53 protein-coding genes (2 of these 53 only partly in view) are annotated in these 57,151 nt (G+C 58.7%); 34 read left to right on the top strand and 19 right to left on the bottom strand.

What is annotated here, in order from left to right:
* The 3 genes in view from DWZ15_RS02500 to DWZ15_RS02510 are tightly spaced (each overlapping or abutting the next) and all read right to left on the bottom strand, a layout consistent with a single transcriptional unit that may run on beyond the window.
* Window positions 1-14 carry the 5' end (the start) of an ABC transporter ATP-binding protein gene (locus DWZ15_RS02500; RefSeq protein ID WP_118449173.1) on the bottom strand. Its footprint begins 1,843 nt before the window's first position, so only the first 14 of its 1,857 coding nucleotides appear in the window; it begins with the start codon at window positions 12-14; its stop codon lies beyond the left edge, outside the window.
* Window positions 14-2,380, bottom strand: coding sequence for an ABC transporter ATP-binding protein (locus DWZ15_RS02505; RefSeq protein WP_118449175.1), 2,367 nt, complete (start codon window positions 2,378-2,380; stop codon window positions 14-16). The genes DWZ15_RS02500 and DWZ15_RS02505 overlap by 1 nt, the downstream gene beginning before the upstream one ends.
* Entirely contained in the window at window positions 2,377-2,826 is a 450-nt protein-coding gene (locus DWZ15_RS02510; RefSeq protein WP_118449177.1) for a MarR family winged helix-turn-helix transcriptional regulator, read from the bottom strand. The genes DWZ15_RS02505 and DWZ15_RS02510 overlap by 4 nt, the downstream gene beginning before the upstream one ends.
* A gap of 550 nt (window positions 2,827-3,376) precedes the next feature.
* On the opposite strand from DWZ15_RS02510, the gene pflB reads away from it, so the two are divergent.
* The 13 genes from pflB to DWZ15_RS02575 all read left to right on the top strand — a co-directional run bounded on the left by pflB (window position 3,377) and on the right by DWZ15_RS02575 (window position 16,920).
* Window positions 3,377-5,428, top strand: a complete 2,052-nt coding sequence (gene pflB / locus DWZ15_RS02515) for a formate C-acetyltransferase (RefSeq protein ID WP_117758359.1) — start codon at window positions 3,377-3,379, stop codon at window positions 5,426-5,428.
* 85 nt (window positions 5,429-5,513) lie between these two features.
* Entirely contained in the window at window positions 5,514-5,765 is a 252-nt protein-coding gene (grcA3, locus tag DWZ15_RS02520) for an autonomous glycyl radical cofactor GrcA3 (protein ID WP_055252439.1), read from the top strand.
* Window positions 5,766-6,067: 302 nt separating this feature from the next.
* Entirely contained in the window at window positions 6,068-7,078 is a 1,011-nt protein-coding gene (locus tag DWZ15_RS02525; RefSeq protein WP_117736112.1) for a LacI family DNA-binding transcriptional regulator, read from the top strand.
* 184 nt (window positions 7,079-7,262) lie between these two features.
* Complete coding sequence (locus DWZ15_RS02530; protein WP_055252441.1) at window positions 7,263-8,645, top strand: family 43 glycosylhydrolase; 1,383 nt, start codon at window positions 7,263-7,265, stop codon at window positions 8,643-8,645.
* Between the two features lie 45 nt (window positions 8,646-8,690).
* On the top strand, window positions 8,691-10,142 hold the full coding sequence (locus tag DWZ15_RS02535; protein WP_117818102.1) for a PTS transporter subunit EIIC: 1,452 nt from the start codon (window positions 8,691-8,693) through the stop codon (window positions 10,140-10,142).
* Window positions 10,143-10,241: 99 nt separating this feature from the next.
* Entirely contained in the window at window positions 10,242-11,684 is a 1,443-nt protein-coding gene (locus DWZ15_RS02540) for a glycoside hydrolase family 32 protein (RefSeq protein WP_117818104.1), read from the top strand.
* A 266-nt stretch (window positions 11,685-11,950) separates the two neighbouring features.
* The gene (locus DWZ15_RS02545) at window positions 11,951-12,805 is read left to right on the top strand and encodes a DegV family protein (protein WP_118449262.1); all 855 of its coding nucleotides are present in this window, start codon (window positions 11,951-11,953) and stop codon (window positions 12,803-12,805) included.
* A 187-nt stretch (window positions 12,806-12,992) separates the two neighbouring features.
* Entirely contained in the window at window positions 12,993-13,811 is an 819-nt protein-coding gene (gene pflA, locus DWZ15_RS02550) for a pyruvate formate-lyase-activating protein (RefSeq protein WP_118449179.1), read from the top strand.
* A gap of 31 nt (window positions 13,812-13,842) precedes the next feature.
* Window positions 13,843-14,031: a hypothetical protein gene (locus DWZ15_RS02555; RefSeq protein WP_118449181.1), complete on the top strand. Its 189-nt coding sequence runs from the start codon at window positions 13,843-13,845 to the stop codon at window positions 14,029-14,031.
* 78 nt (window positions 14,032-14,109) lie between these two features.
* Window positions 14,110-14,850, top strand: coding sequence for a 5'-methylthioadenosine/S-adenosylhomocysteine nucleosidase (gene mtnN / locus DWZ15_RS02560; RefSeq protein ID WP_118449183.1), 741 nt, complete (start codon window positions 14,110-14,112; stop codon window positions 14,848-14,850).
* Window positions 14,851-14,890: 40 nt separating this feature from the next.
* On the top strand, window positions 14,891-15,481 hold the full coding sequence (gene yihA / locus DWZ15_RS02565) for a ribosome biogenesis GTP-binding protein YihA/YsxC (protein ID WP_118449185.1): 591 nt from the start codon (window positions 14,891-14,893) through the stop codon (window positions 15,479-15,481).
* Between the two features lie 91 nt (window positions 15,482-15,572).
* Window positions 15,573-16,256: a DUF3990 domain-containing protein gene (locus DWZ15_RS02570; protein WP_117648279.1), complete on the top strand. Its 684-nt coding sequence runs from the start codon at window positions 15,573-15,575 to the stop codon at window positions 16,254-16,256.
* Between the two features lie 31 nt (window positions 16,257-16,287).
* Window positions 16,288-16,920 (top strand): helix-turn-helix transcriptional regulator, encoded by a 633-nt coding sequence (locus DWZ15_RS02575; protein WP_117806736.1) that lies wholly within the window; start codon window positions 16,288-16,290, stop codon window positions 16,918-16,920.
* Between the two features lie 283 nt (window positions 16,921-17,203).
* Here DWZ15_RS02575 and thrB read toward each other — a convergent pair whose 3' ends face one another.
* Window positions 17,204-18,085 carry a homoserine kinase gene (thrB, locus tag DWZ15_RS02580; RefSeq protein WP_006234874.1) on the bottom strand — a complete coding sequence of 294 codons (882 nt, stop codon included), beginning with the start codon at window positions 18,083-18,085 and terminating at the stop codon, window positions 17,204-17,206.
* A gap of 203 nt (window positions 18,086-18,288) precedes the next feature.
* Window positions 18,289-19,806 (bottom strand): threonine synthase, encoded by a 1,518-nt coding sequence (thrC, locus tag DWZ15_RS02585; protein ID WP_118449188.1) that lies wholly within the window; start codon window positions 19,804-19,806, stop codon window positions 18,289-18,291.
* 103 nt (window positions 19,807-19,909) lie between these two features.
* Between thrC and DWZ15_RS02590 the strand changes: the two genes are divergently transcribed.
* The 6 genes from DWZ15_RS02590 (at window position 19,910) to DWZ15_RS02615 (ending at window position 26,888) form a co-directional block, all read left to right on the top strand.
* A complete protein-coding gene (locus tag DWZ15_RS02590) occupies window positions 19,910-21,298 on the top strand; it encodes an aspartate kinase (protein WP_118449190.1) in 1,389 nt (462 codons plus the stop codon).
* A 174-nt stretch (window positions 21,299-21,472) separates the two neighbouring features.
* Window positions 21,473-22,498 (top strand): aspartate-semialdehyde dehydrogenase, encoded by a 1,026-nt coding sequence (locus DWZ15_RS02595; protein WP_118449192.1) that lies wholly within the window; start codon window positions 21,473-21,475, stop codon window positions 22,496-22,498.
* Between the two features lie 694 nt (window positions 22,499-23,192).
* Window positions 23,193-23,771, top strand: coding sequence for a methylated-DNA--[protein]-cysteine S-methyltransferase (locus DWZ15_RS02600; RefSeq protein WP_233544609.1), 579 nt, complete (start codon window positions 23,193-23,195; stop codon window positions 23,769-23,771).
* Between the two features lie 228 nt (window positions 23,772-23,999).
* Window positions 24,000-24,689: a response regulator transcription factor gene (locus DWZ15_RS02605; RefSeq protein ID WP_118449196.1), complete on the top strand. Its 690-nt coding sequence runs from the start codon at window positions 24,000-24,002 to the stop codon at window positions 24,687-24,689.
* Complete coding sequence (locus tag DWZ15_RS02610; protein WP_118449198.1) at window positions 24,686-26,065, top strand: sensor histidine kinase KdpD; 1,380 nt, start codon at window positions 24,686-24,688, stop codon at window positions 26,063-26,065. The genes DWZ15_RS02605 and DWZ15_RS02610 overlap by 4 nt, the downstream gene beginning before the upstream one ends.
* Before the next feature lie 166 nt (window positions 26,066-26,231).
* Window positions 26,232-26,888, top strand: coding sequence for a TIGR00266 family protein (locus DWZ15_RS02615; RefSeq protein WP_118449200.1), 657 nt, complete (start codon window positions 26,232-26,234; stop codon window positions 26,886-26,888).
* 86 nt (window positions 26,889-26,974) lie between these two features.
* On the opposite strand, the gene DWZ15_RS02620 is transcribed toward DWZ15_RS02615, so the two are convergent.
* Window positions 26,975-28,219 (bottom strand): chloride channel protein, encoded by a 1,245-nt coding sequence (locus DWZ15_RS02620; RefSeq protein ID WP_199580012.1) that lies wholly within the window; start codon window positions 28,217-28,219, stop codon window positions 26,975-26,977.
* A 316-nt stretch (window positions 28,220-28,535) separates the two neighbouring features.
* Between DWZ15_RS02620 and DWZ15_RS02625 the strand changes: the two genes are divergently transcribed.
* Both DWZ15_RS02625 and DWZ15_RS02630 read left to right on the top strand, forming a co-directional pair.
* Window positions 28,536-29,237, top strand: coding sequence for an ABC transporter ATP-binding protein (locus DWZ15_RS02625; RefSeq protein ID WP_117798254.1), 702 nt, complete (start codon window positions 28,536-28,538; stop codon window positions 29,235-29,237).
* Window positions 29,238-29,242: 5 nt separating this feature from the next.
* Entirely contained in the window at window positions 29,243-32,008 is a 2,766-nt protein-coding gene (locus DWZ15_RS02630; RefSeq protein WP_233544610.1) for an FtsX-like permease family protein, read from the top strand.
* A 116-nt stretch (window positions 32,009-32,124) separates the two neighbouring features.
* Here the strand turns inward: DWZ15_RS02630 and DWZ15_RS02635 are convergent, their stop codons facing one another.
* The 4 genes from DWZ15_RS02635 to DWZ15_RS02650 form a co-directional block, all read right to left on the bottom strand.
* On the bottom strand, window positions 32,125-32,445 hold the full coding sequence (locus tag DWZ15_RS02635; protein WP_117635687.1) for a multidrug transporter: 321 nt from the start codon (window positions 32,443-32,445) through the stop codon (window positions 32,125-32,127).
* 116 nt (window positions 32,446-32,561) lie between these two features.
* On the bottom strand, window positions 32,562-33,500 hold the full coding sequence (locus DWZ15_RS02640) for a helix-turn-helix domain-containing protein (protein ID WP_117563855.1): 939 nt from the start codon (window positions 33,498-33,500) through the stop codon (window positions 32,562-32,564).
* A 392-nt stretch (window positions 33,501-33,892) separates the two neighbouring features.
* The gene (locus DWZ15_RS02645; protein WP_117774147.1) at window positions 33,893-34,972 is read right to left on the bottom strand and encodes a 6-phosphofructokinase; all 1,080 of its coding nucleotides are present in this window, start codon (window positions 34,970-34,972) and stop codon (window positions 33,893-33,895) included.
* A gap of 140 nt (window positions 34,973-35,112) precedes the next feature.
* Window positions 35,113-36,198: a carcinine hydrolase/isopenicillin-N N-acyltransferase family protein gene (locus tag DWZ15_RS02650; RefSeq protein ID WP_117774148.1), complete on the bottom strand. Its 1,086-nt coding sequence runs from the start codon at window positions 36,196-36,198 to the stop codon at window positions 35,113-35,115.
* A gap of 161 nt (window positions 36,199-36,359) precedes the next feature.
* Between DWZ15_RS02650 and DWZ15_RS02655 the strand changes: the two genes are divergently transcribed.
* The 3 genes from DWZ15_RS02655 to DWZ15_RS02665 all read left to right on the top strand — a co-directional run bounded on the left by DWZ15_RS02655 (window position 36,360) and on the right by DWZ15_RS02665 (window position 38,825).
* Window positions 36,360-37,745, top strand: a complete 1,386-nt coding sequence (locus tag DWZ15_RS02655; RefSeq protein ID WP_233544611.1) for a M18 family aminopeptidase — start codon at window positions 36,360-36,362, stop codon at window positions 37,743-37,745.
* Between the two features lie 215 nt (window positions 37,746-37,960).
* A complete protein-coding gene (locus DWZ15_RS02660; protein WP_117584152.1) occupies window positions 37,961-38,341 on the top strand; it encodes a translation repressor RelB in 381 nt (126 codons plus the stop codon).
* On the top strand, window positions 38,334-38,825 hold the full coding sequence (locus DWZ15_RS02665) for a PIN domain-containing protein (protein ID WP_117654967.1): 492 nt from the start codon (window positions 38,334-38,336) through the stop codon (window positions 38,823-38,825). The genes DWZ15_RS02660 and DWZ15_RS02665 overlap by 8 nt, the downstream gene beginning before the upstream one ends.
* A gap of 236 nt (window positions 38,826-39,061) precedes the next feature.
* On the opposite strand, the gene DWZ15_RS02670 is transcribed toward DWZ15_RS02665, so the two are convergent.
* From DWZ15_RS02670 to DWZ15_RS02680, 3 genes are all read right to left on the bottom strand, one after another.
* A complete protein-coding gene (locus DWZ15_RS02670; RefSeq protein WP_117584150.1) occupies window positions 39,062-39,997 on the bottom strand; it encodes a D-2-hydroxyacid dehydrogenase in 936 nt (311 codons plus the stop codon).
* Between the two features lie 133 nt (window positions 39,998-40,130).
* Window positions 40,131-41,018, bottom strand: a complete 888-nt coding sequence (gene map / locus DWZ15_RS02675) for a type I methionyl aminopeptidase (protein ID WP_055286839.1) — start codon at window positions 41,016-41,018, stop codon at window positions 40,131-40,133.
* A 92-nt stretch (window positions 41,019-41,110) separates the two neighbouring features.
* Window positions 41,111-41,887, bottom strand: a complete 777-nt coding sequence (locus DWZ15_RS02680; protein WP_117766558.1) for a radical SAM protein — start codon at window positions 41,885-41,887, stop codon at window positions 41,111-41,113.
* A gap of 225 nt (window positions 41,888-42,112) precedes the next feature.
* Here DWZ15_RS02680 and DWZ15_RS02685 point away from each other — a divergent pair, with 225 nt between their 5' ends.
* From DWZ15_RS02685 to DWZ15_RS02720, 8 genes are all read left to right on the top strand, one after another.
* The gene (locus tag DWZ15_RS02685) at window positions 42,113-42,910 is read left to right on the top strand and encodes an alpha/beta fold hydrolase (protein WP_117758378.1); all 798 of its coding nucleotides are present in this window, start codon (window positions 42,113-42,115) and stop codon (window positions 42,908-42,910) included.
* Window positions 42,911-43,121: 211 nt separating this feature from the next.
* Window positions 43,122-45,002 carry a diguanylate cyclase gene (locus tag DWZ15_RS02690; protein WP_118449202.1) on the top strand — a complete coding sequence of 627 codons (1,881 nt, stop codon included), beginning with the start codon at window positions 43,122-43,124 and terminating at the stop codon, window positions 45,000-45,002.
* 24 nt (window positions 45,003-45,026) lie between these two features.
* The gene (locus DWZ15_RS02695) at window positions 45,027-45,383 is read left to right on the top strand and encodes an Hpt domain-containing protein (protein ID WP_199408668.1); all 357 of its coding nucleotides are present in this window, start codon (window positions 45,027-45,029) and stop codon (window positions 45,381-45,383) included.
* Between the two features lie 230 nt (window positions 45,384-45,613).
* Window positions 45,614-46,174, top strand: coding sequence for a hypothetical protein (locus DWZ15_RS02700; RefSeq protein ID WP_118449204.1), 561 nt, complete (start codon window positions 45,614-45,616; stop codon window positions 46,172-46,174).
* An 8-nt stretch (window positions 46,175-46,182) separates the two neighbouring features.
* Entirely contained in the window at window positions 46,183-46,512 is a 330-nt protein-coding gene (locus DWZ15_RS02705) for a helix-turn-helix transcriptional regulator (RefSeq protein WP_089572320.1), read from the top strand.
* 144 nt (window positions 46,513-46,656) lie between these two features.
* A complete protein-coding gene (locus DWZ15_RS02710) occupies window positions 46,657-47,418 on the top strand; it encodes an ABC transporter ATP-binding protein (protein ID WP_118449206.1) in 762 nt (253 codons plus the stop codon).
* Entirely contained in the window at window positions 47,415-48,239 is an 825-nt protein-coding gene (locus tag DWZ15_RS02715; RefSeq protein WP_118449208.1) for a hypothetical protein, read from the top strand. The genes DWZ15_RS02710 and DWZ15_RS02715 overlap by 4 nt, the downstream gene beginning before the upstream one ends.
* The gene (locus DWZ15_RS02720; protein WP_089572314.1) at window positions 48,223-49,041 is read left to right on the top strand and encodes a hypothetical protein; all 819 of its coding nucleotides are present in this window, start codon (window positions 48,223-48,225) and stop codon (window positions 49,039-49,041) included. The genes DWZ15_RS02715 and DWZ15_RS02720 overlap by 17 nt, the downstream gene beginning before the upstream one ends.
* 111 nt (window positions 49,042-49,152) lie before the next feature.
* Here the strand turns inward: DWZ15_RS02720 and DWZ15_RS02725 are convergent, their stop codons facing one another.
* From DWZ15_RS02725 to DWZ15_RS02750, 6 genes are all read right to left on the bottom strand, one after another.
* The gene (locus tag DWZ15_RS02725) at window positions 49,153-49,962 is read right to left on the bottom strand and encodes a gamma-glutamyl-gamma-aminobutyrate hydrolase family protein (RefSeq protein ID WP_089572312.1); all 810 of its coding nucleotides are present in this window, start codon (window positions 49,960-49,962) and stop codon (window positions 49,153-49,155) included.
* 52 nt (window positions 49,963-50,014) lie between these two features.
* A complete protein-coding gene (locus DWZ15_RS02730; RefSeq protein ID WP_089572310.1) occupies window positions 50,015-50,779 on the bottom strand; it encodes an amino acid ABC transporter ATP-binding protein in 765 nt (254 codons plus the stop codon).
* A 36-nt stretch (window positions 50,780-50,815) separates the two neighbouring features.
* On the bottom strand, window positions 50,816-51,649 hold the full coding sequence (locus DWZ15_RS02735) for an amino acid ABC transporter permease (protein WP_117758387.1): 834 nt from the start codon (window positions 51,647-51,649) through the stop codon (window positions 50,816-50,818).
* Window positions 51,646-52,305, bottom strand: coding sequence for an amino acid ABC transporter permease (locus DWZ15_RS02740; protein ID WP_022094657.1), 660 nt, complete (start codon window positions 52,303-52,305; stop codon window positions 51,646-51,648). The genes DWZ15_RS02735 and DWZ15_RS02740 overlap by 4 nt, the downstream gene beginning before the upstream one ends.
* Window positions 52,306-52,443: 138 nt before the next feature.
* Window positions 52,444-53,439 carry a glutamate ABC transporter substrate-binding protein gene (locus DWZ15_RS02745; RefSeq protein WP_055251966.1) on the bottom strand — a complete coding sequence of 332 codons (996 nt, stop codon included), beginning with the start codon at window positions 53,437-53,439 and terminating at the stop codon, window positions 52,444-52,446.
* A gap of 457 nt (window positions 53,440-53,896) precedes the next feature.
* A complete protein-coding gene (locus DWZ15_RS02750; protein WP_118449210.1) occupies window positions 53,897-55,678 on the bottom strand; it encodes a 1-deoxy-D-xylulose-5-phosphate synthase in 1,782 nt (593 codons plus the stop codon).
* Between the two features lie 228 nt (window positions 55,679-55,906).
* On the opposite strand from DWZ15_RS02750, the gene DWZ15_RS02755 reads away from it, so the two are divergent.
* Entirely contained in the window at window positions 55,907-56,443 is a 537-nt protein-coding gene (locus DWZ15_RS02755) for an HD domain-containing protein (RefSeq protein WP_118449212.1), read from the top strand.
* A 3-nt stretch (window positions 56,444-56,446) separates the two neighbouring features.
* Window positions 56,447-57,151 carry the 5' portion of a putative ABC transporter permease gene (locus DWZ15_RS02760; RefSeq protein WP_233544612.1) on the top strand. It continues 315 nt past the right edge of the window, so only the first 705 of its 1,020 coding nucleotides appear in the window; it begins with the start codon at window positions 56,447-56,449; its stop codon lies beyond the right edge, outside the window.

Consider the following 57,151-nt stretch of genomic DNA (forward strand, 5'->3'; position numbering starts at 1 on the left):
GTCTCGTCTGCCATTAACGCTCGCCTCCTTCCATAACGGCTGCAATCTCTTCTTGGGTAAGCCCCAGTTCCTCGACAGAAAGCTGCGACTGTGCGATCTCCAGGTACGCCGGACAGTTGTGCAGCAGCTCCTCGTGCGTACCGGTGCCCACCACGTGGCCGTCGTCGAGCACGATGATCTGGTCGGCGTGCATGATGGTCGCGATGCGCTGGGCCACGACCACGAGCGCGGCGTCGGTAACGTTTTTGGCAAGCTCCTCGCGCAGGCGCGCGTCTGTTTTGTAGTCGAGGGCGCTAAACGAGTCATCGAACACCACGACCTCGGGCTTTTTGGCCAGGGCGCGGGCGATGGCCAGGCGCTGGCGCTGGCCGCCCGAGACATTGGCGCCGCCCTGGCTGATGGGGGAGTCGTAGCCGCCCTCGCGCTCGGCGATAAAGTCCTCGGCTTGGGCGATGCGCGCGGCCCGGTGCATGTCCTCGTCGCTCACCATGTTGCCGGCAAACTTGAGGTTGCTCTCAACGGTGCCCGAGAACAGACGACCCTGCTGCGGGATGTAACCAATGCGGCGGCGAAGCTCGGAGAGGGTCATATCGCGCACGTCGATGCCGTCGAGCGAAATGCTGCCGCCCGTGACGTCGTACAGGCGCGGAATCAGCTGCACGAGCGTGGACTTGCCCGAGCCCGTGGAGCCAATGATGCCGAGCATCTGACCGGCATGCGTGGTGAAGTTCACGCCGCTAATGACATCGGCGCGGGCGTCGGGGTATTGGAAGCTCACGTCGCGGAAGCACAGCTCGCCGTGCGGCGCGCTGGCCGCGGGCAGTTTGGGCGAGGCGGGGTCGTTGATGCTCGTGGGGCAAGTGATGACCTCTTCCACGCGCTCGGCTGCGACCTCGGCACGGGGCAGGATAACCGAAACCATGGTGAGGATCATAAACGCCATGACGATCTGCATGGTATAGGAGATAAACGCCATCATGTTGCCGACCTGCATCACGCCGTCGGACACACCCTGCGCGCCAAACCAGACGATAAGCACGGTGATGCAGTTCATGACGAGCATCATGAGCGGCATCATAAAGCTCATAGCTCGGTTGGTGTAGAGCTGCGTGGTCATCAGGTCGAGTGATGCCTTGTCAAAACGCTCGAGCTCATGCTCCTCGCGGTTGAACGAGCGGATGGGCATAAGACCGTCGAGCAGCTCGCGGGCGGTGAGGTTCACGCGGTCCACAAAGCTCTGCATCTTTTTGAACTTGGGCATGGTAAGGCCCATGAGCACGCCGACGACGGTCGAGACCGCGATGATGGCCACGGCGATGGTCCACTCCAGGCCGGTGTGGTTGGCCAGGACGCGCATGACCGCGACGATACCCATGACAGGCGCCATGAGGCACATGCGAATGAACAGAGTCGCTGCCATCTGGATCTGCTGAATGTCGTTGGTGCAGCGGGTGATGAGCGAGGCCTGGCTAAACTTGCCCACCTCGGCCGGCGAGAAGTGCATGACCTTGTTGAAGGTCTCGCGGCGCAGGTCGCGGGCGATGGAGCAGGCGGTGCGCGACGCCACAGCGCCGGTCAGGATGGTGGCAACGAGCGACACCAGGCACAGGCCAAACATCGTGGTCGCCATGCGGCCCAGGTAGGCGTTCTGCACGTCGGCGGGGTCGATGCCCTGCGCCTTGTACTCGTCCTGCACATAGCTCACGGCGCGCTGCGTGACGATAGAACCCGACATGGAGCCCATTTTGTCCGCCATATCGTTGGCGCCCTCGACGAGCTTGCCCCGGTCGATCAAGCCACCTTCAACGCCCAGGCGCAGGCTCTTCATGGTGATCTTGCCGCCGTCGGCATCAATCTGCTTTTGCATGCTCTGCGCCGCTGCGGCCTTCTGCTGCATATCGGCGAGCTGCTCGGGCGTCATCGCTGCCATTTGCTCGGGTGTGGGCATGGCCTGGGCGGCGCTGTTGTCCTTCTCGTTGGACGTGCCCATCATGTCGCCCATGGAGCTGGCGTCGATGCCCTGGTTGAGCGAAAGGACGACGGTCTCGGGCGGGCTCATAATGTCGGCAATCTTGCCGCCATCGGCACGCCCTTCCTCGGTGCCCTTGTACGTTCGAATGCCGTTTTTGTCAGCCTTGCTAAACACGGCCTCCACAGCTTTGGCGTCCTTGGTGCTCATAAAGAGTTCGAGGTCGTCGAGCGATTCGGCGCGAATGGTGTCGGGTACGGGCGAGGCGATGCCGCCTTGCTGCACGCCCACGTCGACGATGTCGCTCATATAGGTAGGCAGCGCCAGATCGGCGTTGCAGCTGATTACGATAAGTACGATAGCTGCGAACAGTGCCAGGACATGTTTTTTAAAGAGCTTGAGAATCCTCACTCGGCATCTCTCCTTTCTTGGTTGCGGTCGATAATTTCGTTGGCACGCCTTAGAAGGCGCACCATCTCTTGGGTATCCGTTTCGCCGAGCTGCTCGAGAAAGGCCGCGGTGCGGTCCTCGAATTCCCGACGCTTGATTTCGAGATCATGGAATCCCTTGTCGGTCACCGTGACGTGTACGCGACGACGGTCGGTCTTTGAGTGCTCACGCTCAACCCAGCCCTTGGCTTCGAGAGCGCGAAGGATATTGGCGATGCGGGCGCTCGAGACCCAAGCGCGATCAGCGAGTTCGCTCGGCGTGAGCGAGCCGCCAGCGAGCATGAGGGCGCGCATGACAGCCATCTCGCCGCCGAGAGCTTTGTCCGCAAAGCGCGAAATGCGCTGATGCATGCTGCCAAACTCAGTTAAGAGCTGACGTCCAAGCTCATGGAAATCGGTATCTTCCACCGAAACCCCTAACACTAGAAACTATTTTTGGTGAAAGATGATACCCCTGTATGCACACCTCATACAGTAGATTTTTGGGACATGCCTAGAAATCTACCTTCGTGGGCATTTCATGCCACCGACTCCGTCGCGGCGAAAAAGTAGATTTCTAGGCATGTCCCAAAAATCTATCGGTGGGTACTTTACCCTGCTAAAGCTGGCATAACAGCTAGAGTGAGGGACGTATAAAGGCAAGGGGAAATATCAAATAATTCGGTGAACGGTAGATGATGGCGGGCGCGTTTCCTGCGGATTTGTTGAAAACGCTCTAATGACACAAAAAAAGGAACATATAACAGCCCTGATGAAGGGGGTGGCTATGTTATCCTTCACTAACGGGTGAAATCTTGGGTTTAGGGTTGCAAGACCAAGGTGAATAAACGTTTTTCCCTGCGCTAACGCGCGACGGAAGGCGAATGAAGCCGGTCATGCAGGTCTAACATTCAAGAATTCAATAAGCAGCGGTGTGAGAGAGCGCCGCATTACACGTAACTAGGAGCGTGGTTACACAATGCAGGAGGCATGGGAAGGCTTCAAGGAAGGCATCTGGACGGGAGAGGTTGACGTCCGAGACTTCATCCAGAAGAACTACACCCCCTACGAGGGCGACGAGTCGTTCCTCGCCGGCCCGACCGAGCGTACCAAGGAGCTGTGGGGCGAGGTTCTCGACCTGCTGCTCAAGGAGCGCGAGCAGGGCGGCGTCCTCGATATGGACACCAAGACCGTCACGGGTATCGTGAGCCACCCCGCTGGCTACATCGATAACGCCCATCGCGACAAGGAGACCATCGTCGGCCTCCAGACCGACAAGCCGCTCAAGCGCGCGCTGCACGTCAACGGCGGTATCCGCATCGCTTGCCAGGCTGCCAGCCAGCACGGCTACAAGATCGACGAGAACGTTGTCGAGCGCTACACCTTCGAGCGCAAGACCCACAACGCCGGCGTCTTCGATGTCTACACCCCCGAGATGCGCGCCTGCCGTTCGGCCCACATCATCACCGGTCTGCCCGATGGCTATGGCCGCGGCCGCATCATCGGCGACTACCGTCGTGTCGCCCTGTACGGTGTCGACTACCTGATCAAGGACAAGGAGGCCCAGAAGGCTTCCACCCCGACGGTCATGACCGCCGACAACATCCGCGATCGCGAGGAGCTGCAGGAGCAGATCCGCGCCCTCGGCGAGCTCAAGATGATGGCCGAGACCTATGGTTTCGACATTTCCAACCCTGCTACCAACACGCAGGAGGCCATCCAGTGGATGTACTTCGCCTACCTCGCTTCCGTCAAGGAGCAGAACGGCGCCGCTATGTCCATCGGCCGTACCTCTACGTTCATCGACATTTACGCTGAGCGCGACCTTGCCAACGGTACCTTCACCGAGGAGCAGATCCAGGAGTTCGTGGATCACTTCATCATGAAGCTCCGCATGGTCAAGTTTGCCCGTACCCCCGAGTACCAGGCCCTGTTCACCGGCGATCCGCAGTGGGTCACCGAGTCCATCGGCGGCATGGGTGTTGACGGCCGTACGCTCGTTACCAAGATGAGCTACCGCTACCTGCACACGCTCGAGAACATGGGCACCAGCCCCGAGCCCAACATGACCGTTCTGTGGTCGACCCGTCTGCCTGAGAACTTCAAGAAGTTCTGCGCCAAGACTTCTGTTGCCAGCTCCTCGATCCAGTACGAGAACGACGACCTCATGCGCGTCTACCACGGCGACGACTACGGCATTGCCTGCTGTGTGTCCTCCATGCGCATCGGCAAGGAGATGCAGTTCTTCGGCGCCCGTGCCAACCTGGCCAAGTGCCTGCTGTACGCACTCAACGGCGGTGTTGACGAGGTCTCCAAGAAGCAGGTCGGCCCCAAGTATCGCGCCGTCGAGGGCGATACGCTCGATTACGACGACGTTGTGGCCAAGTACAACGACATGATGAAGTGGCTCGCTGGCGTGTACGTCAACTCGCTGAACATCATCCACTACATGCACGACAAGTATTGCTACGAGCGCATCCAGATGGCTCTGCACGACAAGCACGTGCACCGCTGGTTCGCTACGGGCATTGCTGGCCTTTCCGTCGTGGCTGACTCCCTGTCCGCCATCAAATACGCCAAGGTCCACCCCGTCCGTGACGAGAACGGCATCATCGTCGACTTCGAGACCGAGGGCGAGTTCCCCAAGTACGGTAACGACGACGACCGCGTCGACCAGATCGCTCACGACGTTGTGCACCAGTTCATGGAGTACATCCGCATGAACGACACCTACCGCAACTCCGTGCCCACGACCTCGGTTCTGACCATCACCTCCAACGTCGTGTACGGCAAGAAGACCGGTTCTACGCCTGATGGCCGCAAGGCTGGCCAGCCCTTCGCCCCGGGTGCTAACCCCATGCACAAGCGCGATAGCCACGGCGCCATCGCTTCGCTGTCTTCGGTTTCCAAGCTCCCGTTCCGCGATGCTCAGGACGGCATCTCCAACACCTTCTCCATCATCCCGGGTGCGCTCGGCAAGGAGGACCAGGTGTTCTTTGGTGATATCGACCTTGATCAGCTGGGCGAGTAACTATTGTTAGTGCTATACTAACAATAACGATTACTGATTAGTGCGCTGGTTTCGGCCGGCGCCTATCGATCGAAGGAGACACATTATGAAGGTTTCTGAAGTTTCCGAGACTCAGGCCGATAACCTGGTCCACATGCTCGACGCTTACGCCGAGAAGGGTGGCCACCACCTGAACATCAACGTCTTCAACCGTGAGACGCTGCTCGACGCTCAGGCTCACCCCGAGAAGTACCCGCAGCTGACCATCCGCGTTTCCGGCTATGCCGTGAACTTCCACACGCTCACCAAGGAGCAGCAGGACGAGGTCATTTCGCGTACCTTCCACAACAAGTTCTAAAGGGGTTTAACTCCCGCAGGATCGCTGGGGCTGTTTGGGCTACCTCCCAAAACGTCCTCGGACATGCAAGAAGCCCTCGCTGCGCACTTCGTGCGGCGAGGGCTTCTTGCGTCCTGCGGAATATTTTGGGAGGTAGCCCAAACAGCCCCGGCGGGGTCCTGTGTAGTCACCCTTTAGGCGGAACTCTCCTAATTATTTGGATGAGCCGTTTACTTACTTGTACTGTTACCGTCTTCCCACTGTTGTTGGGGTATGCTTTGTTCGTATGTAAACGTATGACATGTTGATGAGGGGAGGGTGCTATGGCTCGCGAGGGGGCTCGTTCTAAGGATTCTGCTAAGCCTGGCATCAAGGAAGTTGCAGCGGTGGCGGGGGTTTCGCCTACTACGGTATCTCGCGTGCTTAATAATCGCGGCTATATTAGCCAAGAGACCCGCGATAAGGTCCATGCCGCGATGGAGCGTATCAACTATACGCCCAACGATATCGCCCGTGCCATGCTCAACGGTCGCCTGAATCTAATCGGTATGATCGTTCCCTATGTCAGCAGCCCGTTTCATGCACAAGCGGTCCAAGCCGTTGAGCGTACCCTGGCCGAAAACGGTTTTAAGATGTTGCTGTGCAATAGCGCCAATCGACCTGATCTTGAGCGTTCTTATATCGATATGCTTCGGCGCAATATGGTTGATGGCGTCATCGTCAACTCGCTTAATATCGGTGCCGAGGCGTATGCCGAGATGGGCTTGAGTCTGGTTGGTATCGACTGCGACCTTGGCGAGGCCTCTGTTCAGATTGCGAGCGACAGCTATAGCATCGGCGAACTTGCCACGCGTCGCCTGATCGATGACGGGTGTTCGCGCATCTTGTGCCTGCGCAACAATAGCCGCATGCGTATGCCTGCCAATAAGCGTACCGATGCCTACCACGATGTTGTGGAGCAGGCCGGTTTGCCCGCGCTTGTCCGTGAGGTCGAGTTCGTTAAGTCCGACGACGAAAAGAGCGCGGTCGTTGCGAAGATCCTCGATGAGAACCCCGATATTGACGGCATCTTTGCGGGAGACGACACGATGGCGGCCATCTGTCTCAACGTGATGAAGCAACGCGGCTTGAGCGCTCCGGACGATATTAAGGTCGTGGGCGCGGATGGTGCCCGCCGCACCATGACGTTTATGCCTGACTTAACAACCGTACGCCAAGATATCGATCGCATCGGAGAGCTCGCGGCGCAATCCATCATCGCTCTTATTAACGGCGATAAGCCCGAATCGAATATCAAACTCCCCGTTGAACTCATTGAGGGCAAAACCGCGTAGTTCATCCCGTGCCAAAAGAATTCCTCAAACGCCTCTGATGACCGTTCGCCGGCATATGTCAACCGTTTGCCGACGACTGGAACTGCGAAAAGACGTATTGGTGTGAAAACGTTTGACATATGAAAACGATTGACATATCTTGCAGTTGTACCGAGTTAGTATCTTGCGGGAAAGGAAGTCTCGGATGCACAAGGTGTATTACCAGCCTGAGGGAATTTGGGTAGGCGACATCATGCCGTACGGCGAGGACGGCACGTTCTATCTCTATCACCAGCGTGACACGCGTAACCCCGGACCTTTCGGAGAGCCGTTTGGCTGGGCGCTCGCTACGACCAAGGACTTCGTCAATTACAAAGACTTTGGCGAGAGCCTTGAGCGTGGCGGCGACGAGGAAGTCGACCAGTATGTTTATGCCGGCACGGTGTTTAAGGTGGGCGACAAGTACCATGCGCTCTACACTGGTTGCAATCGCGATAAGGTCCGCGCACGTTTGATGAAGCAGGTTCTTCTTCACGCAACGAGTGACGACGCCGTCAAGTGGGAGAAGAACATCGCCGAGACGCTGCTTCCGCCCCAGGAGGGTTACGATGACCGCAACTGGCGCGATCCCTTTGTGCTTTGGGATGAGGAGAACGAAGAGTACATGCTCATCCTCGGCACGCGTGTGGGCGAGGACAAGCGTCTGATGACCGGTCGTCTGGTCAAGTTCACCTCCAAGGACCTGGATACCTGGGAGTTCCAGGGCGACTGGTGGAATCCGGGCCTGTACACCATGTTTGAGATGCCTGATCTCTTTAAGATGGGCGACTGGTGGTATCTGGTGTTCTCTGAGTACAGCGATGGCAACAAGACCCGTTACCGCATGTCTCGCTCTATCAACGGTCCCTGGATTACTCCTGCGGACGATTCCTTCGATGGCCGCGCGTACTATGCCGCACGTACCGCATTTGATGGCGAGCGCCGCGTTCTCTTTGGTTGGGTTCCTACGCGTGACGAGGGCGGCGACCCCAGCTCTTACCTGTGGGGTGGCACCTTTATGCCCCTCGAGATCGTTCAGCGTGCCGACGGAACGCTTGGCACCAAACTCCCCGACAGCATGCTTGGCGCCTTTGGCGAGGCTAAGGCAGTCGAGGCCTTTGAGCTTTCCTGCGAGTCGGGCAAGGTCGAGCAGGTGCTCGCTGCGGATGCCGGTTCCACCTATATGCTCGACGCCGACATCGAGCTCGCCGGTGACGCTGCCGGCTTCTCGGTGAAGCTCGCCGAGGACGCCGAGTCTGGTCTTGCCTATGAGTTCCGCGCCAACCTGCGTGAGGGCAAGCTCGAGTTTACGGCGGCCCCCCAGTATCCGTGGTTCCAGGTCAACAACATGGGCCTCGAGCGTCCGTTGTTCTTTAAGGGCGAGGGCACTCATCATGTGCGCCTGGTCGTTGACGACGATATCGCGACCATCTTTGTCGATGATGTTGCGCTTAACGCTCGCTTCTGCAATAAGCAGGGCCAGGGTGTGGCGCTGACGGTCACCGACGGTACGGTCAAGTGCGCAAATGCAACGATCGCATCTCTGTAATGGCCACAAAACGTCTTATGATTTCGTAAGGGAATGGAGAGGAACATGGACTACAAAGTAGTGTCTCAGCAAGTCGTCGATAACGTCGGCGGTCTGGATAACATCGAGGGTGCCACGCATTGCGTTACGCGTCTGCGTCTGGTGCTCAAGGATACGAGCAAGTACAACAAGGCCGAGCTCGAGAACATCGATGGCGTCAAGGGCGTGCTGTACAACAGCGGCCAGCTCATGATCATCTTCGGTACCGGTACCGTAAACAAGGTCTATGATGAGTTTATGGCTCTGACGGGCGTTAAGGAGATCAGTGCTTCCGAGGTCAAGGGCGCCGAGGCGGACAAGAAGGGCAAGTTCTTCTCGGTCCTCAAGGTATTCTCGGACATCTTTATCCCCATCATTCCCGCTTTCGTCGGCGCTGCTATCATCATCGGCCTTAAGTCGCTGATCGTTGCCAACGGCCTCTTTGGCATGGAGGGCAGCCTTGCCGACCACAGCGAGTTCCTCAAGAACCTCGCAAGCTTCTTTGCCATTATCGCTACCACCTTCGATTACCTGCCTGTCCTGGTGATGTACAGCGCGGTCAAGCGTTTTGGCGGCAACCCGATCCTAGGTATCCTCGTCGGCATCGTCATGGTTCATCCGAGCCTTATGAACCGCAACGCGTTCGTTATGGACCCGACGGGTGCTGAGTATTGGAACTTTGGTCCGCTCTCCATTCCCATGGTTGCTTTCCAGGGCGGCGTGTTCCCCGCAATCCTGACCGCCTGGTTCATGGCCAAGGTCGAGAAGATTGCCCAGAAGTACATCCCCGAGGTCGTCTCGTTCGTCTTTGTCCCGACCGTTACCCTGATTCTTGCCAACGTCGCCCTGTTCACCGTGTTCGGCCCGCTCGGCAACCTGATTGGCGACGTCCTTGCCGGCGTAATCGATGTCCTGTACAACAGGATGGGCGTCTTTGGTGCCTTCGTCTTTGCCGCGTTCCTGCAGCCGCTCGTCGTTACCGGTACGCACCAGTTCATTCAGGGTATCGAGGCTAATCTCGTTGCCACGACCGGCTTCAACTACATCCAGGCCATCTGGTCCGTTTCCATCATCGCCCAGGGCGGCGGCGCCATCGGCATGTATCTCATTCACAAGAAGCATTCCAAAGAGCGCAACATCTGCATGTCGTCCTTTATCCCGACGCTGGTCGGAATCTCCGAGCCCGCTATCTTTGCTGCAAACATGCGCTACTCGATCATTCCGTTCATCTGCGCTTGCATCGGTGCCGGCTGCGGCGGTGCCTTCGTGAAGCTCTTTGAGGTGCGCGCTATCGGCCAGGGTCTGACCGGCGTACTTGGCCTGCTCATCGTCACGCCCGAGACCCTCGTGTGGTATGTGGCTGGCAATCTGATCGCTTTCTTCGTCCCGATCATCCTGATCTTTGCCTACAACAAGGCAAAGGGCGTTCCGACCACCGATGAAGAGGGTGCAGGCGCCGGCTTTGATGTCAGCTTCTAATCCAGATCCGTCAAGGTAATGTACGGGTCGACCTGTTGGAGAAGGGCGTTTGGCTCGCATGGGCCGGGCGTCCTTCTCCTCTACAAGAAGGACGATTGAATGTTCGATCAAAAACATAAGGTGACGCGCTCGGACTACGAGCTGTGGCGTGCCGGGCAGGATGAGACTGCGGCTCGCATCGCGGCTGACTCCGATAGACTTCTGTTCCATGCGGAGCCCGAGCTTGGCTGGCTCAATGATCCCAACGGTTTGGTGCAGGTTGGTGATACATACCACATCTATCACCAATACGATCCGTTTGATGCCGCGCACGGCGGACCGGTGCTGTGGAATCATCTGACGACGAAGGACTTTGTGACGTACGAGAACCGCGGTCCCGCGCTATTCCCCGATTCAGATCTAGACTCGAGCGGTGCGTATTCGGGGTCTGCATTTATGCACGACGGCAAGATTCACTACTTCTATACCGGTAACGTCAAGCATTTTGACCGCGATGATTATGACTATGTGCTGACAGGGCGCGACCAAAATCAGATTCACATGGTTACCGAGAACCCCGATAAATTGGGGGAGAAGCACATAGCTGTTGGTCCGGTCGATTACCCCGACGATATTAGTACGCACGTGCGCGACCCCAAGATCCTGGAGCACGACGGTATCTACTATATGGTTCTTGGTGCTCGTACGAAAGACGACCGCGGTTGCGTGCTCGTCTATACCTCGCACGATCTTGAGTGCTGGAAATATGCGACGCGTATTGAGCTCGGCGAGAAGTTCGGTTTTATGTGGGAGTGCCCCGATCTGTTTGAGCTTGATGGCGAGCTTATTCTCGTTTGCTGTCCGCAGGGCGTGCCCGCCGATGGTTGGCGTTACCAAAACCCGCATCAGTGCGTGTGGTTTCGTATTGAGGCCGATTGGGAGGCGCCTAGCTTTAAAATCGCCGGGCAGGGTATGCCCCCGATGGTCGATGCGGGTCTTGACTTCTATGCCCCTCAATCATTTGCAGATGCCGACGGTCGACGGATTATGATCGGTTGGGCCGGCTGCCCCGATGCAACGGCTCAAAACCCGACGGTGGAACGCGGATGGCAGTGCGCGCTTACCGTGCCGAGGGTGCTGAATATGCGCGACGGTAAGCTCTGTCAGTGGCCCGCGCGCGAGGTTGAGCAACTGCGCAAGGAGCGTGTTTCGGTGACCGCCGGAGAGACCGTCGGCTCTCCTGGTCGACTGTTTGATGCCGTCGTGTCGTGCCGGGGGACGAAGTCCATTGAGCTGGAAGTTCGTGAGGGCGTTGTCGTGTGCTTTGCCAACGGAATGCTCACACTTGATATGGGCGATGAGGGCTATGGACGCGACAAGAGGTCGGTTGAGCTCGACGAGCTTTACTGCCTGCGAGTCCTTTCGGATGCCACGATGCTCGAGGTATTTGTCAACGACGGCGAGGTTGCGCTTACGAGCCGCACCTATTCGTCTGCGGCGCCGGCGATGCAGTTGCGCGCCGAGGGCGACGCCTCGATGGAGTTTTACCGTCTGGCTCGCTAGCCGCATTGTGAGTGACCATGGCGTTTTGGATACACAGGCTTTCTTGGTGGCTACCGTTTATCGCATATAGCTACCGTTTGCGGAGTAAGTAACACTCATTACCAAACCGTGTAGAATCTCATGCAAGCACGGAGTATTTCAGGGAGACGCTGTCCTTTGTTGTGGCGAAGGGCGGCGTCTCTCTGGTGCTTGGGAGTCGTTGTTCAATTGGGCGACGGGCGTGCGCGCGTAATAAATAACCAACGTCGAGATGGGTCGTGATGATAATGGGCAAGTACGTAATCGTGGTTGAGTCTGGTTCGGATGTGACACCGGAGCTCTGCGAACGCTATGGCATCGTGCGTGTGCCCATGCATGTCACGATTGGTGACGAGACCGTCGAGGACGGCTCGATCGATCCGCTTGAGATTTATTCGCGCTGCAACGAGTTTGGCGTGATGCCCAAGACCAGCGGTTGCTCGCCGGCGGATTTTGCGCATGTGTACGACCGCATCCATGCCGAGCAGCCCGACGCGACCATTTTGCATCTCGCATATTCCGAGGCCACGACCTGCTCGCATCAGTCCTCCAAGATTGCAGCTAAGGGCCGCGACTACGTCTTCTCTATGGACACGCGTTTTGTTTCGGTTGGCCAGTCGCTCGTTGCCGTCGAGACCGCCAAATACATCGAGGCTCACCCCGATGCCACCGTCGATGAGATTTTTGCTTTTACGAACTCCGTCATGGACCGCGTGCTGCTGGGCTTTGTTCCTACCGACCTTGCCTTCCTTAAGGCGGGCGGTCGCTTGTCTAACGCCGCGTTCCTAGGCGCTCATCTGCTCAAGATTAAGCCCTGCATTGAGGTGACGGGTGGCAAGTTCGTGGCGACCAAGAAGTTCCGCGGCTCCATGCTCAAATGCGCCCGTGCCTTTATTGACCACATGGTTGCCAAGGGCGATATTGATTACTCGCACATTGGCTTGGCGTATTCGGTGGGCCTTTCCCAGGAGCTGCGCGACGACATGGAAGTCTATGCGCACGACCTGGGCTTTGAGGACGTTACCTGGACGCAGGTTGGCGGCGTCATCTCGAGCCATTGCGGCCCGACCGCCTTCGGCGCGGTGCTTACGCTTAAGGCGTAGGGCCTGGCGTCTATCGATTTCTATTGCTTCGGCGGCGGGCGGGTTGTGACAACCTTCCCGCCGCTTTTGCGTGGAGTCAAATAGGACGACCTAATTGACCGCTAAACCGTTTCGCCATCAGGCGTATGGGCTAGAATGGCTCTGGCATTTTAATTGACAAAAACCAAAGAGAGGCAAGGTTGCGGGAATGGCTGAGATGACGCTTGAGGGTGTGGATGCTCATCCCGAGGACTCTGCGTATGCCCTGGGTCGCGTGCATTCGATCGAGACGATGGGAACGGTCGACGGACCCGGCATCCGCTTTGTGGTGTTTGTTCAGGGCTGTCCCATGCGCTGCGCGTATTGCCACAATCCCGATACCTGGTCTGTTAACGGCGGCACGATGGTGACCGTCGAGCATCTCATGGACGAGTTCCAGAGCAACCATGAGTTCTACCGTAGCGGCGGCATTACCGTTTCGGGCGGCGAACCGCTCCTGCAGTCCGAGTTTTTGGCCGACCTGTTCCGCGTGATGCACAACAACCCCGATGGCCGCGTACACACCTGCCTAGACAGCTGTGGCTATGCATTTGATCCCAAGCATCCGGAGAAGTTCGATGCTGTTCTCAACGAGACCGATATGGTGCTGCTCGACATCAAGCATGCCGATCCGGTTGAGCATAAAAAGCTGACCGGTTGCGATCCTGCGCGCATCCTGGCGTTTGGCGATGAGCTTGCCCGTCGCAAGATTAAGGTTGTTATTCGCCACGTGGTGGTGCCGGGCATTACCGACACGGCGGAGGAATGCGAGAAGCTCGGTCGCCTGATCGCTCCATGGCACAACGTGGTGGGCCTGGAAATGCTGCCGTATCACACGATGGGTGTCGTCAAGTACGAGCAACTGGGGATTCCCTATAAGCTCGAGGGCGTGCCCCAGATGGATACCGCGCGCATGCCCGAGCTGCGCAACGCCGTCATGGCCGGCATGAAAAAGCGCCGTGCGGAGCTCAGGTCGGCCATTGGCTAACAAGCCCGTCCCAAATTGACTACCCTTTAAGATGTGCAACAAGGCAGGCTGGATTAGCGAGGATGGTTACTATTCGACATGCGATGCGGGCCTTATCGACATCGATGGCCGTACCTATGTCATGAGCGTCATGACATCGATGCCGTGGAGCGACCGCTCGAGCGAGGTTACGGCCGCGATTGCAAAGGCTCTGTTTGATACGCGAGCTGCACTGGCTTAGCGTGTTCGTTTGGCGAGGTCAAACAAAATGCTGATACCATACCGTGGTTGAGAATTTCGTATAGGTTTGGGGAATGGTATGGCTACCATCGCGATTATCGGTGCGCTCGAAAAAGAGATCATGCAGATTAAGGAAGAGCTGAGCGACGTTTGCGAGGCGCGGGAGGCAGGCTTGACCGTTGTGAGCGGTGAGCTCGACGGTCTGACAGTTGTCGCCACAACGGCGGGCATGGGCACGGTGAACGCCGCTGCTGCAACACAGCACCTCATTAGCAAGTATGCTCCGCAGGCCGTTGTGTTTTCGGGCATTGCGGGCGGTTTGAACCCCAAGCTCCATATCGACGACGTGGTCATTGGCAAACGCCTACGCTATCTGGATACCGATACCGCGCTTATCGCCGAGTCCGCACCGGGGCTCGAGGAGTTTGGCTCGACACCCGCGCTGGTCGATATTGCCGTCGACGTGCTTGCTGAGCGTGGGTTTGTTGATGCTTCGACAAATGCAGCCGCTTCGAACGAGGGAGCCAAACAATTTCTGGTCGGCACGATTGCCACGGGTAACCGCTTTGTGACGGGCGCCGCCATGCGCAATGACGCTATCGAGGCGACGCATGCCGATTGTGTCGGCATGGAGGGCGCGGCAATTGCCCATGTCGCAACCAAAAATGGTGTCGATTGCCTGGTGTTGCGCGCTATCAGCGATAATTGTGACGAGGCGTACGATGCGATTTGTGACCGCGAGTTCGATCTGTTCGAGTACGCGCGTGATGCAAGTGACATTACGCTCGATATCGTCCGACGCATTGCCTCTGCGCAATAGTGCGCCCCATTTTGTAAGAACCTACGACCAAGGAGTGTCCATGGCCGATTCCATTAACTATCAGCTTGCCAAGTTCGTCGCCAGCTACGGCAAGGTTTCGCAGATTCCCGAGTCTACCTGTCCCGAGGTGAGCTTTGTGGGCCGCTCCAACGTGGGCAAGTCCTCCATCATGAACAAGCTCTTCGGCCGCAAGAACCTGGTCAAGGTTTCGAGTACGCCGGGCAAGACGAGCAACATCAACTTCTTTGAGGCTGACGAAGTGCACTTCGTCGACCTGCCGGGCTATGGTTTCGCCCGTCGTTCCAAGGCCGAGCGCGATCGCTGGGCCGAGCTTATTGGCGACTTCTTTGACTCCGAGCGCAGCTTTAACCTGGTCGTATCGCTGGTTGACATTCGTCACGACCCCAGCAAGCTCGACCACGACATGATCGACTACCTACAGGGCAACGAGTTCAACTTTATCGTCTGCCTCACCAAAGCCGACAAGCTCAGCCGCACCCAGCAGGCCCGCCAGGCAGCAGCCATCAAAAAGCAGCTCAATGTCCCGGCCGAGAACGTAATCATCACAAGCTCCCAGACCGGTGTGGGCATCGACGAGCTCAAGCGCCGCATCGCTGAGGCTTGCCTCTAATCAGGTTAACCCCCCCAAAGCTCCTATCTATATCACCTCAGTGATAGTTATTGGTAAACTATCACTGAGGTGATATTTTTTGGAGGTCGCTATGGAGCTATGGCACGGGTCGGAGGTTGTTGTCGAACATCCATCGCTGGATAGATGTAGACAGTTCAACGACTATGGGCGTGGGTTTTATTGCACGCCACATGAGGAAATGGCGATGGAATGGGCATGTCGGACCGAGTCTGATGGCATTGCGAATCGATATGAGCTTGATTTAGATGGTCTTGCGATTTTGGATTTGGAATCAGGTGAGTTCTCGATTCTCAACTGGCTTGCAATTCTGGCGAATAACAGAGAGTTCAATGTCTCGACGCCATTGGCGCGCGAAGGGCTACGATTTCTACTTGATAACTGCCTGATTGATATTTCTTCATATGACGTTATTCGGGGCTATCGCGCTGACGACTCCTATTTTTCGTTTGCAAGACAGTTTGTCAGCGGCATGATATCGCTCAGACAGCTGCAACGTATCATGCGCTTGGGTGATTTGGGTATTCAATATGCTCTTATGAGCGAGCGCGCTTTTTCGGTGATTAGATTCTGCGATTGGAAGCAGGCTTCGGGGTCTGAGTTTTATCCCAAGCGTTTTGAGCGTGAGCAGAATGCTCGACGCAAATACTTGGATACGGTTAACGGGTTCGATTCCGAAGGTATCGACATTAGGGATTTAATGGCAGGGAGGGTTGATTTAAATGATCCAAGAGTTAACGGATTGTGGGCCGAGTAGGACATACCCCGTCTACTACCTCGAGGATGCAATGAACAACCTCGGTGACTGCTTTGACTATGCCGTCAATGACTATGGAGCAGAAGGATCTGAAGTTGCTGAACTCTTTTGTCTGAGCGGGGTTGCCCGCGAGTTTGAGCGTGGCAACGCATGGGTCGTATCGGGAAAATCGGGCGTTGAGCTGTTCGCACTGATCGCCGAAAGGTCGGGCTATGAAGCCAGGTCTATGCCGGACCGCACCTATCGATTTGAGAAAACACCGGAATACTGGACGGGCTGGATATTGGCGTATCTGCAGTGGCGCCTGGGAGAGTCTTTTGAAGACCTGCTGCATGTCGCTCCGTTTGATGTGCTGCATAACCTGTATCATCCCTGGCACGAAGCCTCGGAGGAACGTGTGACGCGTCTTATTTGCGACATGGCGAAGAAAACACCTCGTCAAACCAAACTGGCGCTAGCAAGAAAGCGGCTCAAGAAAACCCAACAAGACCTGGCATACGAATCGGGCGTATCACTCCGCTCAATCCAAATGTACGAGCAGCGCCAGAGAAACATCAATGAAGCTTCGGTAACAGGCGTAAGAGCCATAGCAAAAGCCCTCCACTGCAACATCGAAGATCTCCTAGAACCAGTCTTCGAATACAAAGAAACCAGCGCCGCCTAAACCAAGCACACAGCCGATGCCCGCCTCTAGGAAGTGCTCCAGCCTAGCAAGAGCCCCTACCAATAAAAAGCAACTATCAGCCCGGCGACTTTCCAGAGCGTAGGTCCCTGTAGCCGCCGCCAGCGAAGTTAACATAGGGGAGGCCAGGGGCTTTGCCCCCCAAATCTTTCCGCAGGACGACAGGACCCCCGCCGCACGAAGTGCGCAGCGGGGGTCCTGCCATGTCCGAGGACGATTTGGGGGCAAAGCCCCTGGCCTCCCCGGCGGGTATAAGGTACGGCGACTACAGGTATTCGATCTGGGCGCCTTCCGTGTCGCACGTCAGAATGTGCGTGTCACACTTGGGGAACTGTTCACGCAGTTTGACCTGTAGGAACTTTGCCACGATGGTGTCGTCAGTCACGGCCATGAGGGTCGAGCCCGAACCACTGATCCAGATGGTCTTAGCGCCGCCGTTAAGGCAGGTGTCGCGCACGGCGTTGTAGTCGGGGATGAGGCGACGGCGATACGGCTCTTGGATGCGGTCGTCGTTGGCGGCGGCAATCAGATCCAGGTCGCCGGTCTCCAGGCCGCGCGTCATGCCGGCGATGCGGCCCATTTGCCATACGGCGGTGGAGAGTGGAATCTCCTGCGGCACAACCTTGCGCGCCTCGCTCGTATGTACCTCGTAGGGCGGAATCACGGTAATAAAACGCAAGCGATCGCTCACCTCGTAGCGCAGGCACTGGGGGAGCGAATCGGTCGGAGTAAAGGAGCAGACGGCGCCGCCCAGGATGGCGGGGGCGACGTTATCGGGATGGCCCTCGACCTCGGTGGCAATGCGGACGAGCTCGGCGCGGTCGACGGTGTGGCCTGTCAGCGCGGCGGCGGCCATAATGCCGGCGACGACGCAGGTTGAGCTGGAGCCCAGGCCGCGGGCGACGGGAACGTCAGTCTGAATGTCGATGGCGACGGGGAAGGCCGGCTCGCCCCATGCGGCCAGTGCGTCGACAAAGCTCACGTAGACTAGGTTGTTCTCGTTTTGAAACTCCTCGGGGCAGCCCGTGATGGTGAGCTTGTCGGCGCGCTCGAAGGTGAAGTGCGAGTAGAGGCTGACGGCCATGCCGAGGGTGTCGTAGCCGATGCCTAGGTTGGCGCTCGTTGCTGGGACGGTGATTTTGATCATGTGAGTCCTCCTGGCGTGCCTGGCTGTTTAGTTCGCTGCTCGGGCAGTCCTGCGCAAGACGGAAAGCACATTAAGTGCTTTCCTTTGCGTGCGGAACTCGCGACGAACTAAACAGCCAGGCACGCTGTGCGCGTTCGTCATCATCCCGGGGATTATCTGATAAAAGAAGGTGCGCCGGCTTTCGCCGGCGCTTAATAAGGAATCTAGTTGGTGCTCATTCGTTTTGCTGCAGACTCGACGTAGCTTGCCATCTCATCGACGTCGCAGACGTCTTCGAAACGGACGGGTTTGGATTCGAGTTCGGCGAGCTGGGTCGGGGCGACCGTGTTGGTGGCCTGCTCGAGCACACGCATAGCCTCAAAATCATCCTCGGGAACGTCGAGCCCCAGGGCGTCGCAGCAGGCGCGTGGGAACTTGTAGGGGCTGGCGGTCGAAAGCAGCACGCGGGCCTTGGCGCCCTCGGCGGAAGCGACCTGCTCAAAGACGTGGTAGCCGCAAGCGGTGTGCGGGTCGATCACGTAGCCGTTCGCGTCCCAGCAGCTCTTGATGGCAGCGCGGACCTCGTCCTCGCTGGCCCAACCGCAGCCAAAGACGCTCTGAATCTTTGCCAGCAGTTCGGCGGGTACCTCGTAGCGGCCGGTCTGGGCAAGCTGCTCCATAAGGCCGGCAACGAGCTCACAGTCGCCGTCGGACAGGAAGTAGAGCATGCGCTCCAGGTTGGAGCTGATGAGGATGTCCATCGACGGCGAGATGGTCGTGTAGAACGGACGGTTGCGGTCGTAGACACCGGTGGTCAGGAAGTCAGCCAGCACGTTGTTCTTGTCGCTCGCGACGATGAGCTTGGCGACGGGCAGGCCCATGCGCTTGGCATAGTAGCCGGCCAGGATATCGCCGAAGTTGCCGGTCGGTACGCAGAACTCCACGGCGTCGCCGGCCTCGATGGCGCCGGCGCGCAGCAGTTGCGCATAGGCGGCAAAGTAGTAGACGACCTGCGGTACCAGACGGCCGACATTGATGGAGTTGGCGCTCGAAAGCACGGTGCCAGCGGCCTCCAGGCGCTCGGCAAGCTCCTTATCGGCAAAGATGCGCTTGACGGCGCTCTGGGCGTCGTCAAAGTTGCCGCGGATGCCGCAGACAGCGACGTTGTCGCCCTCCTGCGTGGACATCTGCAGGTTCTGGACGCGGCTGACCTTGCCCTCGGGATAAAAGACAGTGATGCCCGTGCCCGGAGCGTCGGCAAAGCCGGCAAGTGCTGCCTTGCCCGTGTCGCCCGACGTGGCGGTGACGATCATGATGCGCTCGGCGCTGCCGTCCTTGGCAGAGGTGCGGGCCATCAGGCGGGGGAGCATCTGCAGGGCGACGTCCTTAAAGGCGCTTGTGGGGCCGCCAAAGAGTTCCATCACATAGGTCTGAGGGGCATCGGCGCCCGGTGCGGCGTCGAGTTTGACGAGCGGCGTGACCTCTTCGCTCGCAAACGTGCTGCGGTAAGCCTCGTCGACACACGCCGAAATTTCTTCGGCCGTGTAATCATTCAGTAACATTCCCAACACATCTTGAGCGATTTCAAAGTACGATTTATCTGCAAGCGAGCTGATATCGAGTTGCTGGGTGCCCAGCTCGTCCGAGACAAACAAACCCCCGTCGGGAGCGATGCCGGTACGGATTGCCACCTTACTTGAGCACGATAAAGTGCTTCCTCGTGTACTATGATAAGTTCCCATATAACACTGCTCCTCGGATGCCTTGGTCCCAATCGGTGAAACCATGGTATCAGAGCGCGCAAAACAGGTTTGCAGAGGCTTTTAGAAAGGTAACCTCAAGCCCATGATTAAGATTGCCAAGTTTGGCGGCTCGTCGGTCGCCGACGCCGAACACTTTAAGAAGATCAAGGCCATTGTCGATGCCGACCCGGCCCGCCGTTTTGTGGTGGTTTCTGCCTGCGGTCGCCGCTTTAAGGGCGATACCAAGGTGACCGACCTGCTCTACTTGGTTAACGCACACGTTAAGTACCACGTGTCGTGCGAGGAGCTGCTCGAGGACATTGGCCAGCGCTATTTTGATATCGCTGACGAGCTGGAGCTCACCTATCCCATCCGCGAGGAGTTCGCGGCCTTTGCCGAGCGCGCCCGTTCCGGTGGCTACTCCACCGAGGAACTCGTGAGCCGCGGCGAGTACTTTACCGCCCGTCTGATGGCCGAGTACCTGGGCCTGCCGTTCCTGGATGCCGCGACGGTCGTGGCGTTCCATCATGACGGTACGCTCAGCATGAACCGCACCGCCGAGCTGGTGCAGGAGTACGGCCAGCAGGGCGGCTTTGTTATGCCCGGTTTCTACGGCGCGACGCGTGAGGGGCAGATCAAGCTGCTCGACCGTGGCGGCGGCGATATTTCCGGCTCGATTCTGGCCAAGTGCCTTGGTGCCGACCTGTACGAGAACTGGACCGACGTTTCGGGCTTCTATTCTGCCGATCCGCGTATTGTTCCCGAGGCTCAGCCCATTGCGCGCGTTACCTACGAGGAGCTGCGCGAGCTTTCGTACATGGGTGCAAGCGTCCTGCACGAGGAGGCCGTGTTCCCCGTGCGCGAGGCAGGCATTCCGCTGGTCATCAAGAACACCAATGCGCCGCAGGACCCCGGCACCATCATTAGCGAGACGGCTGACGAGGGTGAGGCGGAGCCTATCATTACCGGCGTGACCGGCAAGCGCGGCTTTGTCGCCATCAACGTTGCCCGCGACCGCACCAAGCCCCGTGTCGGCTTTATGCGCCGCGCGCTTTCGGTCTTCGAGCGCTATGATGTCTCCGTCGAGCACATGCCCACCGGTGTCGACCGCTTTGGCGCCGTGGTGCAGGAGCAGGACGTGCACGATTCGCTGTACTCGCTCGTGGGCGACATTCAGCAGGAGGTCGAGCCGCTCGAGATCGAGGTTGTCGAGGGCCTGGCGCTTATCGCGACCGTCGGTCGTAACCTGCGCGGCCGCGCAGGTATCTCGGGCCACCTGTTTGGCATGCTCGGCCAGGCCGGCGTGAGCGTGCGCATGATTTCGCAGAGCTGTGACGAGATCAACATCATTATCGGTGTCGAGGAGAAGGACTTCGACCTGGCGATTCGGACCATTTATCGTGCCTTCTCCGACGAGAACGGCATTGTGAAGGTCGCGGACCTGGAGGCTCCCGCGCCGGTCGATCCCGCCCCGGCCGCGCTCCACAAGTAGCTGCTATCCCAGTAGATTTTTTGGGACTTGCCTCAAAAACTACGGCGGGGCGTTTCGTTTCGGTTTCGTTTCGACGGGGCGGGTTTTGTATCCGCCCCGTTCTTGTATACACTGGCAACAATAATCGGCCTGCTCGGCGTGCGGGCAAAAGCCACAGCCTTTAAAGGGGGAAGCATGAAACAGTACACGGTTGCTATTTTGGGCGCGACGGGAGCCGTGGGCACCCAGATGCTCGAGTGCCTCAACGAGCAGGAGTTTCCGGTCGGCAAGCTCAAGCTGCTAGCGAGCGCGCGCTCTGCGGGCAAGACCGTCGAGTTCCGCGGCGAGCAGGTTGTGATTGAGGAGGCTTGCCCCGAGGCCTTTGAGGGCTGCGACATCGTGCTCGGCGCCGCCGGCGACGATATCGCCAAGGAACTGCTGCCCGAGGCCGTCAAGCGCGGCGCCGTCGTGGTCGACAACAGCCACGCCTTCCGTCTGGATCCCGAGGTGCCGCTGGTCGTGCCCGAGATCAACGCCGACGACATCAAGTGGCATCACGGCCTTATCGCCAACCCCAACTGCGCGACCATCATCGGCTTGGTTCCCACCTGGCCGCTGCATCAGCTCGCCGGCGTGAAGCGCATGATCGTTTCGACGTACCAGGCGGCTTCGGGCGCTGGTGCTCCCGGTATGGCCGAGCTTGAGGCCCAGCTGGCCGCCCTGGGTCGTGGCGAGGAGATTCCCGAGCCGCGCGCTTTTGCCGCCCAGCTGGCGAGCAACCTGATTCCGCAGATTGGCGGCGTCAAGGAGGAGGGCTTTACTTCCGAAGAGATGAAGTTGCAAAACGAAGGCCGCAAGATCATGCACCTGCCCGAGCTGCGCGTGAATTGCACCTGCGTGCGCGTGCCGGTGCTGCGCTCGCACTCCGAGAGCATTACGCTCGAGTTTGAGCGCGACATTACGGTTGAGGAGGCCCGTGCTGCGCTGGCTGCCGCTCCGGGCGTGAAGCTGGTTGACGATATGAGCGCCGAGGATGCGCACGATCGCTTCCCCATGCCGATGGACACCTCCGACCAGGACCTGATTTGGGTCGGTCGCGTACGCCGCGACATCTCGAACCCCGAGGCTGCGCGTGGCATCACCTTCTGGTGCTGCGGCGACCAAATCCGTAAGGGCGCGGCAACCAACGCCGTCCAGATCGCCAAGCTGCTCTGCGAGTAGGTTGACCTGTCCGGCGGGGGCCGGGCTTAGTTTTCAGAACGTCCTCGACCATGTGTGGCGCCTTGTCCTGCTCCTTCGGAGCTGCGGACAAGGCGCCACACTGGTCTGCGGAGTGTTCTGAAAACTAAGCCCGGCCCCCGCCTGCGGCGACGCTGCTGCGAGCGGTCTGCGATGGGGCCGTTGTTGGTTGGGGCCGCTGGGTTGATGTGGGGGCGCGTGGTTGTTGCGGGCCCTGGTCCCGGCGGCGGCCTCGGCGCTTCGCGTCTGCCGCCTGGGTCTACTGCGGGGCCGTGGCGGCAGCGGCGGCGCTTCGCGCCTGCTGCCTGGGGTGACTTTGGGCTTGGTGCGAATTGAGGTCTAATACTTTTCCCGTGAAGTGAACGACCTTATTTGGACCCCCGAAGCATTGGCATATTTTGACCGCTATTTCCTGCGGTTTTGCAACGCGAATCCTGCTGTTTTGCGGTCTAAAGGTGTGGATGCTCCGGGACTTCGTTTTTACTCGTTCACTTCTCGGGAAAGTATTAGAGCTCGGCTGACAGGGGTACCGCTCTGGCGTCGATGCCCTGCGTCTTTTTCGCTTGATTAGGGAAAACAGTCTCGCTTAAGCAATTGCGAGCCCGCCCAGACGTATCTGCGGGGTTGTCTGCACAATTCGCGGTATTATGTTGCGGAGTTTTGAAAGGAGCCGCTGGTGGTCACGACGACATTTGCTTCGCCTTTGGGCGAAATCTTGCTTGCCGCTGATGGCCGCGGTCTGACGGGGCTTTGGTTTGAGGGGCAGGAGCACTTTGGTTCCACGCTTCTCCGGGAAGACTCCGAACATGTTGAAGGCGCCGACGCGGTTTCCGGTACCGGTGGCATGTCGTCGGCGAGTCCGGCAAATGGTGTGGCCTCTTCGGTGCTTGAGCGTTCTTGGGCTTGGCTGAATGCTTATTTTGCGGGGCAGGAGCCTCGGTATACGCCGCCGTTGCATTTGATTGGCACGGCGTTTCAGCGTGAAGTCTGGTACGAGCTGCTTTCTATTCCGCGTGGCGAGGTCGCTACGTATGGCGAGATCGCCCAGCGTGTTGCGGCTCGACATCGTGTACCGGGAAACGAGGACCCCGTTGTGTCTCCTCGTGCGGTGGGGGCTGCGGTCGCTCGCAACCCTGTTTCGATTATTGTGCCGTGCCATCGCGTGGTTGCCGCCGATGGTTCGCTCAACGGATATGCCGGCGGCCTCGACCGTAAGGAGTGGCTACTGCGGCTTGAGGGCGCGTACGAGGAATAGCGCTCGGGCACTTTGCATAGCCAAGACGCCCTGAAAGAACGAGTCGCCGTCCTTTCGCGGTCGGCATGCGTCCAAGTGCTCAGCATCTGCGCCTTAAGTTTGGCTAAGCCATATTCTGCGCATTTAAAAACGTGCAGGTTGAGCAGCTAGGGCTGCGCTAAGGCAGCTGGCGGTGCGCTATCATCGGCAGTATCGAAACCTGTATAGCCGTGCGCCAAAGGAACAACTATGAAGCTGATGCTTGCCGAGGACGAACCTGGCCTCTCCCGCGCCCTCACCGCGATTCTTCAACATAGCGACTACGAGGTCGACACCGCCCTCGACGGTCTGACGGCGCTCGAATATCTGCTTGCCAACGACTATGACGCCGCAATTTTGGACATCATGATGCCCAGGATGGACGGCATCGAGGTGCTCAAGCGTACACGCGCCGCCGGTAAGCGACTGCCCATCATTATGCTTACGGCCAAAAGCGAGGTGTCCGATAAGGTCGAGGGCTTGGACGCCGGCGCCAACGATTACCTGACTAAGCCGTTCGCCGCCAAGGAGCTACTTGCTCGCATTCGTGCCATGACGCGTGCCGCCACGGCAATTGACGCCACGACGCTCAGCGTGGGCAACGTGCGCCTCGACACGGCATCGTGCACGCTTGCGGGTCCCTTGGGTGAGGAGCACCTGGCCAATCGTGAGTTTCAGCTTATGGAGCTCTTTATGCGCAACGCCGGCACGCGTATGCCCACCGAACGTCTGATGCTCGAGGTTTGGGGCGAAGACGCGCCCGAAGGCGCCAATGTGGTGTGGGTCTACATCTCGTACCTGCGCAAAAAGCTGACGGCACTGGGTGCCGACCTGGCCATCCGCGCGTCGCGCAACCAGGGATATTCGCTCGAGGTTGTCGAGGAAGGAGAACGGGCGTGAGCGTGCGCACGTGGTGCAAGCGCATGGCGGCGAAGCTCGGCATGGGTGTGGGCTCGGGTAATCCGGGGCGCGCCGATGCTGCCAGTGCAATGGGCCGTCGCCTGCGTCGTAAGTTCATCCTCGTTGCCATGGGCGCTGTGACCGTGGTGCTCACGCTCATCATCGCTGGCATCAACATTGTCAATTATTCGCATGTTTGCAAGATGGCCGATGCACGACTGGACTATATCCTGGCAGGCAAGGATGGCATTGATGGGGAGGACGAGCCTAAGACCGGTCCCGGTCAGGATGCGGTTGCCGGCAAGGTTGCTACCGGTAACCGGGCGGCCGTTCGCGATGTGCATTTTGAAGGCATGACGGCGGAGTCTCCCTTCGACACGCGCTACTTTACGGTGTCGATTGCCGGCGGGCAGGTGACCGATGTCAACACGGCCCGCATTGCCGCGGTAGGTGCCAAGCGTGCCGCCCGCATCGCTGCAGGACTATATTCCAAGGGTTGGACTTCGGGCTTTTCTGGCAACTACCGTTATACGGCTACGGTTCAGGGCGACAAGACAACCTATGTGTTCGTGGACTGTTCGCGCGAGCTTGCAAGTTTCCATTCGTTTTTGAGCGCGAGTGTGGCAATCAGCTGCATTGGCTGGCTGGCGGTGCTGGCAATTGTAACGGTCGCCTCGGGTGCGGTGATTCGGCCGATGGTCGAGAGTTATAGCAAACAGAAGCGCTTCATTACCGATGCAAGCCACGAGATCAAAACGCCGCTGGCCGTGATTGACGCCGCCAACGAGGTCCAAGAGATCGAGAGCGGCGAGAGCGAGTGGACGCAGAGCATTCACGAGCAGGTCGCGCGGCTGACGGCGCTCACGGAGCGTCTGGTGTTCCTGGCGCGTATGGACGAGGGTTCGGCCGGCTTTACTATGGCGACGATTGATCTTTCGGAGGCCGTGGACACGGCTGCGACGCCATTTGAATCGGTGGCGGTTTCGCGCGGAAAGCGGCTGTCGACGTCGATCGCGAGCGGTGTGCGGGCCCATGCCGATGCCGCGGCAGTGGCGCAGGTTGTTGAGCTGCTGCTGGACAACGCCACACGCTACGCAAGCGAGGACAGCGTGATCGAGCTGAGCCTGCGTGCCGTTTCGCGCGGTGCGGGCAAAGGCTCGGCCGAGCTTGTCGTATCGAATGCTGTTGATGAGCTGCCCGAGGGCGACCTGGACCGGCTGTTCGACCGCTTCTATCGTGCGGACGTGTCGCGCAGCTCCAAGACAGGTGGCTCGGGCGTGGGGCTGTCCGTCGTGCGCGCCATCGCCGAAGCCCATGGCGGATCCGCCACCGTATCCGGCCACGATCATCAGATCACCTTCACCGTCCGCCTCTAAAACCTGCCAAAAAGGGACAGGTTTATTTTGGCAGGTTTTATCTGTGCAGACGGCAGCGGAGGCTGGCGGTGATCGGCGCCATGAACGCCACCGACCCAAATAAACGCACCTCTAACTGCTAAAATATGGACATCGTTGTTCGGCTCCCGAAGGAAAGGAGACGGTCATGCAGTACGAGATCGGCGGAGGGGCTTTCCCGGTTGTTACGTGCAACCTTAGCGACGGCGAATCCATGATCACCGAAAGCGGTGCCATGGTCTGGATGACCCCCAACATGGAGATGTCCACCTCGGGCGGTGGCATAGGTAAGATGTTCTCTAAGGCTTTTTCGGGTGAGGCGTTGTTCCAAAACATTTGGACCGCGCACGGCGATGGCATGATTGCGTTTGGCTCTTGCTTCCCCGGCCGCATTATACCGATCGAGATTGGCCCTGGTAAGAGCTGGATTTTGCAGAAGCGTTCGTTCCTTGCCGCGGAAAGTGGTGTTGAGCTGAGCATCCACTTTAACAAGAAGGCAAAGACCGGCGTCTTTGGCGGCGAGGGTTTTATCATGCAAAAGCTCACGGGCTCGGGTATTGCCTTTGCCGAGATCGACGGCGACCTAGTTGAGTACGAGCTTGCTGCTGGCCAGCAAATGATTGTAGATACCGGCAACGTGGCCGGCTTTGAGGAGACGGTGAGCATCGACGCGCAGATGGTCAAGGGCGTCAAAAACATCATGTTTGGCGGTGAAGGCGTGTTTAACACTGTGCTCACCGGTCCGGGGCGCATCTGGCTGCAGACAATGCCTATTTCCAATCTTGCGCAGCAGTGGCTTCGATGACCAACAACAATAACTAATCGTGTATAGGATGACGCGCGCGGCGGGCCTGGCCTGTCGTGCGCGTTTTTTGGTGGCAAACGCCCTGTTTATCGGGTGCGGCTGTGCTCCTGCAGTGCATAGATCGACTTATCCATGTTGAACAGGTAGGCCACGACGCAGACAATAAAGAACGTCGGCAGACTGCTAAAGCCAAAGACCTCGCAGCCAATAAAGATGGGCGCGAGCAGCGTGTTGGTGGCGCTGCCAAAGACGGCGGCGTATCCCAGCGCGGCGCAGAGCTCGACGGGCATGCCGAGAATTCCGGCGAGCACGACACCCAGGCTGGTTCCGATGGAGAACAACGGCGTCACCTCACCACCTTGATATCCTGCGGCAAGCGTGGCGATGGTGAGTGTGAATTTGAGCGCCCAGTCCCAAGGCATGATGGTGACCTTGCCGTCACCGTTGAGCGCCGCCGATATCAGGTTGGTGCCAAGGCCGCAGTATCGCCCCTGCCACAGCACGAACAGAATCGCCGACAGCGCAAGGCCCATAACGGCAACGCGTATGTAAGGGCTGGGGAGCAGCCGCGCTGCAAGGGTCTTGGCATGGGCAAGGCACCAGGCAAAAGCTCCACCTACCATACCAAACGCGATACCCAACAACGCCAGTCGTCCAAGACCGGGGAGGTCGAGCGCATACGAGGCGGTAACGGCGACCTCAAACTTCTCGAGCCCCAGAGCGCCGGAGGTCATGCTTGCGGCGAGCGAGGCTGTAAGCGCGGGAAACAGCGCGCGGTATTCCATGCGTCCTGCGACCAGTACTTCGATCGCAAAGACCGTGGCGGCGAGGGGCGTTCGGAAGAGTCCGGCAAAGCCGGCGGCCATGCCGATAAGCAAAAACGTGTTGCCGGGTTCTCGGAAAGGTAGACGTCGGCCGATCCAATGCGAGACGGTTGCGCCGATCTGCACGGCTACGCCTTCGCGTCCCGCGCTGCCGCCAAAGAGATGCGTGGCCCACGTGCTCAGCATAATGAGCGGCACCAGACGCGGGGAGATGGCGTCCTCGCGTCCGTGACCTACGTCGAATACTAAGCTCATGCCCCGATCGGTGCCTTTGCCCCAGGTGCGGTAGGCAAATACGATGGCCAAGCCCATGAGGGCGAGGAAGGGAAGGAGCAGGGTGATGTGCTCGTCGCGGAGGGCGCCGATTGCCAGGAGCACGCGACCAAAGAGGGCACAAATTGCACCGACGATGATGCCAATAGGGATTCCGACGGCACCCATAAGCATGAGGCCGCTATAGGTGTTGAGCAGGCGTTTGATTCTGCTCGATGCACTGTTTTCCGACACTTCTCCTCCAAAACAAAAAAGACTCCTGCCGCGGCGTGATGCCCAAAGGACATCACGTAACAGCAGAAGTCATCAGCAACAAGGCGGTTTAGGGCGACGCGATAGTTTGGCTGGCGCGCCCAACGGAGACATTCATTCCGCAGCGGCATCATAGCGGCGGGCGTGGTTTGGGTCAAATGGTTGTGCTGGACGTCCCCAGCGCCCGCCTTCGCTCCCCGTTTCCCAGTATAAAACCTGCCAAAATGAACCTGTCCCTTTTTGGTCGGTGCGAAATGGGTAATACTAAAGAGTTATCCGACCAGATGGGAACCGATCGATGGCCTATATCGAATTCAAAGATGTCATCAAGGCATACGGCGAGGGCGACGCGCGCATTCACGCACTCGACGGCGCGAGCTTTACGGTTGAGCGCGGCGAGCTCGCTATTATCCTGGGCGCTTCGGGCGCCGGTAAAACCACGGCCCTCAACATTCTGGGCGGCATGGATACGGCGACCTCCGGCACCGTGACGGTGGACGGACGCGACGTGAGCTCCGCCAACGAGGCGCAGCTCGTGGAATACCGCCGCGCCGACGTCGGCTTTGTTTTCCAGTTCTACAATCTGGTACCCAACCTGACGGCCCTCGAAAACGTCGAGCTCGCAGCTCAGATCTGCCCTGATTCGCTCGATGCCGAACAGACGCTTCGCCAGGTCGGCCTGGGTGAGCGCCTCGCCAACTTTCCGGCGCAGCTTTCGGGCGGCGAGCAGCAGCGCGTGTCCATCGCCCGCGCGCTGGCCAAGAACCCTAAGCTGCTCCTTTGCGACGAGCCGACGGGTGCACTCGACTACAAAACCGGCAAGCAGATTCTGCAGCTGTTGCAGGACACCTGTCGCAAGCAAAGCATTACGGTCATTATCATCACCCACAACTCCGCGCTGGCGCCCATGGCCGATCGCCTGATTCGCTTTAAGAATGGCCGCGTGGAGAGCGAGACGGTCCAGCAAAATCCTGTGCCTATCGAGACGATCGAGTGGTAGCGCCCATGGACCAGGATCGCCAAAACAGCCAACGCCGCGACGCGCAGAACACGGAGCGCGAGCAGGATTTTACGACCTACCGCACTGCCCAAAGCTCAAACGATATGGTGCCGATGGTTTTTCGCCGTGGCATCTACCGCACGATTCGCGGCAGCCTCAAACGCTTCCTGTCTATCGTCGTAATCACGGCGCTCGGTGTGAGCGTTATGTGCGGCCTCAAAGCGGGGTGCGAGGACTTGTGCGATTCGGTCGACGCTTACTTTGACCAGCAGAATGTTTATGACATCAACGTGCAGTCGACCTATGGTCTGACCGATGACGATCTTGCTGCCATTCAAGAGGTCGATGGCGTCGAGACGGCCGAGGGCATCTACACCGAGACCGCCTACACCGCCGTGGGTACAACGCGCGAGCGCGTGGTCGTGCAGAGCCTTTCCAAAGAGAATATTGACCAACCGGTGCTAGTACGCGGCGAGCTGCCCGAGACTTCGGGCGAAGTGGCAGTGACCTCACGTTTTTTGAAGGCTTCGGGCAAGAAAATCGGCGATACGGTGAGCTTTGCCGCCAACGATGCGAGCTCGTCGAACCAAAGCGCCAAGGACCAGTTTGCCGATGGGGACTACACCATCACGGCCGAGGTTCTCGATCCTACCGACGTGAGCTCCGACTCGACAGTCAACGCCTTTCGCGCTGCTTCGACTGCGGACTACAAGTTCTACGTGAGCGAGGATGCCGCGACATCTTCTTCCTACTCCGCTGTCCACGTGGTCGTCGAGGGAGCCAAGAGCCTCAACTCCTATTCGGATGCCTACTCGGCAAAGATCAATGAGGTCAAGGGCAATATCGAGAAGATCCGCGAGGAGCGTGAGAAGGCGCGCGCCCAGGAGCTGACGGTCGACACACCGGCGAGCTTGGACGCAGCTGAGCGTCAGGCGAATATGGTCTTTGGGATCGAGCAGGACAACATCAATCGCATGGCCGAGGGCAGCGACGAGCGTGCGCAGGCGCAAGCCGACCTGGACCAGCGCCGTGCCGCCGCCGACCAGCAGTTTGCCGATGCCCGCGCCGAGCTCTCTGACCTGGGCGAATGCACCTGGTACATCCAGGACCGCGGCAATATCGCAAGCTACTCGAGCGTTGAGAGCGATAGCTCGTCAATTGAGGCCATTGCCACGGTGTTCCCGTTCATCTTCTTTATCGTCGCCGTGCTCATCAGCCTCACCACCGCCACGCGCATGGTCGAGGAGGAGCGCACGCTCATTGGCCTGTACAAGGCGCTCGGCTATTCGCGCGGGCGTATCCTGTCCAAATATGTGGACTACTCGCTGTGGGCGTGTCTGATCGGTGGCGTGCTCGGCAATATCATCGGATTTGTGGGTCTGCCGCTGTTCTTGTTTACGGTGTTCGACGACATGTACTCGCTGCCCCAGATGTTGCTTTCGTACGACATCGTGTCATCACTCGTGTCGGTAGCGCTGTTTGCCGTGGGCGTGGTGGGCGCCACGATTATCGCCTGCCGCCACGAGATGGCTGAGACCCCAGCCTCGCTCATGCGCCCCAAGGCCCCGCGCGCCGGCTCGCGCATTCTGCTCGAGCGCATTGGCTTTATCTGGCACCGCATGGGCTTTTTGAACAAGGTCGCTGCACGCAACCTGTTCCGCTACAAAAAGCGCGCCTTTATGACCATCTTTGGCATTGCGGGCTGCACGGCGCTTGTGATTTGCGGTATGGGCATCCGTGATACGTCGGTCGCGCTGTCGCCCAAGCAGTACGGGCACATCACACGCTACGATTTGCTGGCGGTCGCCAATCCCGATGATTTTTCGCAGACGTGCGCGGCGTTGGATGAGCGCAGTGCAGCCAAGGATTCCGACGTGACCGTGACTTCGACGCTGCCGATTATGACCGACAACGTTACCTTTACATTCGGCGGAAAGAGCGAGACCGTGCAGCTGATCGTGGTGCCCGATGACCGCACGAACGACCTGGATGACTACGTGCGCCTAGAGGACGAGTCCAAAGAACCGCTCGCCCTGCGTGACGGGGATGTGTATTTGAGCAAGAGCTCTCAGCTGGTGCTGGGGATCAAGCCGGGCGATACGGCACACGTCCAGGATTCGTCGCTCAATGTTGCCAAGGTCAAAGTCAGCGACATCTCGCTCAACTATCTGGGCAACACGCTTTACATGACGCAGGGCACCTATGAGCGCGCGTTCGGTCGAAGCGCACGCCTCAACGGCGTCTTTGTGCTGCTTAAGGGCTCGTCGGCCGACCAGATTGCGTTTAGCAAGAAGCTTAAGAGCGACGGTTGGCTCACCATCTCGAGCACGGCCGAACATTGGCAGAACTACGAGGCGAACTTTGCGATCATCAATTCGGTCGTGGTGCTCGTGACTTTTATGGCGGCATGCCTGTCGTTTGTGGTGGTGTTTACGCTGTCCAACACGAATATCTCCGAGCGCGAACGCGAGCTGGCGACCATCAAGGTGCTGGGCTTCCGCCGTGGCGAGGTGCACCATTACGTCAACAAGGAGACGTTGATCCTCACGGCAATTGGCGCCGCGCTGGGCGTGCCACTGGGCGGCTTGCTGGCCGAGAGTTTTACGTACATTTTGCAGATGCCGTCGCTGTACTTTGACGTCGAAGTCGAGCCGCTAAGCTACGTGCTCGCCGTGGTGCTTTCCTTTGGCTTTACGTTTATCGTCAACCTAGCCACCAATCGTACCCTCAACAAGATCGACATGGTCGGCGCCCTCAAGAGCGCCGAGTGACCTGCCAAAAAGGGACAGGTTTATTTTGGCAGGTTTTATCTGCGCAAACGCCGGACAACCATTAGGTGGCCCGGCGTTTGCCCCGTTTTGCTGGGGATGTCTGTCGTTCAGTGCTCTTACTGGCCAATCCAGTGTTGCGCATAGCTCTTAATGTCCTCGGTAAAACCGTCAAGGTCGTCAAGGGTGATCACGCTGTCGATAAGCAAATTGGCTATCTCGCGGTGCATTGTGCTGCGGCGAATGTCGTTTGCAATTACGCCTGAGGACAGCTTGTCTCTATTGAGGCGCTCTTCTAGTGCCCAAAATCTACTGGACGCTTCACTGTCGCCGTTCAGTATCTCAACATACTGGCCGATGAGCTTTTCCATATAACGTTCTTGCCATTGAGGAAGCATTTTCTTGAACAGCTTCCAGTCGCTTTCGGCTACGTCGCGCATATGTCCTCCGCTCGTCAAACGGGCTTTCCATTTGCCTTTCATTCTATTTGGCTTTCGCTCACAGGCGTGGATGAGAGGCTCTCTTTAGCCTTCGAGATTGGGCCTGAATGGGTGGTTTAGGCCTGTTTGCGGTGCTTCCATTGTTTGCGGCACCAGCGCATGAGCGCCTTTATGACGGGAATCGTGATGAGGATGATCCATGCAGGATGGGGCTGTCCCAAACAGAGCCACATGTAGAGGAACCAAGCGATGGCGGCTGCCGGGTAGATGGCCTCGATCAGCTTAGACAGGTGGCGCCGATCGATGAAGTCACCAATCGCGTAGTAGACGGGAACCAAAAAGACGAGGAAAAGCCCCATGCCCCATGTGCCGTAGACAATGCCGAGCACCAGATAGGCGAGAGTGACAAGTGCGGGGAAGGGGAATTTGTTCCATGCACGTCCGACCTTGGTGTGGAAATGCTTGCCATGATGGTCGAGCTTGTCGTGTGCTTCCTTCCAGCTGGAAAACGTCTCGCCGTCGATGGTGACGGTGCCGTCGTCATTGGTGCGTACGCTATGTCCATCGTCCTCAAGCGTATCGATATGCACGCCGTCCGGCCCCACATGCACCTCTTCGCCCTTGCGCTCGTTGGTCACATGGATGCCGCTCCAACCAACATGGACTTCCTCGCCTTTATTGGGATCAATGACGTGGATACCGCGCGCGAGGGAAATATCGACAAGTGGCTTATCGCTGCAATCAGCGTGCTCAGTAGAAGCCTCAGCCTCTTCAGCCTTATCTGAAGCTTTGGTGCCGGCGTTGCTGTTCTGCGCCTCATCATCAGCCTGTGAGTCATCAGCGCTAGCCACCGCCTCCCCATACAGCAGCTCATCCAGCGACACGCCATACAGCGCGGCGAGCGCAATAAGGTTATCGGTATCGGGCGAGGATTCGCTGCGCTCCCATTTACTGACAGCCTGACGACTCACACCCAGCTGGGCGGCAAGCGCCTCCTGAGAAAGCCCGGCAGCCTTGCGGCGATCAACGAGCCGCTGCGCCATCGCAAGATCCATGGTGGTTCCTTTCGTTTGATGGTCGAATCGAATGAGCCGAGTATGCCGAGAACAACCGGTAGCGACCACCATTTCTAGTTAGAATCTGCCCCAACCCTACCGCAACTACCGGTAGCAATCCCTAACGACCAGCCATTTCAGGACAAATGTCAGTGCTACTCTCAGCTAAGAGCCTGCAACATCCCAAAATCTCAGCCCACGCACTTGCAGCAAGAAGACGAATAGCCTCGGCCTCCCTAGTTACCGCAGGAGGCCCCAGGGCTTTCCTCCCAAATCTTTCCGCAGGACGGAAGGACCCCGCCGCGCGAAGCGCGCAGCGGGGTCCTGACATGTCCGAGGACGATTTGGGAGGAAAGCCCTGGGGCCTCCGATGAGAGCAGTTCCAGCCGAGGCTATTCGTCGCCGAAGCTGATGCCCAACGCCTTGGCCTCGCGTACCAGATCGCTCTGGGGGTCGACAAACTTGAGCTTGCCGGCGACCTCCTCGAGCGGCATGTGGCACATCTTGCCGTCACGCAGGGCAATCATGTAGCCAAACTCGCCGCGTAGGCAGCCGAGCGCTGCCTCGACGCCGCACTGGGTCGCAAAGATGCGGTCCTGGGCGTCGGGCTGGCCGCCGCGCTGCGTGTGACCGGGGATGGCGACGCGGGTCTCGCGACCGGTCTTGGCCTCGATCTCCTTGGCGATGTCGTACACGATTGACGGGCTCGTGCGCTCGGCGAGCTTCTTCTTGTACTCCTTCTTGGACAGTGCCGCGTCCTCCTTGGAGATGGCGCCCTCGGCGACGGCTACGATGGTAAAGCGGCTGCCGGTCTCCATGCGATGCTCGATGGTCTTGATGACGTTATCCATGTCGTAGGGGATCTCGGGAATCAGGATGACGTCCGCGCCGCCCGCGACGCCGGCATACAGCGGAATCCAACCGACCTTGTGGCCCATGATCTCGATGACAAACACGCGGCCGTGACTCGAGGCAGTGGTGTGGATGTCGTCGATGCACTTGGTGGCGACGTCGATGGCGCTCGTAAAGCCAAACGTCAGCTCGGTGCCCCAGGTGTCGTTATCGATGGTCTTGGGCAGGGCGATAACGTTGAGGCCCTCTTCGCGCAGGCGGTTGGCGGTCTTGGTGGAGCCGTTACCGCCCAGCATAAACAGGCAGTCGAGCTGCAGCTTATGATAGGTGTGGACCATTGCGGGCACCTTCTCGACGCCGTCGGCCTCGGGAATGTCCAGGCGCTTGAACGGCGTGCGGCTCGTGCCCAGGATGGTGCCGCCGCGGGTGAGGATGCCGCTAAAATCGGCGGGCGTCATGACGCGGAACCCGCTGTAGATAAGGCCCTGGTAGCCGTCCTCAAAACCATAGATCTCAATAGGCTCTTCGCTATTGGTCATAAGCGTTTTGACAATGCCGCGCATGGTGGCGTTGAGCGCTTGACAGTCGCCGCCACTGGTAAGAAGACCGATCCTAAGCATGATGAATCCTTCCGGGCAAGTTATAACATGCGCATAAGTTTACCCCCGCACACTGTTGATACGGGGGTAAAACGTGTTAGCTCAAGCGTATAGAAATGTAAACAACGCCAGGCGAGCGTAAAGTCGACGGGCCTGGCTCCTTACAGTGCGAATGCGTCGATGTCGCCCCAGTGGCGGCGCAGCGTGATGGCGGCAGCAGGCTCGGTGTTGTCAAAGACGACCGACCACTGCGTGTTGCTGGTGATGTCTTCCGGATTGGGCTCTTGCGCTGCAGCGCGTAGGGCCTTCCAAGCGACTGCCTCGTCTTGGGCGCCGGTATGGGCGTCGAGGACATCGGCGATTGCGGCGGCGCGCTCTTTACCATGGCCTAGCTCGCCATTCTTTTGGTTAGGCAGCACTTCGTCGCCATAGCAGGCGTAGAAGTTCGTAACCTGGGTTACAGGAGTCGCTTTGAAAGCGCGGTCCGGATCGCGCGGATCCCACTCTACTACGCGCGCGTCACCGGCGGCGTCGTTTATAAAGAAGTGGTAATCGCGTCCTGCCATGGCGTGCATGTCGTAGGCGGAAAGCAGGTCGACAGCTTCTTGCGTGGTGGCGGCACGGTCGAGCACCAGACGGATGGCGAGCGAGGTATTGATGACGGGGCGCTGCGTGTCCTGGTCACAGGGTTTGGAATCCAGGGTGAGCACGGCAATGGACACGCCACATTCGTTGACGCCGTCGAACTGGGCAAACGGGCCCATGAGTGCGGCGGCGCGTCCGGCGACGGAGTCAAGCGGAGTGTTATCGCCCAGGTTGTTAAGGGCGGCAAACCCGATGGAGGCATAGCCGCCGCGTGGGTGATTGCGCACCAGCAGCGCCGAGGTGTCGTCCTTAAAGTCGTAATTGCGACCGGTACGCACGCGGCCTTCGGCATCTACGGCGACAAAAGCGCTGCAGGCAAACTGGGGCGCCTGGACATGTGCCGGCACACCGGGCAGCACCTGCGCCACCACGGCATCGATGTAGGCCTGGTCGTCGCGTACGCCGGCGGCGATGATGCGATCAAGATCGTAGTCGTAGGCGATGTCGATTGCGTACAGGTCATAGCCATCCGCGTAGCCGGTCAAGCGTTTGAGCGACGCGGCGGACTTGATTTGCTTGTGATAAACGATACCGGTGGCAGCGGCAAGGCCGACGGCGACACCCGCGACACCGCAGGCGATGGCAATGTTACGTGGCTTCATGACGGCTCCTCTCGTCCTGTTAGCGCAATTGTCGCAAAAGGAGCGCGGGCATGATGGCTCAACTTGGTGAGCGGCGCGGAATTAAGCACGGAATGAAGAGTGCGGCGCTGGCGTGGCGGGGTATGCTGGAGGGGACCATCAACCCAGCGAAAGGGGAGAGCATGACGGATCAGGAAACGATCGAGCGCGTGCACGTGACGGCCGACGATATCGAGGCCTCCAACGACCTTATCGACTTTATCGAGGCATGCCCCAGCATGTTCCATACGGCAGCGACCATTATGGCCGAACTCGACGAGGCGGGCTTTACCTACCTGCCCGAGAACGCAGCGTGGGACATCGAGCCGGGCGGGCGTTATTACACGCAGCGCAACACCTCGAGCGTCGTTGCCTTTAAGGTGGGCGAAGACCTGGCCGCTACGTGGGGCGAGGACGGCGTTGCCGGCGACTATCATTTTCAACTCACGGCGTCACACAGCGATTCGCCGACGTTTAAGGTTAAGGCCGTGCCCGAGCTCGACGGCGCGGGCGAGACGCTGCGCCTGAACACCGAGGCCTACGGCGGCATGATCGACTACACCTGGTTCGATCGCCCGCTGGCACTTGCGGGCCGCGTGCTGGTGCGCGAGGGCGACCGTATCGAGAGCCGCTTGCTCGCTACCGAGCGCGAAGTTGCCATTATCCCGAGCCTTGCCATCCATATGAATCGTGGCGTTAACGAGGGCTTTGCGCCCAACCGAGCTGTCGACCTGTGCCCGCTCATCAGCGCCGGCGACCTTAAGCAGGGAGATTTTGACGCCCTGATCGCCGACGAACTGGACGTTGAGCCCGAGCAAATTTTGGGTCGCGACCTGTTCCTGGTCAATCGTCAGGATGCACGCATTTGGGGCTGGGCCGACGAGTTTATCTCGACGCCCAAGCTCGACGACCTGGCCTGCGCCTACACCTCGCTGCAGGCATTTTTGGGTGCCGAGAATGCGCACGACGTTTCGGTCTTTTGCTGCTTTGATAACGAGGAGGTTGGCTCCGAGACCAAGCAGGGCGCCATGTCGACGTTCTTGGCCGACGCGCTGCGCCGCATCAACGGGTCGCTGGGCTTCGATGACGAGTCGTACCACCGCGCACTTGCCGCTTCGATGCTCGTGAGCTGCGACAACGCGCATGCCGTGCACCCCAACCACGCCGAGAAGTGCGACGCCCGCAACCAGGTTGTGCTTAACGGCGGCATCGTCATCAAGGAGGCCACCAACCAGCACTACTGCACCGACGCCTTTAGCCGCGCGGTGTTCCAGGCCATTTGCGATGACGCCGACGTGCCCACGCAGGCCTTTGCCAACAAGAGCGATATGGCCGGCGGTTCTACCCTGGGCAATCTGTCCAATATGCAGGCGAGCATGCATGCCGTGGACGTGGGCCTGCCGCAGCTTGCCATGCACTCGAGCTACGAGACCGGCGGCGTGCGCGACGTAATGTACGCCATCCGCGCCCTCACCGCCTTCTACGAGCGTGACCTGACCATCAACGGCGCCGAAAGCGTGGAACTCTAAAACCTGCCAAAAAGGGACAGGTTTATTTTGGCAGGTTTTATCTGGGCGAATGCAAAGGGTGAAACCGAACTAGATCTGCGATACGTGGCCGCCGAGGTGCAGTGCGCCTCGGCGGCTTTTTGTGTACAGAGTACGGCTAATGCTTATAAATGCTATACATGCTTTACGTATCTACCATAGAGCTTTATGATATTTTGAAGTATTAAGGAGGGGTCATGACCACAACAGCCGCTCAGATCAACGTACGTCTCGATGCCGATCTTAAAAGGAGTGGGGACGCCGCTCTCTCCAAGGCCGGTATGACGCCGAGCCAAGCGGTGCGAGCGCTCTGGCAGCTTGCAGCATCGCTGGCCGATCGCCCCGGTGCGCTCGAGGATATCCTGCTGCCCAGTCGTGCCCGGGCGGAACAGCGCGAGCGCGAAAAGGCCGCCAAACGTAAGCTCGAGCTTATGGATCAGGGGTCGAAGCTGTTCGCTGCCGCTTGCTGTGAGTCGGGAATCGATATGGTCAAGGCTCAGCCATCGGACGACGAAGAGCTCAAACGGAATGCCTATGCGGATCGCTATGGCGAGGAGATGAGCTGGCTCTATGAGTGAGACTCCAAAGCGCATCTTGGTTGACACCAACGTGTGGCTCGATTACTTCATTCCCTCACGACGTGGTCGTTCGGTGGCGATTGAGTTTTTACGCGATGCATGCACGGCGCAGGTTGATTTGCTGTATGCGGCGACATCGTCCAAAGACCTGTTTTATTTGATTTCAAGCGAACATAAGGCATGGTATCGGCGAGAGCACGGCTCGCTTTCTCAAGATGCTGCCGTGGCGTCGACATCACTTGCATGGGATTGCCTCGACGTGTTGTCGCAACTTGCCACATCGGTACCCTGCGACCTGAGTGACATATGGATGGCGAGCAGACAGCGTGAGCTCCATAGCGATTACGAAGACGATTTAATCATTGCGGCAGCGATACGTGCTCAGGCGGATCTACTGGTCACCAACGATGTCAAACTCTGTTCACACGCACCCGTCGCAGCAATGAGCGTAGAAGACGCAAAGAATTACTTAGCAACGCTCTAGCAATTTGAAGACCCTGCAGGTCGAATAAAAGTCAGCGAATGCCCCCAGGCAGGGCCGCGCCAGCCAGTCCCTACAGGTTGAACAAAAGTCAGCGAGAGCCCGTCTGGGCGAGCAAGGTGCCTTGAAACAAGGCGGCATTGACCTTCTGGTCATGCCGCCGAAGTTGAAAGGCAGATTGCCGTCCAGACGGGCTCGCAGCGTCGGCTCATTACGCCGTTTGTAAAACGGCGTAATTCTTAGTGTTCGATCCAGCAGCGCAGGGTCTCGCCGGCCTGCAGGTGACGCAGATTCTCCGCGGCGATGTCGACGACGTTGTTGAGCGTGGCTGCCAGGTGGAACCAGCCGGAGACGTGCGGCGTGATGAGCATGTTGGGCGCATCCCACAGGGGGCTTGTCGCGGGCAGCGGTTCGGGGTCGGTGACGTCGACCGCGGCGCCGGCGAGATGTCCCGACTCCAGAACGGCAACCAAGTCATCGGTGACCACAAGGTCGCCGCGGCCGCCGTTGGCAAAGAAGGCACCTGGTTTCATCGCGGCAAAGAACTCGGCGTTCGCCAGACCGCGGGTCTCGGGCGTGCTCGGCATAAAGGATGCGACGATGTCGGCCTCTGCCAGGCGCTCAGGTAGGGCGTCCATGCCGTCCATGTCCTCAAACACAATGGGGTAGACGAGTGGATGGCGCTTGATGCCGCGGACGTGCGCGCCCATGCCGCGGCAGAGCGTGGCAAAGTGACCGCCGATATCGCCCGCGCCCAGCACCAGCACGTTGGCGTTTTTGAGCGAGGTAACTGGCCCCAAATCCTCCCAGCGATGTTCGCGCTGCAAGTCGTGATAGCCGGGCAGGCGCTTCATCATGGAAAGGACCATGGCAAACATGTGCTCGCTCACGGCCTGGCCGTAGGCGCCCACCGAGCAAGACAGCTTGGCGTCGGCTGGCACGGTGCCGGCGGCAAGGTAGTCGTCATAGCCGGCGGTCTGCAATTGCAGCAGCTGGAGATGCTCGCATGCCGTGAGCATGTCAGAGTCGATGTTGCCCAAGATCACGTCGGCGTTGGCGACTTGTTCGCGCGTGATAGCGTCGGCGCTCGTGTAGATAAAGTCCTCGCCCGGAGCGCTCGACTCAAGAATTGCGCGATGGTGGTCGTTGACGGGCAGCAAAACCAAGATGTTCACAAGTAGTCCTTTCCGCTTGACCCGCCAAAAAGGGACAGGTTTATTTTGGCGGGTTTTATCAGGCAAAACGCTATAAAAACGCCGGGCTTCGCGATGGTTAACATATCCATCGTGAAGCCCGGCGCATCCACGGCTACCAGCTCAGCAGCTCGTAGCCGTCCTCGGTCACTACGAGCTGTACCTCGCACTGGGCCGAATCGCTGCCGTCCTTGGTGCGCACGCACCAACCATCGCCCTTGCTAATCTTGATGTCGGGCGCTCCGGCATTGACCATAGGCTCGATGGTAAAGACCATGCCCGGAGCCATGATGGTGTCCACATCGGGCGCCTCGGTGGTAAAGCCCACAAACGGGTCCTCGTGGAACTCCTTACCGATGCCGTGTCCGCCGTACTCGCGCACCACGCTAAAGCCGGCGTCTTCGACCGTCTTTTGCACGGCCTCGGCCATCACGGACAGCGGCAACCACGGCTTGACGGCCGCCAGACCCGCCTCCACGCTGGCGCGGGTGACGTCGACCAGGCGCTGGCGCTCGGCCGAGACTTCGCCGATGCAGAACATACGGCTCGAGTCGCTAAAGTAGCCGTCCAAGATCGTGGAGCAGTCCACGTTGATGATGTCGCCCTCGTGCAGCACGTCCGTATCGCAGGGAATGCCGTGGCAGACCACATCATTGATCGAGGTGCACACGCTCTTGGGGTAGCCCTCGTAGTTGAGGTCGGCCGGCGTGCCACCGTGCTCGACGGTGTAGTCGTAGATCATCTGGTCGATCTGGTTGGTGGTCATGCCTGCGGCGATATGCTCGCCCACATAATCGAGCACGCCCACGTTGATGGCTGCCGAGCGCTTGATGCCCTCGATATCGGCGGGAGTCTTGTAGAGCGTGCGAGGCAGAACCTCCCAGCCTTCTTCCCACAAGCGCTCGAGGCGCTCATCAAAGGCGCTATGGCATTTCTTGTATTTCTTGCCGCTGCCGCACCAGCAAGCGTCGTTGCGGCCGGGCACGGGTCCTTTGTCATACATGGCTAACTTCCTTTCATCCGCAGCTAGTATAGCCCACCCGCAGACCAGCTCATTTGGGATGGGGCTAATTTAGCTGCTGGCGGGCGGCCGCGCTAGTAGCTCACCTGGCAGGGAATACCGAGGGCGCGCACGCGCGCGGCAATGGCGTCGAGTACCTCGGGCACTGCTTTGGCAAGGCCGGCGATCGGTGTTTCGCGCGCCACCGTGTAGATGGTCGCCTCCTGCGGGCGAATGCGCTCAAGCGCCGCGAGCCAGGGGGCAACGTACTCCTCGCCGGTGTTGTCGATGGGCTTGCCCCGGTACTCACCGCTCAAAAACATCGTCTGGATAATAACGTGACCGTTAAAGCTTGCGAACGTCTCAATCTGGTGCTTGACGTCGTAGGGGCCAACGGGCTGGTCGAGCAGCTGGATAAACGCCGGGTCGACGGTATCGAGCTTAAGAATGTTGTCGTCGACCATCATGAGCGCGTCGTGCACCTCGGGGCGGTCGGCGCGCGTGCCGTTGGAGAGCACGGCGATCTTGGAGTTTGGGGCAAGCTCGTCGCGCAGCGCGACGGCGCCGGCAATGGCCTGCGGAAACTCCGGTGCGGCGGTGGGCTCGCCGTTGCCTGCGAAGGTGATCACATCGGGGAGCTCGCCCTCGGCTGCCATCTCGCGCAGCTTTGCCTCGAGTGCATCGAGCACCACGGCAGCCGTGTTATACGGCTCGTGGCAGGGGCGCTCGGCGTTGAGGCCGTTTTCGCAGTAAATGCAGTCGAACGTGCAGATTTTGCCGCTGGCCGGCATCATGTTGACGCCGAGCGAGAGACCAAGGCGACGGCTGCGAACGGGCCCAAAGATGGGGCTGGCATTCAAAAACGTAGACATAGGCATATGCTCCTCAAGACAATTGTGCCTAAGCATAGCATCGGCTCCAAAGCAAGGTGTGGGCTCTTGCTTTACAAGTTTCGTTTTTTCACGTCGCTCATGATGCCGTGCCATGAAAAGCCTCGGGTCGGGTAAAGTTAATCTGTTAACAAGGTGTAAAGCAATGCGGGTCCATCCAATCGTGCTGACGTGCAACTGGATGAGCATTGATGATGGGGGCACAACATGGATTTTACGGTCGAGAATGCGGGCACCACGATTGCCTGTCGCGAATATGCCGACCCGGATGTGTCGCCTGATGCTCCTGCCTTGGTGTGCGTGCACGGCGCTTGTGTCGACGGCACATTTTTCGACGGCATCGCTTGTGAGCTCAGTCGCAACTACCGCGTAATTGCCTACGACCGCCGCGGCTGTGGTGGCAGCAGCGATGCGGCAGACGGCAGCTATGATCTTGCCGCTCAGGCCGCCGATCTGCAAGCCGTGATCGAACACGTTGGCGCTCCGACAAATGTGCTTGCGCACAGCGCCGGTACGTTGGTGGCGCTGGAGCTTCTTCGTACCGAACCCCATCTCGTCGCCCGTGCGATTCTGCATGAGCCGGCTGTGTCGGCCGAAGGCGTCGGCATGGGCGCAGCCCCGGTTTTGCTCGATATGATTGCGGCTGGAAAGGTTTCAAGGGCGCTCCGGCTTTTCTTGGGAGCCCTCGGCGACTTGGACCCCGAGGCTCCTGGAACGACCGAAGCAGAAGCCAAACATGCCCTGCGCAATGGTCGTTGCTTCATGGCCAATGAATACGGGATTACTATGACCTGCGTTCCCGATTGGGATAGCGTTCGCGCGTCAAAAACGGTGGCCGCCGTGCTCCTGGGCGAGCTCTCGATTGGCACGCCCCGCGAGGCTGGCACGCGAGCGGCTGCCGAATATCTCGATTGCCCTCTCGTGACGATCCCGGGCGCGCATAACGGTCTGCGCGATCGCCCGGCAGCGGCTGCCCGGGCTGTCCGTGGCATCCTGGGGCTCTAACACCCGCAATGGCCAAAGCAGGCTTCACCCGCAAACGTTTCGGCCGTGTTAACAAATGTGCTCAAAACCTCACGTCTGCGACTTCAATCGCGCCGCCTGCCAACTCATAAAAATGTAACAGCATTCACGTACTTACCTGCATCGACAAGGTGTTACCCTTGTAGCATTTGGAACCCACCGCTACCATGCGAAACTATCGAAAGGGCCCCATATGCTCAATAATCACGAGGTCAATCTAACCGACGAGGAGGCTGCCGCTGAGGTCGCCCGTGTCGCGAAGAACTACCCCGTGGTGCGTTTGCTGTCGGCCGATCAGATTAAGAGCGAGCCTAACTGCTTGCTCGCCGGCGATCGCTGCCCTTGTCTGCGTCAGTCGAGTCTTGAGGCTTTGGCAGACTCCGATGAGGTGTCGGAGCAACTGCTCAATGATGGCACTGAGTACCGCGCCCGTCTACGCCCTCTGAAGGTCGAGGGCGAGCCTCACGTCTTGCTGATGGTGCGTCCGATTGATGAGCGAGAGGCCGCGGAAGAGGACCTTGTCTACACCGACGTGCTGACGAGCGTGCGCAATCGCCGATATTACGAGGAAAAGCTTCGCAGCGCCCGCATGAATGCCGGCGTTGCGATGATCGACGTTGATGATTTTAGGGCCTTCAACGATACGTGTGGCCGTCATGCCGGCGACCTTGCGCTCGGTGCTGTGGCGACAGCCATACGCAGCGGAATTCGTTCGACTGACGAGCTTGTGCGCTATGGCTGCGACAAGTTTGTGGTTGTCATGCCCAATATTCCCTCCGATGACTTCACCCGTCGCCTGCATCAGGTGTCCGATGCCGTTCATTCCACGATTATTCCGGGCCATGAGTACGTGAGCTTGACGGCATGTGTTGGTGGCGTTCGCATTCATGGCGAGACGGTCGATGAGGGCGTTGGCCGCGCTGCCCAGTTACTGAGCCGCGCTAAGGCAAAAGCCGGTACGGTCGTGACCGATGCCGATTCCATCGAGGCCTTCCAAAGCGAAAAGCCTTTGGTGCTTATCGCCGATGACTCCGAGATGAACCGAGCCATTCTCAGCGAGATGCTCAAGGACGAGCATTGCATCCTCGAGGCCGATAACGGTCGTGCGGCGCTCGACATGGTCGACCGCTATGGCGATGAGTTGTCGCTCGTGCTGTTGGACATTGTGATGCCGGGCATAAGCGGCTTTGAGGTGCTGGCCGATCTGTCGCGCCGATCGGGTATCGATAATCTGCCTGTCATCATGATTTCGAGCGAAGATTCCGATGATGCGGTTCTGCGCGCGTACGAGCTGGGCGCCTCAGACTATATCAACCGCCCGTTTGACTCCCGTGTCGTGCGCCGCCGCGTAAGCAACACCATCCGCCTGTACGCCAAACAGCGCCGCCTGACGAACCTGCTGTCCCAACAGTACAACGAGCGCGTCAAGAACAGTCGCATGCTCATCGACATCATGGCCGGCGTCATGGAGCTTCGCAACGGCGAGGGCGGTAGGCACGTTACGAACATCGAAAAGCTGACCGAGCTGCTGCTTGGCTATCTGGTCCAGCGTAGCGGCACGATCTCCCTCGACAATGAGGAACGCTCCACGATCGCCCTGGCTTCGGCGCTGCACGATATCGGCAAGATGTCGATTGACGATGCGATCCTCAACAAGCCCGGGCGCCTCACGCCCGAGGAATTCGAGATTATGAAGACGCATACCACGATTGGCGCCAACATGCTGCTCGAGCTGGGCAGCCATCACGCCGGCAATGCGCTTATGGAATATGCGTACCAGATTGCGCGTTGGCATCACGAGCGCTGGGACGGCAAGGGTTATCCCGATGGCCTTAAGGGCGACGATATCCCCATCGCCGCACAGGTGGTTTCGGTGGCCGACGTGTACGATGCGCTGACGAGCGTGCGCGTGTACAAGGATGCCATCCCGCACGAGGAAGCGATCAAGATGATCCTGGACGGTCAGTGCGGCACCTTTAACCCGCTGCTGCTCGACTGCCTGCTCGAGGTGCAAGACCGCATTGCCGAAACCTTGGCACGCCCCGCCGACGTCGTTGCGTTCCCCACGATTTAGTTTGAACAAAGGAGTTTTTGATTCATGATTTCCATGCGTGAGGCGTATGAGAAGATCGGCGCTAATTATGATGACGCGTGCGCTCGGCTGATGGGTGAGGAAATGCTTGCCCGCTTTGCCCTCAAGTTTTTGGATGACGAGAGCATGGACAAACTGGAGGCTGCCATGGCGGCAGGAGACGCCGAGAGTGCGTTTATGGCAGCGCACACACTCAAGGGCGTGAGCCAGAACTTGGGATTCGATAATCTGTACGAGCCGGCGGTCGTGGTGACCGAAGCGCTGCGCGGCGCCGATGCCGTTGACGGCGCTCGCGAGGGAATGCATGCGCTGCAGCAGCAATATGCGGCAACGATGTCGGCTCTGCGCGAGGCGGCCGAGTAAGAGGCTGTGAGCCTTGATGACTATGAGAGTGGATAATCTCCCGTTTTAGGCCCGGTGGCGGCCTCAAAGTGGGAGATTATCCACGCTCGTTCGATACGTGTCCAAAAATCCACGCTCACCTCTTCTGATTAGTGAATGGCCTATGCGCACTGGCGGGGCTTTCCGCATGCAATCCATATCGTTGTTCGATAAACTGTTCGAATAACGATAGAGTCGATGAGGGTGAGTGTATGTCCAACAGCGTTCAGCGTATGGCCAAGGCGGGCGAAAATATCAGGAAGCTCGGTTTTTGCATGGCAGCCGTTTTTGCAGGGATGCTCGTCGCTTTTGCCGCGTTGGTTGTTTACGTGATCTGGTATGCGGTTACAAACGTTGCTTCTGTCGATTCTTTCGGTGTCGTGACGCTTCTCGATGGCGGGTGCATCGTTATCCCAAGCGGACTGTGCATGGCGCTTGTTATGGGTATTTCGCTTGTCGTTCTGTGCGGGATCAGCCGTAACATCTCGCGAGGCGTCTCGCCCTTTACCAAGACGCATGTGCGGCTTATCCGTGTTCTCGCGCTTGCCTTTGCTGTTAACGCCGCGGTTTCGCTTGTTGGTGCCTATGGATCGGTCAATCTCACCATTGGCGGACTGGAGCTTTACATCGTGCCTCATTCCTTCGTTATTGAGATTTGCCAAGGCGCTACCTTTGATGCGGGGTCGTTTATCGGCGCAGTTGTCTGTTTATTTATCTCGGCGATCTGGAGTTATGCCTCGCTGCTCCAAGAGCAGTCTGACGAGCTTGTGTAGGAGGAAACATGAGCTATCTCATCATCGAGCTTGAGACGCAGCTGCTTAAGACCGGAAAGACCAGTGCTGATCTGATTCGGGCGACGGGGCATACTCCGGCTAATATTTCAAAGCTTAGAAACGGAAAGATAAAAGCTATTCGCCTAAAGACGCTCCTCGATATCTGTGATGAGCTTGATTGTCAACCGGGAGATATTATTCAGCGCGTGAGTGAGAAAGAGCTTGAGGAGCTTATTGTTGAGCGTGCAAAAAACGTTGTGAGGCAGATGCGGGACGGCGGAGGCAATGAGGCGTCGCTTCCGACATCAGTCTTTGCTGTCGATTTGAGCGACGAGTAGCTTAAGGCGAACAACTAAAACGAAATATCAGCGTGAAGGGACCCGTGTCTAACACGGGTTCTTTCTTTTAGATTATCTTGACAAATATGAGTTATCGAAAAACAATAACAACTATGGAAAACGATAAAGTAAAGAAGGAACGATATGAGCGGTTTTGCTATCAAGCGGAACGGGAGGCCAATGAACGCATCGACGATAAGGCTATCAAGGGTGTCAAAGCGCTACGGGAAACGGCGCGTTTTGCATGACGTTTCCTTCGAGGTGGATCAGTCTGAGCTTTGCGCCCTTGTTGGTGCAAACGGGGCGGGCAAAAGCACGCTTATTAAAATAGTGCTGGGCCTCTGTGAGCCATCGTCGGGGAGCGTGGAGCTCTTTGGAGGCAAGTCGAAAAAAGAGCTGAGCTTGATGCGGACGCGTGTCGGCTATGTGCCAGATTCCTGCGGAGCATACCAATCTCTCAGTGCGGCTGAGAATCTTCGGATCCGATGTGCGGAATGGGGGCTCGATGAGAAACGTGAGGTTCCTCGCGTCTTGGGCCTAGTCGGGCTGGACATCGATGAGAAAAAGAGCGTAGGCAGTTTTTCTCTGGGAATGAAACGGCGGCTGGATATAGCTACAGCTTTGTTGGGTGACACTGATCTGCTTATTTTTGATGAGCCAGCAAACGGGTTGGACCCGCTGGGCATTGAGAGCATATGGACCCTTATCGGCCGATTGAATCGGGAGCAGGGCAAAACCATGCTTATCTCTAGCCACGACTTGGATGAGCTGGCATCGGTTGCAACAAGCTGCCTGTTTCTTCATGACGGTGAACTGCTAAAAAAGGAATCGATGGATGTCATAAGGGATGAGGCGTCGTCCCTAAAAGAGTATTACAGGCGCTTGATGAAGGCGGTCTCGCTATGAAGCGGGCGATCCATCCCATAAAGGCAGATATGATGCGTTTGCACAGGATATTTCCGGCGAAGTTTGGTCTTGCGCTTATGCTGGCGTTCGGCCTTCTCTTCGGCATCTTTCTGAAAAACGGAACAACGTTGCTCGCCTTTGGCAATAGCGTTTTTGGGGAGGATATTGGCTTCTGCTGGAATGTAATCGATCCTACTGCGCCTGATGAGTCCCTTGTGCGCAGTGCTTTTGCCGGTACCTCCCTGTTCGTTCCACTCATCGTTTGCCTGGCGATTTTACAGGAGCGCGGCTATGAAGAGGGATGCCGAATTTCTTCAGCAAGAGGTCTTGCCCGCTTTAACGGGGCTCTGGCACATGTACTTTCGTCTGCTTTAATAATTGGCGCAGCGTATAGCGCGCTTTGCCTTCTTCTTTTTGCAATAGCCATAATACGTGGAGGGCATAACTACTCGCACAACATACTAACTGTATTTTTGCCTGCAATGATAGTCAACGCCGTATTGGTGATATCGGTTGCGCTGGAGACGGTGACCATCTATCGGATAACGGGCAGCGCTGTATTGAGCGGGGCCGTGGTGATAGTTGGATTTGTCATGAGCTTGACGCTCTACGGAGCCTTCCTTCAGGCACCTATACCATCCTTGCGATGGATCTTCTTCCTTCCGGGGCCGTACCTTGGAGTCGGATGTGCCCTTGGGTATAGCGATATGGGGCAGCTGACGCTTCTGGGATATGGCGTGGCAGCCAGCTGTCTATCGGTATTGATTTACGCTCTCTTGAGCTTTCGCGCTGGGGGTGTGCTCAATGGCTCGTCAGATTAAAAGACTTCTCCAGTCAGAATTGAAGCATGTGAGCAAATGGGCGTACGCCTTAATCCTGGTAATTTATGCGTACATGGTGATATTGCAGCTTAATTCTTTCCCGATGTGGTTCTGTAGCCTCCGTGAGAACAGTTTCTTGGGTTTTTTCCCAGACCCGACGCTTCGGCTATCGGCGGAGGATGTCCTTCTATTTGGCAATGCAGAGGTTTTTCGCGGTCTGCTGTTCAACGTAGCCCCGTTGGCCCATGCATTGTTCTTTCCGTTCATCGCGGCTTGCATTGTGCCGCGCTTTGTCAGTTCGGGCTTTGTCGAGGAACCGTGGGGGTTGTCGGAGGCTCGGGGAGGGAAGCGTGTGTGCGCTATCGTTGCGCGAGTGGTGCTATCTTCTTTTGCCCTTTTGGGCGCGTTTGTCCTGTCGAGTGTCGTTTTGTACTGTCTTAACTGCGCAATCGTTTCGGATGCTCAGCGGTATTTCAACCTGCATGTATTTTGCTATCGACTTGTTCTTGCTGCCGCTGCCTGCCTTGCATACGTGGTTTCTTGCGTAATCGTTGTTTCCTATTTTGGGTCCGGCTTCGGTCCGATTGGCATGCTGTTGCTTGTCAACGTCGTAGCGGTCTACATACAGATCGGGGCCAATTCCATGCTTCCGCTTCCAGCCTCGATGCTCATGTGGATTTGCGGCGTGACCCCGTTGGGGAATGGTCAATGCATCTCGATTTTAATTGACTGCCTCATAAACGTAGCAAGCGTTTTTACCATTTGCTTTACTGTCGACCGATTGCGGTCGAGATTTCTCTGATTGTTTGTGAGGGATAAACATACCGAGCGTATCAAATACAGGGGGGCGGGCACCGTGGCTGGTGTCCGCCCCCCCCTGGCTTAGGAGGCTTTAACTTGTGTAGCTTGCGAGCTAGCGGGCCTGCTTTACCTTGGCCGCTGCTTCGACAAACGACTTCCACAGGTTAAAGTCGGTCTCGAGCGTCTTCCACGTGTACTCAGGGTGCCATTGCACGCCCAAGCAGAATGGCTGGCCTTCGACCTCGATGCACTCGGGAACGCCGTCGGTTGCCTTGGCGACCAAACGCGTGCTCTTACCCAGACGATCGACGCAGCAGTGGTGTGCGGAGTTGGTCTGGATCAGCCTGTGCCCGCCAAGCGCGCGCTCCAACAGCGAGCCCGGCACGACCTCGACGGGATGCACGGGGTCGTTGAGCACGTGGGTATGGCGCCACTGCGTGCGGCCCTCGCGAGCGCCCAGGCTCGGCACGTCCATGCACAGGGTGCCGCCAGTGGCGACATTGAGCAACTGCGTGCCGCGGCAGGTGGTAAAGAGCGGCTTTTTGGCGCGGAGTACCTCGCCGACCAGCTTAAACTCAAAGCTATCGCGGATCTCGCAGCAGAGGGTGGGGTCGTAGGGTCGATCATCGCCCCAACGTTTGGGGTTGACATCGGGGCCGCCGGGAATGGCGATGCCGTCGGCGATATCGACGTAATGACGGATGACCTCAATGTCCTCGGTGATGGACATCTGCAGCGGCAGGCCGCCGGCGGCAAGGATGGCATCGACAAAGACACTTGCGATTTCCTCGTTGGGGGAGAGCGTTTCGCTTAAAAACGGCTTCGCCTCTTCCCAGCGCGGCGCCACCAGGATGAGCGGACGGTCGGCGGGGTCGACGTTGACGTGCGGGGTGTATGACGATGAAGTGCGAGTTCCGATCATAGGTGTTGCTTTCGAGTTTGGATGGTCATGGCGAGCGGATATGGCAATTGGGCTAGTGGCCCTTGATGGAGTTGAGGAAGTCTTGGGCGCGCTTGGTCTGGGGATGGTCGAAGAACTCGTCGGGCGTGCCGGTTTCCACGATCTGGCCGTCGGCCATAAACACGACGCGGTCGGCAACGCGGCGGGCGAAGTTCATCTCGTGCGTAATCACGATCATCGTCATGCCCTGCTGGGCCAGACGGACCATGACCTCGAGCACCTCGTTGATCATCTCGGGGTCAAGGGCACTCGTGGGCTCGTCGAAGAGCATGGCCTTGGGCTGCATGGCGAGCGAGCGGGCAATGGCCACGCGCTGCTGCTGGCCGCCCGAGAGCTGAGCGGGCACCTTGTCGGCCTGTTCGGCAACGCCCACGCGGCTCAGCAGGTCCATGGCGCGCTCACGAGCTTCCTCCTTGGACACGCCCAGCACGTCGACCGGCCCCAGCATGACGTTCTGCAGCACCGTCATATGCGCGAACAGGTTGAACTGCTGAAACACCATGCCCAGCTCGGCGCGCATGCGGGCAAGATCCTTGCCTTCCTGCGGCAGAGGCTCGCCCTCGATGAGGATCTCGCCCGAGTCGATGGTTTCCAGGCGGTTGATGGTTCGGCACATGGTCGACTTGCCCGAGCCCGAGGGGCCGATCACGACGACGACTTCGCCGCGGTCGACCGAGAGATTGATGTCGTTGAGGACGTGCAGATCGCCATAGTGCTTATCGACGTGCTTGAGCTCGATCAGCGGCTGATTACCGGTAGAAGAAGTGCTCTGTGCCATGGTGCTCGGCTCCTTATGACTCGAAATGGTAAATCGTTAGCGAATGATGGTCGCGCCGGTCTTGTGCGAAACGTAGACAGCGGCCTTGTTGATCGCGACGTTGATGAGGATGTAGATGACCGCGATAACTAGGTAGACCGACACGAGGGCGTCGTAGTTGGTAATGAGCACGCGGGCATTTTGCATGAGGTCGGGGTAGCTCACCACGTAGGCGACGGTGGTGTCTTTGACGACGACCACAAGCTGCGAAATCAACGACGGAATAATAAATCGAATAGCCTGCGGCAGCACGATTTTAAAGGTGATTTTAGCCTTGGAGAGACCGAGCGCCTGGGCGGCCTCGACCTGGCCGCGCGGCACGGCGTTTACGCCGGCGCGGAAGATCTCGGCAAGCACGCCGGCTGCAGCGAGCGCGACGGGAAGCGTAAGCATCCAAAACGACGGCAGCGCGATCTTGTACTGGGGCAGCACCAAAAAGAAGAAGTAGATGAACAGCAGGCTCGGCACGCCGCGGAAGAAATCGGTGAGCACGCGGCAGACCAGCTGCAGTGGCTTGATGTCGCTCGTGCGGCCGAGCATAAGGGCCAAGCCCAGCACCAGTGCGATGGCGCCGGCGGTGAGCGCGACCTTAACGGTGCCCTCAAAGCCGGCAAGCAAAAACTTCCAGGTGGTGAGGTGCGTAAAGAAGTACCAGTAATGGACCGAAAGCTGGCCGGTCACATAAAAGCGCTGCAGTACCAGAGCGATGAGCGCGGCCACGGCAACAAGTGAGATGGCGGTGCCGACGCGAATCTTGGCGCGCATCTTGGGGCCGGGAGCCTCGTAGAGCGCATCGCGCATGGTGAGCGCGGAGGTGGAGTGCTTGCTCATCGGAGGATCCTCACCTTCTTATCGATATAGTTGCCAATGTGGCTCACCACAAAGGCCGTGCCCAGGTAGCCGAGCGCCGAGATAAAGAACGCGGCGACGCCGCCGAGCGAGCGCGTGTTGATGTAGCTCACCACGCCGGTGAGCTCCTGCGGTTTAAGCGGCACCTGACTGCCGAGCGCGGTGGTGAGCATGACGGCGATAAAGAGGTTGGTCATGGGCAGCACGCTCGAGCGCAGCGCCTGCGGAATCACGATCTTGGCGAGGATACGGCTGAAGCTCATGCCCAGCGAGCGGGCGGCTTCCACCTGGCCGACACCGACGGTGTTGATGCCGCTCATAAAGTTCTCGGAGCCAAAGGCAGAACCCAAGAGCACTGTGGCGACGATGACGCAGGTGCGGTAGGGCAGGACGACCTTGAGCGGCGGCAGCGCGTAGACGACGATAATGAGCAGCGCGATGCCGGGGATGTTACGGAAGACCTGGACATACAGGTCGCCAAAGACGCGCAGCGGCTTGAGCGGCGACACGCGCATCACGGTGACGGCGACGGCCAGCACCATGGCGATGGCAAACGACTCAAGCGTCATGCCCCAGGTTGCTAGCAGCGCGTCGATATAGTTCTGGCCATAGAGCGACCAGAGCTCGGAGAGACTCATGCGGACCTCCCGCCGGTAAGGAAAGGGGCTCCCGTGTGTACGGAAGCCCCGACAACTCAGTGAGGAAACAGTTTAGCGCAATAAAGCGCATCGTGCGTTTCCGTATGGTTTCGTAGCGGCCGTTACTAGGCTCGCTGCCTAGGCGCCGATCTCGGGCAGCTCGGGAACATTGGTGTCGCCCGTACGGTCGCCAATGCAGATCTGCCACAGCTCGGTCCAGGTGCCGTCGTCCTCGATCTTCTTAAGGAAGTCGTTGACAAAGGCGACGCCGTCGGAATCGAGCGGCAGGCCGATACCATAGGGCTCCTTGCTGCCGAAGGGCTTGCCGGCGATCTTGTACTTACCGGGCTCGCGGACCAGGGCGCTCTGCTGCATGTTGTTATCGATGACGTAGGCGTCAACGCGGCCCTGCTGGAGTGCCTGGCGGGCCTCCTCGTCGGTCTTGAACTCCTGCTGGCTGGCCTTGGGGGCGAACTCCTCCAGGATGGCGGGGCCGTTGGAGCCGGACTGGACGGCGACGTTCTTGTCGGCCAGGTCGTCGACGCTCTTGATGTCGTCGTTGTCGGCGAGCACCAGGATAGCCTGCTGGGTGTAGTAGTAGGGACCGGCGAAGGAGACGAGCTTCTTGCGCTCGTCAGTGATGGTGTAGGTGGCAAAGACAGCGTCGACCTGGCCGTTCTGCAGGACGGACTCGCGCGTGTCCGAGGTCACCTGGGTGATCTCGACCTTGTTCTCGCCCAGAATGTAGTTGGACAGGAGCTGTGCGATACCGGCGTCGAAGCCGCGGGTCTGACCGTCTTTCTCGTTGAGGAGGGAGAAAAGTGTGGAGGTCTGAACGCCACCGATCTTAAAGACACCGGCGTCCTTGACGGCCGTGGCCCAGGTGCTGGCGGCGATGGCGTCGTCATCGGCCTTGGGGCCGTTGTCGACGAGTTTGTCGAATGCCTTGGCATCGAGTATGGTGGAAGCCTCGGTATCTTCGGAGCTCTTGGAGGAGCCGGCGGCGGAACCCTTGTCGGCCTCGGCGCTGGTGTCGGAGCAGCCGGCAAGACCAAGGCCGGCAACGGTTGCGAAGGTGGCGGCGACAAAGCCGCGGCGGTCGAGAACGACCTGCTGGGAGAGGTTTTTGCTCATGGTAGAACACCTTTCTCAATAAAATCCCTAGAGGTTGAGTAGAGTTATACCCTATCGCGCTCAAATGGGTCAACACGAAATAACTCAGAAACATACTTACCTTATGGGTTATTCTACCTACCATAAAGGGACAGGCACCTTTGCGGTGGTTCTTGCAGATGCAGCGGCATGCCTTGCTGTTTTGTCTCGATCTGTAACATCTGCAGCCATTTTTGCCGAGTAACTGTTACAGATTGAGATTTTCTCTTCAGGGGAATTCGAATGTCTCAATCTGTAACAGGTGGACGAGGAAATGGGTTCTTACTGTTACAGATTGAGACAAAGGTCAGGGGCAAAGACGGTTTGTCTCGATCTGTAACAGTTAGACGGGAATTCGGGTCCTAGATGTTACAGATTGAGATAATTGAGTTGGGGGAAATAAAAACCTCCGCAGGGGTGCTTCCCTTGCGGAGGTTTTTTACTCGTTGAGTAGCCTTACGGCTTCGGCGGCCATGTTCTCGACCGTCATGCCGTTCTGCGCGAGCAGTTCGTTGGGGTCGTAGCGGTCGGGGAAGCCCTTGGCGATGCCAAAGGTGCGCGTGCGCAACGGCGTGCATGCCAGATAACATGCCACGCGCTCGCCCCAGCCGCCGTCCAAGATACCGTCCTCGAGGGTGACGACAACGCGATGCTCGGCGGCAAGGCTGTCGAGGAACTCGCGGTCGAGCTCGGTTGCAAAGCGCGGGTTGACGAGCGTGGCCTCGATGCCGTACTCGGCGGTCAGACGGTTTGCCACGCGTTCGCCCAGCTCAAAGAAATCGCCGAGCGCGAGCACTGCTACGTCTCGACCCTGGCGCACCACGTTGTAGCGAACGGCGCTGTAGTCGGTGTCTTCGGCAGGCGCAAGGTCGGGACGGCTTACCAGGCCGATGCCCGGTACACGAATCGCCACGGGATGCTCGCGGTGGTCGAGCGACCAGCTCAGCATGGACAGATATTCCTCCATGCAGGCCGGCGCCAAGTAGTGCATGTTGGGAAGACCGCCCAGCATGGAAATATCAAAGAACGAGAGGTGCGTCTCGGATGTGGTGCCAAAGATCGACGCGCCAAATACCAGGATCGTCGCCGGGGCATCGTTGAGACACAAATCATGCCAGAGCTCGTCATAGGCACGCTGCAAAAACGTACCGTACACGCCAAAGACCGGTTTAGCGCCCGAGCGGGCGAGTGCGGTGGCAAAGGTCACGGCGTGCTCCTCGGCAATGCCCACATCGACGAACTGCTTGCCTGCCGCGGCGCGAAGCTCGGGCGTAAAGCCCATGATGTAGGGCGTGGCTGCCGTGATGCCCACAACCTGCGGATCGCGCTCGATGGCGGCGCTGAGCGCCTCGCCCGTAATGTCGGCATAGGTGCGCGGTGCGGGCTCGCTCGGATGACCCGGGCAGAGCTTGCGCCCAGTCGCCATGTCAAAAGGACCCACATGATGCCAACGCTCGGGATCGCTCTGGGCTGGCTCAAAGCCCTTGCCCTTGGCGGTGGAGACGTGCAGCACGATGGGGTGATCGATATCGCGCAGCTCCTGTAACGCGTCGACCAGGGCCAACACATCGTTACCGGCGTCCAGATAGCGGTAGTCGAGTCCCATCGCACGGAAAACGTTGCGCTCGCAGGTGCCGTTGCTGGCGCGTAGCTCGGCCAGATTGCGATACAGGCCACCGTGGTTCTCGGCGATGGACTGGTCGTTGTCATTGACGATGATGATCAGGTTGCTGTCGAGATCGGCGGCATTGTTAAAGCCCTCAAACGCCAAGCCGCCCGAAAGCGAGCCGTCGCCAATGATGATGATTACGTTGTACGTATCGCCCGCCAGGTCACGAGCGTGCGCCAGGCCGCAGCCCAGGCTCACCGACGTGGAGGTATGGCCCATGGCGAACAGGTCGTGCTCGGACTCGTCGGGATTGGCAAAGCCAGAAGCCTCACCATAACGCTCCGGATCGATATAAGTGTACGCGCGCCCCGTCAGCGCCTTGTGGGCGTAGGTCTGGTGCGAAACGTCAAAGACAATCTTGTCGATGGGGGAGTTAAACACACGATGAAGCGCAACCGTGAGCTCAACGACGCCCAGGTTGGGGGCAACGTGCCCGCCGACGGCGGCGGAGCTTTCGAGGATTGCCTGGCGGATCTCGCCGCAGAGCAGCGGAAGCTCGGCGCGGTCGAGAGCCTTGACGTCCTCGGGCGTTGTCGTTTGCGTAAGCAGCATCGTTGTGGGTTACTCCATGCGAATCGAGCGCCGGCGCTCCCTCAGCCGGCACAATTGCACAAGACAGTCTCGCACATTTTGGCGTTTGATATGTGACGGCGGCGCGGTAATTCGCCAACTGGCGGGGCAAAACGTTTTGTCCGATGCCATACTGATATGTTCCATGATGTTTTTATCGATTGTGCACAGGCCGTGGCTTGTCGCCGTGAGTCGCTGGAAGGAGACAGCATGCCTGATGTCGCTCGTGCCGAGAAAATCGCGTGCGAAGTAGACCATGCTGCCCGTCAACTGGCACAGGCGGGCCGTCTGGACCTGACGCGCGAGTTTATCCAGCATGGCGACGTGACGGTCTATGCACATGTGACCTCGGTGGCACGGGCAAGTCTGTCCTTTGCCGAGCACTTGGGCCGTGCTGGCATTTCGGTCGACCGCGCCTCGCTGCTGCGCGGGGCCCTGTTACACGATTACTTTCTCTACGATTGGCATGATCCCGACCCAAGCCATCGGCTGCATGGCTTTCGCCACCCGTTTTTTGCCCTGGCACGTGCGGAGGAGGATTTTGAGCTGACGTCGCGCGAGCGGAATATTATCGTGCGCCATATGTTTCCGCTGGTGCCGGTACCGCCGACGTGTCGTGAGGCATGGATTGTGTGTTTGGCAGACAAATGGTGCGCGCTGCGCGAGACGGTCGCCGGTCGTCTGCGGCGCAAGGACGAGCCGGACGATGGCGTGAGCAGCGAATCGAGCGAAAAGAGGAGAGGGTAGACGGTGGGGACCGCGATCGACATGGCTTTTGGCGGCGCGACGCTTGCCGCCTGTCCGCTTTCGGCACTGGTGCTCTCGTTTGCCTTCTACGGGTTTTGCGGCTGGGCGTGGGAGTCGACGGTTTGCGCCATGCTCAATCGCGGACGATTCGCCAACAGTGGCTTTTTGCTGGGGCCGTGTTGCCCTATCTATGGTGTGGGCGGCATAGCCTGCTGGCTTTTGCTGCGCGGGATTCCGGATGCCTCGAGCCAGTTTGTTGCCGCGGCGCTCGTATGCAGCGTGATTGAGTACAGCGTCGGCGCGCTGTTGGAAAAAACAACGGGTGCTCGCTTTTGGGACTATTCGCACCTGCCGTTTAACCTGCACGGACGCATCTGTCTGTACTGGTCATGCGCGTTTGGCTTGGGTGCGTTGTGCATTTGTCGTTTAGTGGAGCCGACATTGCTGGGGCTGCTTGGCCATCTGCCGGTGCTGATTGTGCGGCTGTCCGCCTCTATCGTCGCGGTCGCGATGATGGTCGACGCGGCGTGCTCGTTGGCGAGCTGGCGCCGCCTGTCTGATCAGCTGGAGCGCGTCCGGGCCGACCTTGCCGACCGCATCAATGAGTCGCTTGCCGATGCCTCGGACTCAATGCTCGAACGTATTCCCGATTCTACGATTGACTCGGTGGCACAGACGCACATCCGTAGCCGTGCCGTTAACGCGTGG

Origin of the sequence: Collinsella sp. AF29-7AC (assembly GCF_003475665.1) — a bacterium.
Lineage (GTDB): Bacteria > Actinomycetota > Coriobacteriia > Coriobacteriales > Coriobacteriaceae > Collinsella.

Excerpts from the sequence above, each read along its gene's own strand:
- pflB (WP_117758359.1), top strand. The coding sequence starts at position 3,377 with ATGCAGGAGGCATGGGAAGGCTTCAAGGAAGGCATCTGGACGGGAGAG.
- grcA3 (WP_055252439.1), top strand. The coding sequence starts at position 5,514 with ATGAAGGTTTCTGAAGTTTCCGAGACTCAGGCCGATAACCTGGTCCAC.
- DWZ15_RS02525 (WP_117736112.1), top strand. The coding sequence starts at position 6,068 with ATGGCTCGCGAGGGGGCTCGTTCTAAGGATTCTGCTAAGCCTGGCATC.
- DWZ15_RS02530 (WP_055252441.1), top strand. The coding sequence starts at position 7,263 with ATGCACAAGGTGTATTACCAGCCTGAGGGAATTTGGGTAGGCGACATC.
- DWZ15_RS02535 (WP_117818102.1), top strand. The coding sequence starts at position 8,691 with ATGGACTACAAAGTAGTGTCTCAGCAAGTCGTCGATAACGTCGGCGGT.
- DWZ15_RS02540 (WP_117818104.1), top strand. The coding sequence starts at position 10,242 with ATGTTCGATCAAAAACATAAGGTGACGCGCTCGGACTACGAGCTGTGG.
- DWZ15_RS02545 (WP_118449262.1), top strand. The coding sequence starts at position 11,951 with ATGGGCAAGTACGTAATCGTGGTTGAGTCTGGTTCGGATGTGACACCG.
- pflA (WP_118449179.1), top strand. The coding sequence starts at position 12,993 with ATGGCTGAGATGACGCTTGAGGGTGTGGATGCTCATCCCGAGGACTCT.
- DWZ15_RS02555 (WP_118449181.1), top strand. The coding sequence starts at position 13,843 with ATGTGCAACAAGGCAGGCTGGATTAGCGAGGATGGTTACTATTCGACA.
- mtnN (WP_118449183.1), top strand. The coding sequence starts at position 14,110 with ATGGCTACCATCGCGATTATCGGTGCGCTCGAAAAAGAGATCATGCAG.
- yihA (WP_118449185.1), top strand. The coding sequence starts at position 14,891 with ATGGCCGATTCCATTAACTATCAGCTTGCCAAGTTCGTCGCCAGCTAC.
- DWZ15_RS02570 (WP_117648279.1), top strand. The coding sequence starts at position 15,573 with ATGGAGCTATGGCACGGGTCGGAGGTTGTTGTCGAACATCCATCGCTG.
- DWZ15_RS02575 (WP_117806736.1), top strand. The coding sequence starts at position 16,288 with ATGAACAACCTCGGTGACTGCTTTGACTATGCCGTCAATGACTATGGA.
- thrB (WP_006234874.1), bottom strand. The coding sequence starts at position 18,085 with ATGATCAAAATCACCGTCCCAGCAACGAGCGCCAACCTAGGCATCGGC.
- thrC (WP_118449188.1), bottom strand. The coding sequence starts at position 19,806 with ATGGGAACTTATCATAGTACACGAGGAAGCACTTTATCGTGCTCAAGT.
- DWZ15_RS02590 (WP_118449190.1), top strand. The coding sequence starts at position 19,910 with ATGATTAAGATTGCCAAGTTTGGCGGCTCGTCGGTCGCCGACGCCGAA.
- DWZ15_RS02595 (WP_118449192.1), top strand. The coding sequence starts at position 21,473 with ATGAAACAGTACACGGTTGCTATTTTGGGCGCGACGGGAGCCGTGGGC.
- DWZ15_RS02605 (WP_118449196.1), top strand. The coding sequence starts at position 24,000 with ATGAAGCTGATGCTTGCCGAGGACGAACCTGGCCTCTCCCGCGCCCTC.
- DWZ15_RS02615 (WP_118449200.1), top strand. The coding sequence starts at position 26,232 with ATGCAGTACGAGATCGGCGGAGGGGCTTTCCCGGTTGTTACGTGCAAC.
- DWZ15_RS02625 (WP_117798254.1), top strand. The coding sequence starts at position 28,536 with ATGGCCTATATCGAATTCAAAGATGTCATCAAGGCATACGGCGAGGGC.
- DWZ15_RS02630 (WP_233544610.1), top strand. The coding sequence starts at position 29,243 with ATGGACCAGGATCGCCAAAACAGCCAACGCCGCGACGCGCAGAACACG.
- DWZ15_RS02635 (WP_117635687.1), bottom strand. The coding sequence starts at position 32,445 with ATGCGCGACGTAGCCGAAAGCGACTGGAAGCTGTTCAAGAAAATGCTT.
- DWZ15_RS02640 (WP_117563855.1), bottom strand. The coding sequence starts at position 33,500 with ATGGATCTTGCGATGGCGCAGCGGCTCGTTGATCGCCGCAAGGCTGCC.
- DWZ15_RS02645 (WP_117774147.1), bottom strand. The coding sequence starts at position 34,972 with ATGCTTAGGATCGGTCTTCTTACCAGTGGCGGCGACTGTCAAGCGCTC.
- DWZ15_RS02650 (WP_117774148.1), bottom strand. The coding sequence starts at position 36,198 with ATGAAGCCACGTAACATTGCCATCGCCTGCGGTGTCGCGGGTGTCGCC.
- DWZ15_RS02655 (WP_233544611.1), top strand. The coding sequence starts at position 36,360 with ATGACGGATCAGGAAACGATCGAGCGCGTGCACGTGACGGCCGACGAT.
- DWZ15_RS02660 (WP_117584152.1), top strand. The coding sequence starts at position 37,961 with ATGACCACAACAGCCGCTCAGATCAACGTACGTCTCGATGCCGATCTT.
- DWZ15_RS02665 (WP_117654967.1), top strand. The coding sequence starts at position 38,334 with ATGAGTGAGACTCCAAAGCGCATCTTGGTTGACACCAACGTGTGGCTC.
- map (WP_055286839.1), bottom strand. The coding sequence starts at position 41,018 with ATGTATGACAAAGGACCCGTGCCCGGCCGCAACGACGCTTGCTGGTGC.
- DWZ15_RS02680 (WP_117766558.1), bottom strand. The coding sequence starts at position 41,887 with ATGTCTACGTTTTTGAATGCCAGCCCCATCTTTGGGCCCGTTCGCAGC.
- DWZ15_RS02685 (WP_117758378.1), top strand. The coding sequence starts at position 42,113 with ATGGATTTTACGGTCGAGAATGCGGGCACCACGATTGCCTGTCGCGAA.
- DWZ15_RS02690 (WP_118449202.1), top strand. The coding sequence starts at position 43,122 with ATGCTCAATAATCACGAGGTCAATCTAACCGACGAGGAGGCTGCCGCT.
- DWZ15_RS02695 (WP_199408668.1), top strand. The coding sequence starts at position 45,027 with ATGATTTCCATGCGTGAGGCGTATGAGAAGATCGGCGCTAATTATGAT.
- DWZ15_RS02700 (WP_118449204.1), top strand. The coding sequence starts at position 45,614 with ATGTCCAACAGCGTTCAGCGTATGGCCAAGGCGGGCGAAAATATCAGG.
- DWZ15_RS02705 (WP_089572320.1), top strand. The coding sequence starts at position 46,183 with ATGAGCTATCTCATCATCGAGCTTGAGACGCAGCTGCTTAAGACCGGA.
- DWZ15_RS02710 (WP_118449206.1), top strand. The coding sequence starts at position 46,657 with ATGAGCGGTTTTGCTATCAAGCGGAACGGGAGGCCAATGAACGCATCG.
- DWZ15_RS02715 (WP_118449208.1), top strand. The coding sequence starts at position 47,415 with ATGAAGCGGGCGATCCATCCCATAAAGGCAGATATGATGCGTTTGCAC.
- DWZ15_RS02720 (WP_089572314.1), top strand. The coding sequence starts at position 48,223 with ATGGCTCGTCAGATTAAAAGACTTCTCCAGTCAGAATTGAAGCATGTG.
- DWZ15_RS02725 (WP_089572312.1), bottom strand. The coding sequence starts at position 49,962 with ATGATCGGAACTCGCACTTCATCGTCATACACCCCGCACGTCAACGTC.
- DWZ15_RS02730 (WP_089572310.1), bottom strand. The coding sequence starts at position 50,779 with ATGGCACAGAGCACTTCTTCTACCGGTAATCAGCCGCTGATCGAGCTC.
- DWZ15_RS02735 (WP_117758387.1), bottom strand. The coding sequence starts at position 51,649 with ATGAGCAAGCACTCCACCTCCGCGCTCACCATGCGCGATGCGCTCTAC.
- DWZ15_RS02740 (WP_022094657.1), bottom strand. The coding sequence starts at position 52,305 with ATGAGTCTCTCCGAGCTCTGGTCGCTCTATGGCCAGAACTATATCGAC.
- DWZ15_RS02745 (WP_055251966.1), bottom strand. The coding sequence starts at position 53,439 with ATGAGCAAAAACCTCTCCCAGCAGGTCGTTCTCGACCGCCGCGGCTTT.
- DWZ15_RS02750 (WP_118449210.1), bottom strand. The coding sequence starts at position 55,678 with ATGCTGCTTACGCAAACGACAACGCCCGAGGACGTCAAGGCTCTCGAC.
- DWZ15_RS02755 (WP_118449212.1), top strand. The coding sequence starts at position 55,907 with ATGCCTGATGTCGCTCGTGCCGAGAAAATCGCGTGCGAAGTAGACCAT.